This window comes from Microbulbifer sp. ABF4_143 (genome assembly GCF_056160225.1).
In genome coordinates this window covers 1-56750 of record NZ_JBSWWT010000018.1, presented here as the reverse complement: position 1 = coordinate 56750, position 56750 = coordinate 1, and the positions used below count along the sequence as shown (strand labels likewise).

Sequence of the window (56750 nt, the reverse complement as noted above, 5' to 3'; positions counted from 1 at the left end):
CGTAGCCTTTCACCGCTGCGGTGGTCCAGAGTTTGGTCACGTCACCGACCACGCCGCTGCCGGTCACCAGCACCGAGAGCACGGAGGCGACCCCCGCCCCCGTCGCGGCGGTCTTCTGGCGCACGGCGTGGCGCGCGGTAATATGGCCCACTTCGTGGGCGAGTACCGCGGCCATCTCCGCCTCCGAGTGCAGATAGGTGAGCAGGCCGCGATTGATATAGACGTAGCCGCCCGGCAGCGCAAAGGCGTTGATGTCCTGGCTGTCGATGATCGTAAAGTGATACTTGAGGTTCGGCCTGTCGCTGGCCGCCGCCACCTTCTGGCCCACGTGGTCCACATAAGCGGTGAGCACCGGGTCTTTGTAGATCGGCGTGCTTTGCACCAGTTTCTGGTGCATCTCCCTGCCGATTTCGATCTCCTTCTCTTCGGACATCAGCACCAGGTCGGGGCGGTTGGTGGCCGGATTGAAGGCGCAGCCGGCGATCGCTGCCGCCAGGGCGCAAATAAGAATTTTATTGAAATAATGCATCGGTCTTTCCCTCCCTCGTTTGCACCGCTATGAGCTGCCGCCCTGCGACGGCAACAGGAATTCCTGCAGTTGGGCGGCCATGCCCTTGCAGGCATTGTTCTGTACCCGCGCAATCAGCGGGATTGGAATCACTATCGCGGGCATATAGGAGGTGCCCTTGGCGTCGGCGCTGAGTTTGCCGGACAGCTCCTGGTCGCGAAAATCCCACACCGATGCCTCGTAGTCGGACTCCTTGTCCCAGGTGCCGAAGCCGAAGCAGCCGGCCCCGCCGGTGCCGATGGAACAGCCGATGGAGCCCGCGCTGGCGGTGGTCTCTGTGGAGCCGTCTATCCAGACGATATATTTGACGCCGTAGGCCTCCATGCGCTCGCGCACATTCGGAATTTCCAGCAGGCGATCGAGCGAGCGCAGGTGCATGGGCGCCGTGCGCGGCTCGAACCAGGGGTACATGGCGTCGACAAACTGTTGCTCAGGGATGACATTGACGCCGCGATCCGGATCGTGCAGCTGTCTGCCGACACAGTTGATCAGGTCCGGCTCCGTCTCGTACTCGCTGGAGTGGCGGCGCCCCAGGATCACCACCGAATCGCCCTCGGCCAGCTCTCCGTCACTGCGGCGGTACTCGTCGATCACCACGGTGGTGCAGCCACCCAGCAGGGCCAGGATAATGACAACAATGGATTTGGACACGGGAACCTCCTTAGTCCGCGGCGTCTACTGCCTTCATGGAAAGGGCGCGTCGCTTTTCGGCGAGCATCGCCTGCAGTTCCGGCACCCTTTCAAAACCGGTGTACAGGGTCGCGCCGGCATCCCGCAGCGCGACATCGATCGCCTGCGCCAGCGCATCCTCCTGGGACTTCAGGAAGGCCGTCGGCGTCTTGCCATAGGCGGTGATGACCCAGTTGGCGACGGATTCGCCCCGCTGGTTGTAGGCGTGCATGTCGTATTTGATCCACACCTCGAAGATGTTGACGCGGGTTTCCCGCGGCATGGTGAACTGCAGTTCTCGGACCTCCGGCACTATCACCAGTTCGACACTGTCCGGCAGCGGCTGCGGATAGCTGGAGAGTGAAATCGTCTCGGTAAACATAGCGCCAAGCACCGTTTCGAACAGGTTCCTTTGCGCCCGCCCGGTGTTGATATTCCACTCGTCGCGGTCCTCGCTGTCCTCGTGATAGGTGAAGTTGCTGAATTCGTCACTCAGGTAGATGCCGACGGTCAGCGGGTGCTGTTGCCCCACCGGCTGCGGATACTGGCCGTCCACATGCACCGTGTGCGAGCAGGCCGCCGCCATCAGCGCGGCGAGAAGCAGCGCGGCCTTCGCCAGCCGGTTAAATCCGTTTACTGCGTACTCCATGTCCATCTCCCCGATTGCTATCGGCTATCGAAAGTCGTTCAACCCGACGAAGGTGCCACCGTTGCGGTAGGTCAGCTCGCGCATCAGCGCGGCGAATCTCAGCCCGGTCGTCTGCAGGTGCGGCGGGCGCGAAAACTGGATAGGAAAGCCGATTGCGTGGATGCGCACATTGCGCTTCGCCTCGCCGTGCTGGGCGTTGACCCTGTCCACGGCGAGCATCACGTTGCGGATCGATTTTCCGGTGAATTCGTCGCCCAGCACATAGATGCTGATTTTCTTGTCGGGATCGTAGAAGCTGCGCACCGCCTTCTGGATTCCCTCCACGGGACTCGAGTTGCTGAATGGGTTCCAGGAGCGCAGGCGTTCAAGAATCGCCTGGCGGCGGCCCGGTGTATCCGGAATCCACTTGTTGCGATAGTTGGAGAACATATAGTCCCCCATGTCATTCATTACCTGGATGCCCTTGACGTTGGGGTACAGGTCGAGGGTGTTGACCATTTCGTTCATCATCCGGTCCCAGCCGTAATTGAACATACTGCCGGAGGTGTCGATGATGAACAGGATATATTCGCTGTCGACCGGGATGCCGCCGATGACATTGTTCTTGCGCTGGTAATTCTCCCCGAGCAGGCGGCGCATCTCCTCGGTCATGGTCTGCAGTGCCACGGTCAGCTCGCCCTTGAGGCGGCCCTCTTCGCTCTCCCCCTCCGTCTTGCGCGCGTAGAGGGTTTGCAGCGTATCCAGCTCGCCGCGCAATTTGGCGATGCGCGCGCGCTCTATGTCCAGCTGTTCGCGTTTGGCGTTGAGGTCGCGGTTGAGAACACTCGTCTCGCCGCGGATTTCTGCCAGCTGGTGCTGCAGTTCGCGGACCTGGCCCTCCAGGTCCACTTCGGCTTCCTCCAGCACTATCGGTTCCGCCGTCTTGGCGATCATCAGCAGCAGCACTATGGCGCCGAAACCACAGCAGATGACGTCGAGAAAGGAGATGCTGAACTCCTCCTGACCGCGCTTGGTGCGATTGCGTCTCATGGCCAGTCCCTCGATGGCGCGAGGAAGGAACCCTGGGTTTCCATGGCGAGCTTCCAGAACTCGCTGGCCGCGAACGGGTCGCCCTCCATGGGCGCGAGTATCACATTGACCGGGATATCCTTCGGCAGCGCCTTCACCGCGCGCTTGAAAAGGCTCCTGCGCGCCTTGCCGGAGATGGTATTGCCGCGGGGTTTCTTCATGCCCTGGGTGGGCAGGCCGTCGGTGATCAGGATGATATTGTCCGGCAGCGGTGACATGGCGCTGACGGCATGGAAGACCCGCTCGAGGCTGGTGCCGTCGTCCGGCACTATCTTGTCCAGCGCCTTGATCGCCTTGTCCAACTGGTCGCGGTCGTCCACGTTCAGCCAGCGGTCCTCGGTGCCGGGAATGGCGGCGCGAAAGCCGGTGTTGAAGGTGTAGATCTGGTATTGGCTGTCCTGCGGGAACTGGGCCGTGAGCCAGGACACGGTATTGACGGCGCGGCGCCACTTCTCGGTCTCGCGCTTCACGCGCGCGGACATATTGCGCGTTCGGATCACCTTGATCAGTTCGTCGCCGAGCATGCTCGCGGACGCGTCCAGCAGTATCAGTATGCGGTCGCCGCCGAGGCGCAGTCCGGTGAGGTACTGGCGGTCTCCGTCGCCGACGTACTTGCGCACATTGTTGCCCAGTTTTTTGTTTTCCTCTTCCAGGTTTTTCTTCGCTTCCTGCAGTTTTTTCAGTTTCTCCTGCAGGCGTTTGATGTCCTGTTCCTCGCTGGCGCTGTCGATCTCGGCGAGGTTGCCCTTGACCGTTTCTATCTGCTCCATGATGCGCCGCGCCAGCCCCTGCGCCTCGGCGAGTTCATCGCTGGTGACATCCAGCGTATTGCGCGCGAGCACCAGGTGTTCGCGGCCGAACTCCACCTCCTCCTGCAACAGGTTGACCTCTGCGGCGAGGTCCTGGGTCTCCACTTTCACCTCGTGGTCGGAGCCGTGTTTGATGATCAAAAAGATCAGCGCCACGGCCCCGAAACCGCAGGACATGATGTCGAGGAACGACAGGCTGAAGGTGGAAAAACGCCGTTTTCTACGCGCCATAATGCTCCACACTGATTGCGGTGATCACTTCGTCGGCATCCGCGATGCCGATTTTGTCACCGGCGTTCAGGTTGACCGGTGCGGCGATCTCCTCGCCGTTCAGCATCAACCGGGTGCCGGCATCGACGCGCATCGCGAGCCGGCCGGCATGGCTGGTCACCGTGGCCGCCGGGTGATCCGGCGGCGTCGGCGTGACGCTGAACCTGCCTTCCTGCCAGAACAGGAACAGGGGCTGTTGTGCGGCCAGCGCGCGGTGGCCGAACAGCAGGTGGGTCGCGGCGGCCTCGGCGGCGCTGTTCACCTGTACCGCGACTTCGTTGGCGGGCGCCGCGCTCAGCGCATTGACCAGGCGCAGGGCAGCGGTTTCGCTGTGGATTTCCTGCCAGCGCCTGGCCACCGCCTGGGCGATACAGTTGTGCGGCAACAGGTGGATGCGCTCCGCCAGCTGGGCGCCGCCGGGGATCTCGGCCCAGCGGTGGGAAACGAAGATCACGCTGCTGGGTTCGGCCAGGTTGTCGATCATGGCGCGCACCCGCGACAGTATCGGCGTGCTGGCGTCCTGCAGTTGGCGCAGGCCGACCTTGGCTGTGCGGTCGTCGAGTTCCGCCATCACCTCGCCCTGGCGCATGGCGCGGCTGACCCACTGCGGCATCATGTCGTAGAGCTGCTGCTCCGAATCCGCCGAGTGCAGCGGATCGAAGCGGCACTGCATGACAAAGGCGTCGGTAAACACCCGCGCCCAGGCATCGTGGAAATCCTGCAGCCCGGCGTCGGTCACCGTTTCCGCGATATCCAGCACCGCCTGTTCGTGCACCGCGACGCGGCTGACCAGTGTCTGGTGGCGCTGCAGTTCCACATGCAGCTGGACGCCGCGGGGCGCCAGGCTGCTGATACAGGCGGTGGCGGCATCCACCAGGCCCACCGCATTGATCGGGCTCTCGTTGACAATGCCGAGCAGCAGCGCCAGTTGCTCGCGGGTGAAATTGCCCGGCACCGCCAGCATGATCTCGTCCGGCAGGTCGCAGTGTTCCGAGATTTCCTGCAGGTGGCAGTAGGCCAGGTCCGCGTGGTGGCGGCAGCGGACATTTTCCGACTTCAGGGATTCCAGGCTCAGCCGGCGCCAGAACTGGCTGTTGACCTGGGTGGGGTGGCTGCGCGCGCGCATCAGCGCCGCGGTGCCGACCTGTATCTGCTGCGGTTCTATCACCGCCACACCGGGGCTTTCCAACACCTCATCGGTGCCTATGAATACACGCAGGCCGCTGTCGTTGATTTCCAGGACTCCTTGTCCCATGGATGTTTCCTCTGTTGCAGTTTGCCGCTGGGGGCAATTCGTTTTTTGTAGGAGCGGCCCATGGCCGCGATCAAAGGTCAGTAATGTTTGCGAGCTCGATCGCGGCCATGGGCCGCTCCTACAAGGTGTTTTTCCTCAACTCACTTTCAGGAATCTCAACAGATTGTTGTCGCAGTAGTTCTGGGTATCCAGCACCAGGCGCTCCTGCATCAGCTGTAGCTGGTGGGTGAAGAACATGATGACGATGCTGATGACCAGGGCGATGAAGGTGGAGTTGAAGGCGACGCCGAGGCTGACGGTAACGCCGGCGATATCGCCCTCGACGGCCCTGTGCGCCTGCGACAGCGCCTCTCCGATGCCGCGCACCGTACCGATAAAACCGATCGACGGAATGGCCCAGGTGATGTAGCGCACCATCGCCAGTTCGGAATCGAGGCGGTCGCCCTCGGTGTCGCAAACCTCCTTGACGGAGTTGGACACGGCGGCGACGTTCTTCGTGGAGCCGAAGCGCTGCAGGGCCGTGAGCAGGGCGCGGGGCAGCAGGTAATTGCGCTCCTCCTCGGGCAGTGCCTGGATTGGCCGGGACAGGTCGCGCGCGTCCTCCGGCAGTATCGGCGTGCCCTCGCTGACGTTCAGCAGCGCCTTGTCCAGCAGCTGGCGCTCGCGCATGCTGCGGCGCGCCTTGAGCCCCATGATCGCCATGGCCCAGAGCATCAGGACAAAGCAGGCCTCCTGCTCGTAGTCGCGCATCACGATATACAGGGATCGCTGCTGCACATAGGTCTCGCCGGCCGCCTCCCGGGCCAGCTGCTCTTCGATCAGCGCGTCGGCGTTGGGGCGGATAATGGCCACATAGATGGCGTGCACCAGGATGATCGCGCCGAGTAGCGCGAACAGCTGGAAGATAAAGTCGGAGGATTTGAATTTCATGGTTTTGCTCTTGCTCAATGTCGCGCTCTAGATATCGATGGGGTAGGACACCGACAGGTCTTCTGAGATTTCCTCCGAAGCCTTGTAGTCGTCGGCATCGCTCTTCTCATTCTTTTTCCCGGTTTCTGCCTGCGCCACTTTTACCGGTTCCTCTTCACCGCCTTCGCTCTTTTCCTCGGCCGCGAAGGGACCGGAAACCGGCGCGAGGCACAACAGCAGGGCGAGCGCGCAGGCCGTCGCCAGTGCGGGCGGCTGCTGTTTTCCACTCTGGTGGTATCGGCTCATGGCTGTCTCCTATTGCACCCAGCGCGCGACGCGGAAGCCGACGTCGTTGCGCGGCTCTGCACCGTAGTCGCGGTAGGCCAGGCGCAGTTCGGTCAGGCCCGCATGGCGCCAGCTGGAGCCGCGGATCACGTGATAGTCGCCATCCTGTGGTCCAACCGGGTTCTCCTCCCGGCGCATGGACAGGCCGGTGCCTATGGTGTAGAGGTCGTGGATCCACTCGGATACATTGCCGCCTAGGTCGTAGATGCCGAGGTTGTTGGGGCGGTAACTCGCAACCGGGGCGGTGGCGGCGTAGCGGTCGCTGTAGGTGCGCAGCACCGCCGGGACCAGCTGCGCGGCGTGGTTGTCGGCGTAATTGCCGGAATTCTTCCTGACCGGCAGATCGTCGCCCCAGGGAAACTTGCGCATGGCGCCGCGCTCGTAGCGCGCCGCCCAGGCCCACTCGGCCTCGGTCGGCAGGCGGTAGCCGTTTGCGCTAGCGTCGAAGCCGGTGATCCTGCCGCCCTGGGTGTAGTAGACGGGTTTCAGGCCGTCGCGCTCGGAGAGCCAGTTGCAGAACATGGCCGCGTCGGCCCAGCTGACATTCACCACCGGCAGGTTGTCGTTGTCGAGGCTGATGCCGTTTACATGGCTCGAACTGTGCATGCGCCGATAGCGGCGGTACTCGCGGTTGGTGACCTCGGTAGTGCCGAGATAGAAGGGGCGGGTCAGGGAGATCTGCCGCAGCACCTCGTTGGCGCGGCGGCCCTGTTCGCGGCGGGACGAGCCCATGGTGAACTTCGCGTTGGGACGCATCAGGCGCATGGTGCCACCGGCGGGGTGGGTGATCTCGGCGGGCACCTTGCTCCAGCGCGCCTGTTCGGCGGTGAGCAGTACCGCGCGGATACTCTGTTCCAGCTTGGCGCTCGGGACTACGGTGGTCTCGTAATCTTCGTAACCGCTTTTGCGCACCAGGATGCTGTGGCTGCGCGCCGGCAGGTTGAACGTCTCCCCGCTGGTGCCGGCCAGCCGGCCGTCGATGTAAACCTGGGCGTTGGCCGGGCTGCTGGTGACGCGCACGCGGCCGTAAACGGCATCGAGGGTGATATTCAGGTCGCGCTCTATGCCCGCGCCGACATCGATGGTGCGCACCACCGATGTGTAGCCATCCTTGAAGAAGCGCAGTTCGTGCCTGTCGCCGGAGGGCAGCTCGAGTTCCAGCGGCGTATGGCCGCGAAACTCCCCGTTCACGGTGACGCTGGCGCCCTCGGGGATACTGACGACGCGCAGCAGTCCGTCGGCGGCGCTGAGATCGACCGGGGCGAGGGTCTGATCCACTCCGGCGGTCACGGCCACCGGGATTTCCGCGGTCTTGTATTGCGGCAGCGACAGGCTGACGACCCTGTCCCCCTGAATCAGCTCGGCGTTCAGCGGCGTGCTGCCGAGCACCTCGCCGTCGACGGTGACTGTCGCTCCGGGCGGATTGCTGCTGATGCGCACCCTGGCCCAGGCGGGGCGCAGCTTGACCTGCAGCCGCTGGGTGTTGTCCAGGCCCTCGATGTCAATTTCCCGCGTATAGGGCAGATAGCGCTCGGTCAGCAGGGTGACGCGCTTCCTGCCGGCGGGGATGTTCTTCGCCAAGCCGTTTTCGCTCGCCACCTCGCTGCCGTCGACGAGGATGCGCACCGGAACCGGAGGGTCGCTGATAACCTGCAGATGTCCGGGCAGTTTTTCCAGGATGACCGCGTGGCGGCTGTGTCCGTCGCTGGTCACCTCCACTTCGCCGCTCTTGGGCAGGTAGCCGCTGGCGCTGATGGTGTAGCTGTAGTGGCCGGGCAGCACCAGGTGTCCGTCGCCGAGGGGCAGGGCGAAGCCGCTGACGCTGACGTCGGCATCGGCGGGTTGGGTTTCAAAGATCAGTGAGCGGGCCGCCAGCAGGTAGACCAGGGCCAGCAGCCCGAGCAGCAGAAAGCCGGCAACGGCCAGTGCGCGCGGCGACAGCAACAGTTTCCGGCCGCCGGATTCCACGGCTACCGGTGTGAAGCCGACGGGCTCTATCACTGTGAAGTTCTCGTCCGCGGGTTCGCTGCCGCGCACGGGTACCGCTTCCCTTGCTGTCATTTATGATTTCCTGTTACTGCGCACTTATTTCGATTTATCGCAACTGCAGTGACGCCACAGTCCCGGGCAGTCGGGGGAACAGGCCGCCGATGCCGGGGCGGATTTACAAGCCATTCACCGTGCAATACAGCTTAGCTCGCTGGCGTGATCTCCATGGGCTCCAACGGATGCTTTGGCACGGCAATCCTCTTTTCGCGCATACTGCCGTGGCGTTTCTGTCCGGGTTTTCTGCCCTTGCGAAAAACCGCACAGTATTTGACCGATATCGGAAACCAGGGTTCTCGTTCCTTGCGGGGAATTTCGGAATAATTCCGCAGTATTTCTGTGGGAGATGAAGGCTGCAGATATCAGGCGTGCCGCGAATGGCGCGACCCCGAGCAAGCGCCGGCTATGAGCTGCGCCGAAAGCCGGGGCCATGGAGTTATTCAGAGGTTCCCTAACCGTTGTTGGCGCTATTTATTTTTTCCGCGCACTGAATGACGACAGTCGGAATTTCCTCGCCCGGCGCCACGGTGAATTCCCGCCGCACGTCGCGGTATCCCTCGCGCGTGCCCACGGCGGTATAGCGCCCCGGTTTGAGTGTGATTTCGCGCTGATCGAAGTTGCCCAGCTGCCCCACGTGATAGATGGTGACGCTGGTGCTGCTGTCTGAACGCAGGCGCACCGGCAGCGGGATCAGGGCCTTGGTGAGTGCGTTTTCGAGATCTTCGATCTGCCGCTGCAGCCGCGGGCTGTCCTGGTTGATCTGGCGGGCGTCGGCGAGCACGTCGCGGGCGTACCGGTTGCGCTTGCTGCTGCCGAGGGTCAGCGGATCCTTGAGCAGATCCTGCAGCTGGTCATCCAGCCGCGCGCGGGCCTCGGCGCGCGCCTTGCCGGTGATGGCGGAAACCAGGCTGGCATCCTTTTTCAGCAGTTTCGTATAGCTTTCCAGGGCGCCGTGCCAGTCCTCGGCCTGCTCCTGTTGGCGGGCGCGGCTGAAGAGCTGTTCGATGTGCGCCAGCTTGGCGCCGTTGGCGGCCTGTTTCAGTCCTATGGCGGGCTCTTCCGCATTGGGCTTCAGTTTCTGCGCGCGCTGGAAGGCTTTTTGGGCCGCAACAAAATCCTTGTCGGCGATGGCCGCGTAGCCGGCCGACATGGCTTCGCTGTAATTCCGCTCGGTGATGGCCGCCAATACCTCCGGCAGCAGCGCTTTGGCGGGGCGGGTATCCGGGTCCACCGCGAGGGCTTGTTGCAGTGCGTCGCGCGCGGCGTCCAGCTCGCCGGCGGAAAACGCCTCCCGCCCCCGGGTAAAGTGCTGCCAGGCCTGGGGGAGTTTCTCGGCGCGCGCTTTGCCCTTGACGCCGCGCGGGTGATTGTCCGAAATGGTCAGTACCAGGTCGAAGGCCTCGTGCGCGGCGTCGGCGTCGCCTGTGTCCAGCGCCTGGTTGCCTTCGGCGAGGTGTTTTTCGATGCGCTCGGGGATGCCATCGCGCAGCTGCTGGAATGCGGCCAGTGAGGCGCGGTATTTCTCCAGTGCCTGCAGAAACTTGCGCTGCCGGTAGATGCCGTCGGCTTCCTCTGCGAGCCCCCTGGCGGCTGAGAACTCCTCGCTGGCCCAGATTTCTATCTGCCGTTCCTGCAGCTCCTCCTGCAGCATCAAAATTTCCTGCAGCACTTTTTGCACACTGCGCCGCTGCTGGGCGATTTCCGCATCGCTGTATGGGGATGCCTGGACCCGGGGCGCGGGCGTATTTTCTGTGCCCGCGTCGGCGACTGCGGGCAGGCGCGGCTGTGGCTTTTCCACCATTTGCGGCAGCAGCCAAAAGACGCCGACCACACCGAGAAGCAACAGCAGACCGATGGCTGCCGCCCAGTACTGTGAGAATGTCGAGCGGCCGCCGGCGGTTGCCTGCGCGGATGGCGCCGAGCGCTGTTGCTCGTCGCCGAAACTGAACTCGGCCGGCCGGATGGGGGATATATCTTCCGGGGACTGGTCGCGGTGTTGCATAGTGGTTCCGCTGTGCTGTTTTATTTTGTGGCTGTGTCGGCGAGGCCGCCCGCGGCGGAGGGCGTGCGGGCCGGGTTCGGGCCGCCTGTTTCCGCTCGCGGGCGATCCGCGCCTAGATGCTGCTATCCAGGGCTCCGGTTTCCGCCTCGTAGATTTCCTTCAAAATTTCCCGCCACTGGCGGTACTGGTTTTCCACCGTGCCGCTCAGTGTCACGGTGCGGTCTTCCAGTTCGACGATCTGCGGTTCTACCTCCGCCTGCATCGAGTCGCCCAGTTCCTGCAGCGCCTCGATATGCATCTTGGCGTCGCTGCGGCGGTCGAAGCCGCTCTTGATCAGGTATCCGCCACCGGCGATGCCCACCTGCCCGGCGGCGCGGGCGCTGCCGGCGCCGGAACCGGCGGCGGCGATACCGCCGATAATGGCCGCTGCTCCCATGATGGTGTGGTTGCGGGCCTTGCGTTTGAGTTCGCGCATCTGTTTCGTCTCTTCGTAGCTGAGCGCGCGCCACTCCTGATAGGGCGTTTGCATGGATTTGACGAAGGTACCGTAGTAGCCCTGCAGGGTGTCCACGAAAAGGTAGTCGCGCTCGCGGATGCGGCGCACGCGGGCGAGCATTGGGTCGTCTTCCGCCGGCAGGGCGCTCAGGTAGTAGATGCCGTCCTTGCTCTGACTCAGGTAGCGGCCAAATGCATGCGGGGAGAAGCTGCGCGCAAAGCGCATTTCGGAGATGGTGCGCAGTTCGGCGATCTGCCGGTCCGACAATTTTTGCCGGTAGGCGAGCATGTCGTTGGCGATGCGGTTGTAGATACCCTGGAAGGCGTCGCCTTCGGTGGGGTGCTTGCGGTCGTAGGCGTAGTGGGAGGCCTGCTCCGTATACTGCTTGCTAAACCAGCGCTGGCCGCGGGAGTCGAACACGGTGACGTCGACCGTCAGCGTTTCGCCGTCGGACTGCACGATACGGCCGGAGACGGTGACGTCGATATTGGTGCGCTCCGAGGGGATGACGCGGACCGCACCCCAGCCCTGGCTCGATTGCAGGGATTCGGCCAGCGTCACGGCGATATAGCGGGATTCCGCCTGGCGCAGTTCCGGGAACACCAGCTGGTCCTCGTCGGCTTCCGCGCTATCCAGACCCGGATTGAACTGCACTATGCCCACGTCGAGCAGCCGCTCCTCGGCAATGGTGGCGTCCTCCACCGTGAGCGGGGTAAACGCGGTGGTGCGCACTTGCGTGCTGGTGCAGGCGCTGACCGCCAGGATCAACAACAGCAGCAGCAGGCCGCGGCTGGCGGGCCCGCTGACAGCCCCTTGGGTGAACAATTTCCGCTGGGAAAAAAACATTCCGGCTTCCTCCGCTGTTACTTCTGTCCGTTTTTATATTTGCGATACTCTTCCCACAGCTTTTCGCGCAGCTCCGGATCGGACTCGCGGGTTGCGGCTTCGCGTATCTGGCGCGCCACCACATCGTCGTCGTTGCCGTCGGGAATATCCGCCGGAACCACGGTGGGGGAATTGGTGTGGTTGTACTCACCCTTGCGGCCCGCGGTGGGCAGGCCCGGGCCCGTGGCCTGGCCGCTGGAGTTGTTCTGCTCCGGGCCGGTGCCGCCCTCGGCTCCGCCCCCCGGGGGCGCCGGGATTTCCGCCTCGGCGGATTCGATCAGGTCTTCCAGGGATTCTCCGGGCGGCGGTTCGTCCGCGGCCTCCTCTCCCTCCTGCTGCGCGCTGCCGGGGCGGTTGCGCACATAGTCGCGCTCGCGCAGGATCATGCCGTCGTAACTGGCCATGGTGGACTCGAACTGGCCTTCGAGTTCCGCCACCCGCTCGGCGGCGCTGGCCGGGGCCTCGTTGGGGGCGCTGCCACCGCGGGCGGGGCTGCCGGCACTGCTGGCGGGCTGGCCGGACGTCGCGCTGTTGGCGCTGGAGGCACTGCTCTGCGATGCGCTACTGGACGAGCTGCTCGAAGAGGCGCTGCTGGCAGAGGAACTCGACGAAGAGGCGCTGGACGAGGCTGTCTGCTCCTCCTCGGAAAAATCGACTTCGTCCGGCGGCTCGCCCTGGGTGTTGCTGGACGGGTCCGGCGGCATGCGGCTGTCCTCCGGGCGCTGGTCGGACTCGCTGTAGACGGGTGCCGAAGGGGTGCGGCTGCGCGTGTCGGGATCGGGCGCGCCGTCGGCGGCGGAGCTGCTGCGCCGCGAGGACTCTTCGCCGTTGCGCGAGGCGGTGCTGGCGCTGCTGGACTCGCGCCCGGATTCAATGCTCGGCAAATCCATGCTCGGCCGGCTGCTGGTGCTGCCGGGCATGCCCTGGCCCGGCTGCCGGGGCGAGCTGCTCGAGGGCATTCCGCTGCTCGCCGTCTGCGGCTGGCTGCGGCTCGAGGAACTGCTGCTCGACGACGAGCTGGATTGGGACTGGGCGCTGGAAGACGACTGCGACTGGGAGGGCTGCGCCGGCGGCTGCGACTGGGTTTGCTGGCTCTTGCAGCCGGCGACGGCTGCGCTCAACACCGCCACCGAGACCAGCGCGCGCCAGCCGATGTGGCTTCTGGATGCCTGGTGTACCGCTTTCCGTAGTGTCATTTTGTCTCTCCTGAGGCACCCTGCGGGTGCGGTCGGATGCGTAATTGTGCGGTGAAGGCCGAGCCGGTGTGCCGGCTCGGCGGAAAAAACAGCTGCGGCCTTCTGTGGTCCTGCAGCCAGCTGAATGTTTCGACAGCGGCTGTTATCCGGGGTTTGTCTCCGCTGTTCACAGGGGCGCCAGAATTGCGCACTTGGCTTTCTTCAATCGAAAACGAACCTCTGCACTATGCCCTGGGTGTCCACCGGTTCGCCATTTTCAAAGCGCGGGCGGAATTTGGCGCGCTTCAAAACATTGCGGACCCGCGAGCGAATGCTCACCCGGTCCACCGGGTAGGCATCGAGAATCCTGATGTTGCGCGCCTTGCCGAAGGCGGTGACATCGTAGGAAACGGTGACATAGGAATTGGCCAGTGCCTCGCGGTCTTCGTCCAGCATCGGCAGCGCCGGCAGTGCTGCGGGGCGGCCGAAAATATCCTCGATTTCCTGATTGGTGGCGCCGTTGTCCCACAGGGCCTGATAGGCCTCGCCGTAGGTTTCCCGCGCCGAGTGCCACTTGTTGAACATCATGTACCAGTCACCCAGCTCCACCTTGGCCTTGGCGGAAGCTGCCGGCGGGGACTGCGGGTTTTGCTGGTAGACATCGACGATGCGCGCGATGGCTTTCTTGCCGGAGCTGAAGCTGTTCATGCGATAGTGGTCGAGCTGGGAGCGCTTGTGCGCGTCGACCCCGCCGCCGCCGAAGTTGGTGTTGATTACCACCGGTTCCTGCGGCTCGCCCTGGTAGGTGAGCAGATAGTAGTTGGTGATCTTGAGCCCGCGCAGGGCGTCCACCAGACGCAGGTCATTGGCGCCGAAATTCTGCGTGATGATATCTACCGCCAGCTGATACAGGTCGGTTGCGCTGATCAGGTGCTCGAACAGGGTGCCGCCTTTCTCCTCCACATAGGCCTGCAGGTGCCAGCGGCTGAGGTTGTTGATGACCGGCAGCATGCGCGGGTCTTTTTCACCGTAATTGCGCGCGTGCAGCCAGTAGAGGTACTGCTGGTTGTCGTTGGCCTCCTCCCACTGGTTGAGCGCAATCTGGCTTTCGATCATGCGCTCGATCATCGGGATCTGGTTCAGGGAGTAGAGACCTTCATTGACCCGGTTGATCAACATGGCGCGGCGAAATTCGCTGATGGCCTCCTCGTGTGCGCCGGATTTTTGCAGCGCCGTGGCCAGGCCGAGCAGCTCTTCATCCATGCCGGCGCCATAGGCGCCGTGCTGGGCCTCCATTTCTTCGATGCGTTCGCGGTAGCTCTCCACCACCTCCGATGGCCGCAGTTGTCTCTTGGTGGTTTTCAGGGGTTTTGAGGCCGCTTCGATAAAGGCCTGGGGTGGGGCTTTGGTGTCCTTGATGACGGGGGTGTCTTCGATGACGGGAGCGCCAACTTCGGCGTAGGCGGTGCCACACAGCAGAGCTGTGGCTGTAAACATCAAGCCGATAGCAAAGGAATTGCCGATTTCTGTCTGTGTCACGATTGAACCACTTCCGTTCCATGTTTTGCTTCACCCGTTTCCAGCCGCTGGGCGCAACGCCTGCGCGGGTGGAAAGGCGGGCACTCTCTCCGCCCGGGTGTGAAGCCGTGCGGATTCTCTCTCCCTGAAGTGTGGTTCTCTCACAATCCCTGACGTGCCCGGAGCCTGTTACTTCCGGCGACAGGTTCAAGGCTTGCGGACTATTTCCGCGTCGCCACCTGTGAATACGCGCCCGGCGCCTGTTGTCCGACTCCTCTGGTGCGTACCAAGGAGTATAGCCACAGCAATTCGCCTCCTGGCGACGGCGGCGGCGAAAGCAACAGCCTGAGTGCCGATTTGCGACGGGGCGCACTACCACCATTTCGGTTTAGCAGTCCCGGGGCGGCAGCGGCGGAGCGGGGCGGGGATATCGGGAAAGCAGATGCCAATAATTTGACGCTCGGAGAATGTGGTGACATAGGTTCCCTGGCGGTGTCGGTCGCCGCCGACGTGGCGAGAGAGACGCGAGAAAGAGACGCGAGAGAGACACCGCCGGCCGCGGCCTAAAACAGCCATCCTAATTTCAGCGCAGAATACCGCTGCTCCGTTGCGCCGAATCGTCTGGAAAGGGTGTCAGATTTGGATTGCAGCGCGGCAAGCGCCATAATCAGCCCATTGGAATAAGAGGAGTACGCCGGTGAGTATTTATATCGACCCAGCCGTGGCAACCAGTCTGCGCGGATTCGAGATGCCCGAGAAACTCGGCTTCGGCAGTGTCATGGCGCCGGTCATGTTTCGCGCCGTCTGCCAGGATGGCTGCTGGAGCAGCGGCGAGCTGATTCCCTACGCCCCCCTGTCGCTGGACCCGGCGGCCAAGGTGCTGCACTACGCCCAGTCCTGCTTCGAGGGTATGAAGGCCTACCGCACCGGGGGCGGCGGTGTCGCCCTGTTCCGCCCGGAGCGGAACGCGGCGCGCATGGCGCACTCCGCCGAGCGGCTGTGTATGCCGGCGGTGCCGGAATCCCTGTTTATGGATGGCGTGCGCACCGTGACCGCCTACTGCGCCAATCTGGTGCCGGCCACGAGCGGCGAATCCCTGTACCTGCGCCCCTTCCTGATCGGCACCCAGGCGGACCTGACGGTTTCCGCCAGCACGTCCTACGAGTTCTATGTGATCGCCAGCCCCTCCGAGGCCTACCACGCCGGCAATATGCGCCTGTGGGTGGAGCGCGAAGACGCCCGCGCGGCGGTGGGCGGCACCGGCGACGCCAAGGTGGGGGGCAACTACGCCGCCTCGCTGCTCAGCATCGCGCGACTCAAGCAGCGCGGCTACGACCAGTCCCTGTGGCTGAATCCGGGCAACCGCACGACGGTGGACGAACTGTCCGGTATGAACTTCTTTGCGGTGATCGGTGGCGAGCTGCACACGCCCGCGCTGAACGGCGCCATCCTCGAGGGGGTCACCCGCGACTCGCTGATCGATCTGGCCCGCGATCTGGGCTATGTGGTACACGAGCGCGCGATCGAGATCGACGAACTGCTGCGGCAGGTGGCGGAGGGCAGTTGCGAGGAGGCCTTCGCCTGCGGCACCGCGGCCATCATCAGTCCGATCAGCGTATTCGGCGACGGGGGCGAAAACTACCACCTGGCCAAGGCGCCGGGGCCGGTCGCAGAGCGGCTGCGCCAGGCGCTGTTGGATATCCAGGAGGGGCGCGCCGAGGACAAGTTCGGCTGGATGCACCCGGTGGAGATGGTCAGCGTCGACTGACCCCGGCCTTGCCCGTAGGAGCGGCCCATGGCCGCGATCGACGGAGCCTGCCTGTTCCGATCGCGGCCATGGGCCGCTCCTACAGTAATTCCGGGCGTTCCGGGCCCCGCAGAGTTGTTCGGTATCACTTTGCTTCCCGTATTTGTTTCCTGCAGAAACGCAGATGTAATTTCTCCCGCCAATCTCTCCGCAACCGTTGACTTGCGCGACCGAAGTACCTACAACTGAATCGACAAAATAAGAAATGAACTGGAACTTAGGGGATGGCCTTTCGGTGGTATTCCTCATTTTGACAAGCAGTTCCCAGATCAAATTGAGCTAGTAGGTCTCTCCTGGCGTTCCTCCCAGAGTGTGAGGAGTTCGGGATGTTGATCCATATGTTCGGACTGTTGGTACAGCCGCGCAGGCAATGGCAGCTCATTGGAAACCTGTCTGAGAAAAACCTTCGCCGCCAGATACCCTATGTCATAGTGTTGGCACTGCTGCCGGCGCTGGCGTGGTATTTCGGGACCACCAGGGTGGGCTGGAGTATCGGCGGTGGCGAGCCGGTGCGCATCACCAGCGACAGCGCCCTCGGGCTGGTGGCGGTGTTCTACGTGACCATGGTGCTGGCGGTACTGGCCATCGGTTACTTTATCCACTGGATGGCCAAGACCTACGGCGCCCGCACCTACCCGATGAAGGGCATGGTCATCGCGGGCTTTACCGCAACGCCGATCTTTATTGCCGGCGCCGCCGGTTTCTATCCGCTGCTGTGGCTGGACATACTGCTCGCCACCTTGGCCGTGGCCTATGCGGTCTATCTGCTCTACCTGGGTATTCCGATCGTGATGGGGGTGTCGGAGGAGCGCGGCTTCCTGTTCGCCAGCGCGATAGTGACCGTTTCCCTGGTGGTGGCGGTGTTGGTGATGGTCGGGACAGTGCTCTTCTGGAGCTATATCTCGGCGCCGGTGTTCCACTGATCGCTTTGCCCCGCGGGGCGGCCCCGGGGCCGCCTCTGGATTCCATGGCCCTCCCCGCTCAGGGCGTATAGCGGTACTCCAGCAGATAACCGTTTGCCAGTTGCAGCCGCTGGGCCGCGGCGCTGCCCCTGTGCAACTCCACCTCGAACAGAGACTTCACCACCGGGCGCGGTTCCGTATCGATACAGTGCGCGCGCATGGCCGCGATGGTCTGATCCTCGCTGATCACCGAGTGCTCCACAATTTGCAGCACCAGGCTGGCGCCCGCCACGCGCAGCCGGTAGCCGGGGCCGCTGGCGAGCGCCACGCGGTATTTCACCGCACCCCAGGGGCCGTCGCAGCGGATCGCCAGGTATTCCCGCGGCGGCGCCCGCCCCGGCATGGCGCCGGATTCGAAGGCTTCAAATGTCTCGCCCAGTGCCTGCCGGGCCGCGTAGCGCTGCCCGCCGGGTGTGACTATTTGCAGGTGAAGAACTCCCGTGGCCTGGGCGGCGGCACTCAGGCCGGCGGTGAGGGCGAGGAGGGGGGCGAACTTGTTCATCGGTTTACGGCCTGTCCTGGCTGGGGCCTGTTCACACTAAATTCGGCGGCCGCATCCGGCAAGGGGACGCATTCAAGGCGTGTCTTGATGCCAACTGACCGTTTGGATACTATCGGTTTCCCTGGCAGCCAGCCATTTTTTGCGCGATCAAATTGGTACGATTGTACCTGTTGCGGCCTGGCGAGCGGTTTTGCGACTCGCGGGCGCTGTCGGGACTCATAACTCGAATAAAAAGGAATACAGCATGAAGACTGCAGCCCATATGATGGGGGTGGCACTGGCCGCCGTACTGGCCGCGGCCTGTTCTCAGGACACGCGAGAGCGCCAGGCCGATCACACCGAGGCCTCAGCCGATTTCCAGAAGCAGCTGCTCAAGCGGCTGATCTCCGCCCAGCCCGGCGATGTTATCGAACTGCCGGCGGGCAAATTCCAGCTCAACCGCAGTCTGTCGCTGAATGTGGACGGCGTGACCATCCGCGGCGCCGGTATGGATGAGACCATCCTCTCGTTCAAGAACCAGATCCAGGGGGCCGAGGGCCTGCTGGTGAACGCGAGCAATTTCACCATTGAGGACCTGGCCATCGAGGACACCATCGGCGACGCGCTGAAGGTCAACGAGGGTGAGAACATCATCATCCGCAATATCCGCGTCGAGTGGACCAACGGCCCGTCCACCGAGAACGGCGCCTACGGCATCTACCCGGTGCAGACCAGGAACACTCTGGTGGAGGGCACCGTCGCGATAGGCGCGTCCGATGCGGGTATCTACGTGGGCCAGTCGCAGAATGTGATCGTGCGCAACAACCGCGCCGAGTACAACGTGGCCGGTATCGAGATCGAAAACACCATCGGCGCCGACGTCTACGACAATGTGGCCACCAATAACACCGGCGGCATTCTGGTGTTCAACATGCCCAACCTGCCGCAGCCGGGGCACAGCACCCGCGTGTTCAACAACAAGGTATTCGCGAACAACACCGAAAACTTCGGCCATGAGGGTACACCGGTGGCGGCTGTCCCGGCCGGGTCCGGTGTCGTGATCAACTCCAATGACTATGTGGAGATCTTCAACAACGAGATCGCCGACAACGACACCGCCAATATCATCGTCAGCAGCTACTACATGGCCGGCTACTACAGCGACAAGTCGACCCAGGAATCCTTCGATCCCTACCCGGAGGGTATCTACATCTACGACAACCAGTTCAGCGGCGGTGGCGGCTCCCCCGATCACCTGGAGCTGAAGGCGCTGAAGCTGGCCAAGTTCGGTCTCAACGGCAGCCTGCCGGATATCCTCTGGGACGGCGTGGTGGACGAGAAGAAGATGGTCGACGGCCAGGTGCCGGCAGAGCTGAAGCTGTGTATCGATAACGGCGATGCGGGCATCATCAATGTGGACGCCGCCAACGATTTCAAAAATATCTCCACCGACATTGCCCCGCACAAGTGCAGCCTGAAAAAACTGCCGCAAATTGTGCTGGATTTCGATTCCCCGGCGGGTGAAGAGCGGGATGTAGCGAAAGTCGAGGCGGCCGATGCGTAAAATAATTTGGGGCGCGGTGCTGGCCCCACTTTTCGCCGCTGCGCTCAGCGGCTGCGATGCCCCCCGCCAGCAGGTAACCCTGCACGAACGCGACGCAGTGCCGGAGCGTTTGAGCGAGTGGCATCTGGTGGAGGCGATTGACGGCGAGCTGTCGCTCAACGACGGCGTGCTGCCCTACGACTTGAATACCGCCCTGTTCACCGACTATGCGCACAAGCTGCGCACCGTGTGGATGCCCGCCGGCAGCGCCGCCGAATACGGACAGGAGCGCTTCGAATACCCGGTCGGCACGGTGCTGAGCAAGACCTTCTACTACCCGAAGGGGCAGGGCGGCGCGGTGCTGCGCACCGACGACTACAGCGGCGACTATGTCGCGGGCAAGGCCGGCGAAGCTCTGGACCTGGATCGGGTGCGCCTGGTGGAAACGCGCCTGCTGGTCAAGCGCGCGGACGGCTGGCAGGCGCTGCCCTATGTGTGGAATGCCGAGCAGACAGACGCGACCCTGGAGATCGCCGGGGATGCCAGCCGCCTGCAACTGGTGAATGCCGGTGGCGAAAGCACGGCGTTCACCTATGTGGTGCCGGATGCAAACCAGTGTGCCGGCTGCCATGCGGACAACCACACGAAAAAGAAAATCATGCCCCTGGGCCCGCGGGCGCGCCATCTGAACAAGGACTACGCCTACGCCTCCGGGGCGCAGAATCAGCTGCTGTACTGGCAGCAGGTCGGCTACCTGAGCGGGGTGCCGGAGATCGCGGCGGTTCCGCGCAACGTGGATTACGCGGATGCCAGCCTGCCACTGGAGGAGAGGGCGCGTTCCTATCTCGATATCAACTGCGGCCACTGCCACAACCCGTCCGGACCCGCGGACACCTCGGGGCTGATGCTGCACCACAGCGAACGCGACAGGCGCCGCCTCGGCCTGTGCAAGCCGCCGGTGGCGGCGGGTACCGGCAGCGGCAACCGGCTGTTTGCGATAGTGCCCGGCGAACCGGACGAGTCGATATTGAATTTCCGCGTCGAGTCCACCGATCCCGGTGCGATGATGCCGGAGCTGGGGCGCAGCCTGGTGCACGAAGAGGGTATCGAGCTGCTGCGCCAGTGGGTCGCGGCCATGCCGGGCAACTGTTCCTGACTTTCACCTGTCGGCTTTTTGTTGCCGCGCTGCGCCCGCGGGGGGCTTTCCCCGGGGGCGGGTTCAGGGCCGGGTTTCGGTTTCCGCGACGGGAATGGTGGCGGGGATCAGGCTCTTGACCATCATGGTGACGGTGCGCTCGAGCAGCGGCGAATCCAGGGCGATGGCGCCGCTCAGTATCTGGTATTCCAGATTCAGAATGGTGCCGTGCACTATCTGCGCCGCGGCCTGCGGATCGGCGAGGCCGAGGAGCTGGAAGAACTCGTGGATCACTGCCTCGGTGGCCTGGTTGGCCATGCGGATGGCGCGGGTCAGCTGCTCGTTGCGCAGGGCCTCATTGCGAAACGCCAGCTCGATCAGGCGCCGGTCGCGGTCGCCGGCCTGGGTGCGCACATGGGTGAGGATAAAGCGGGTCAGCTGCTGGATCAGCAGTTTGCGCCCGGCGCCGGAGGCGCGCTCTTCCGCCGACAGGTTGCGGGCGGCGGCGAAGCTGTCTTCCTGCAGCTGGCGCGTGTGTTCCAGGCCCTGCTCGACGAAGTAGGTGAAGGAATCGCTGATCAGGTCGTTCAGGTCTTTGAAGTAGTAGGTGGTCGCGGCCAGGGGCACGCTGGCCTCGCGGGCCACGGCGCGGTGGCGGATGCCGCGGATACCCTCCTTGACGATCAGCCGCAGCGTGGCCTCGAGTATCGCCTTGCGGCGCTGGCGGCTGTCGGCGCGCTGGGCGCGACGGCCGTGATAGACCAGTTCAGACTTTCCACTGTCCACAGTCATAGTGAGATCCTTGTTTTTATTGTGCATTGTCGATCGCGTAACTTGATCGGGCGTCCCATTCTAGCCGAACAGTCGCAAATGGCCACCGCGCCGGCGAGGAACGGCGCGCCAACGCCATTACAGCGCATTACACGGGCTCAGCATCCCGTATCTGTACGGTTCTCGAGAGCCGGGTGGATCAGCCGATCTTGCCGGTAACCCTGACCCGCTTCGAGCCGGGCACGATTCGGACCTGCTGGCTGCGGCGGCGTTCTATACCGGCGTCTATCGCATTCTTCGCCGCGATCAGCAGGCCGGCCACCAGGAAGGCGCCGGGCGGCAGCACCGCGACCAGGAAGCCGGGGTAGTCGGGCCCCAGTACCGGTATGGCCCAGTCCGCGGCCATGGGGCCGAGCAGCAGGTCCATGTCCGCAAACAGGGTGCCCTGGCCGAGGACCTCGCGCACCGCGCCTATCGCGATCAGCACCGCGGTAAAACCGGCGCCCATCATAAAGCCGTCCGCCAGCGACGGCAGCACCGGGTTCTTGCTGGCGAAGGCGTCGGCGCGGCCGAGAATGGCGCAGTTGGTGACGATCAGTGGAATAAAGATACCCAGCACCAGGTACAGCTCGTAGGTGAAGGCCTTCATCAGCAGTTCGACGCAGGTGACGAAGGTGGCGATGATCATCACCGAGGCGGGCAGGCGCACCGTGTCCGGCATCTGCCGGCGCACCAGGGACACCGCCAGGTTGGAGCAGGTGAGCACGCCGGTGGTGGCCAGCCCCAGGCCGATGGCGTTGACCACCGAGCCGGTCACTGCCAGCAGCGGGCACAGCCCCAGCAGCTGCACCAGCGCGGGGTTGTTCTTCCACAGGCCGTTGTGGGCTATCTCGCCGTAACCCGGTGTCGCCATCAGTTCTTCTCCGAATCGGGATTGGCCGCCTGGGCCTGTTCCACTTCCACCGCGCGCTCGGATACGGGCGCGTTGAATATCTGCTCGTGGTGGCGGGCGACGAAATCCAGTACCGTGCGCACCTGGTTCACCACCGCGCGCGGGGTGATGGTGGCACCGGTGAACTGGTCAAAGGCGCCGCCGTCCTTCTGTACCTTCCACTCGCTGCGGGGCGGGTCTTGCAGCGACAGGCCGTTGAACTGCAGTATCCAGTCGCTCTTTTTCAGGTCCACCTTGTCGCCGAGGCCCGGGGTCTCTGCGTGGCTGGTCACGCGCACGCCGGCGATGGTGCCGTCGCGGTTGACCCCGACCAGCATCTCAATCGGGCCCGAGTAGCCGTCGGGCGCCACGGTGGGAATGATCACGGCGGTGATCCGGCCGTCGTCCTCCCGCGCCAGATTGATATCGCCGCCTTCACTGAGGCCCAGCGCCTTCCAGTAGGGTTTCGGGATCGGGTAGGTGTCCAGCAGCAGGTCGTTGCTGTGGCGCTCCAGCGGAATGATTTCCAGCAGCGCCCGGGCCGACGCCTCGCGGATCGCGCGCTCGATCGGCTCGCGGGTGGTGATCTGGGTCACCGCCAGGGTGCCGGCGGTGACCACCGCAAACAGGGTCAGGACCACCGCATTGGTTGCCATCGATTGTTTCAGCATTGGCGCTCCCCATTGCCGATGGGCCAGTGCGTAGGATGGGCCGCGCGCGGCGCGCCCATCGAGGTAAAGGCGCGTTTCACTATCGCTCCTCCACGTCGGTGGCGCGGCGCGGGGCCTTGTGGCCGTAGGTGCGCGGCAGCGTGTAGTTGTCGATGGTGGGGGCGGCGAAGTTCATCAGCAGCACCGCGAAGGCCACCGCGTCCGGGTAGGCGCCCCAGGCGCGGATCACATAGGTCAACAGGCCGACGCCGGCGCCGAAGATCAGGCGCCCCTTGTTGCTGGTGGCGCCGCTGATCGGGTCGGTGATGATAAAGAAGGCCCCGAGCATGGTGGCGCCGGAGAATAGGTGCAGCGCCGGCGAGCCCTCGGACAGGGAGCTGCCGCTGTCGTAGAAGAGCAGCGACATGAGCGTCAGGGTCGCGAGCATGGCCACCGGCGCGTGCCAGGTGATGATGCGCCGGAACAGCAGGAAGAGGCCGCCGATCAGGAAACCGAGGCTCGCGGTCTCCCAACCCAGCCCGGCGACGGTGCCCTGGCTGAGCACCGGCTCCATCTGATACAGCTGCGACAGCAGCACCGACTCGTTCAGGCGCACGATTTCCAGCGGCGTGGCGCGGGTGAAGCCGTCCACGCTGTAGTTACCGAACACCAGCGCGAGGGCCTCGCCGATGCCGGGGGCGCCCTGGATGATCTCCGCCGGGCCCACCCAGCGGGTCATATCCACCGGGAAGCTGATCAGCAGCACCACATAGCCGACCATCGCCGGGTTGAACGGGTTGTAGCCCATGCCGCCGTACAGATGCTTGGCCAGCACTATGGCTACCGCCGTGCCCACCACCGGCAGCCACCAGGCGCAGTAGGGCGGCAGGGCTATGCCGAGCAGCAGCGCGGTGACAAAGGCGCTGTAATCCCTCAGATAGAAGCCCACCGGGCGCCCGCGCAGCTTCATCACCGCCGCCTCGCAGGCGATGGCGGTGGCCGTGCACAGGGCGATATTGATCAGTACGCCGATGCCGAAATGGAGCACCAGCGCCAGCACGCCGGGAATGGTGGCGGCGGCCACCTGCAGCATGACCTTGGCGGTGCTGTCGCCCGTGCGGGCGTGGGGGGAGGAGGCGCGCATCAGTGCCATTACTGCTCCCCGCCGCTTGGGTTGTTCTGCTCGCGCATCTTCTGTTCCAGTTTCTTCTGCATTTTTTCCAGCGCGGTGGCAAAGGCGTCGACATTGCTGTCGTTCTCCGCGCGCGCCTTCTGCAGCCGCTGTTCGGCCTTGGCCACGCGCGCCTTCAGCGCTTCGATATCGGCGGCCAGTTTTTCCGCGTCAGTCATGCCTGCGCGGGCCGCGGCGGCGGCCTTGGCCTTCTCTATAGCCGAGGCCGCCGCGCGCTTGGCCGCGCTCTCCTGCTGTTGCGGCGCCGGCTCGGCCCGCTCCGGCTGCTTTGCCTGCTCCTGGGCCTGCGCCAGCTTCTGGCGCGCCTCCTGCAGCTTCAGTTCGGCGGCCTTCAGCTGCGCCGCCAACTGGTCGCGCTGGCTGCCTTCCGTCGCCTGCAGTTTCTGCTGCAGCCGCTCCACGCGGCTCTCGGCGCTGGTGAGCGCGCGTTGGGCGCGGGCCAGCTGCTGTTCCGGCGATGCCTGCTTGGCCTTGACCCGCGCCAGGGCGGCGGCCACCAGGTCCACCTCCTTCTTGGCGGCCTCGGCCTCTGCGCCGCCGGCCTGCTCGCGCTGCTGGCGCGCCAGCTCGGCGGCTTTGCGCCTGGCTTCGCGTTTGGCGGCTTTTTCCTTCTCCGCCTTTTCCAGGCGCAGCTTGCGAAACTCGAAGCGCTCGCGGGCGCGGTCGGACTTTTCCTTCTCCACCTCGGCCTGGCGGATATCCCCCTTGGCGGCGCGGTAGTACTGCACCAGCGGAATGCTGCTCGGGCAGACGTAGGAGCAGGCACCGCACTCGATACAGTCGAACAGGTTGTAGGCCTGCAGCTTCTCGCGGTCGTCCGCGCGCGCGTACCAGTACAGCTGCTGCGGCAGCAGCGAGGCCGGGCAGACCTCGGCGCAGAAGCCGCAGCGGATACAGGCCTGGGCCGGCGGCGGTGGCGGCAGCTCCTTCGCGGTGGGCACCAGTATGCAGTTGGTGGTCTTGATCACCGGCGCGCGCTCGTCGTCGATGGTGTAGCCCATCATCGGGCCGCCGATGATCACCTTCTGCATCAGCCCCCTGTGGGCGCCGTGTTGCTTGAGGATATGTTTGATCGGGGTGCCGATCGGCACCTCGATATTGCGCTGCCGCTCCAGGGCCTGGCCCACGACGGTGGTCACGCGGCTGATCAGCGGTTCGCCGAAGCGCACCGCGCGGTAGACGGCGCGGGCGGTGCCGACGTTCTGGCACACGATACCGATATTGGCCGGCAGGCCGCGGTTGGGCACCTCGCGCCCGGTCAGTATCTGGATCAGCTGCTTCTCACCGCCGGACGGATATTTGGTCGGGAAGACCACCACATCGAAGCGGGTGCCCTTGGCCGCGGCGCGCATCGCGGCTATGGCCTCCGGCTTGTTGTCCTCTATGCCGATCAGCACCCGCTCCGGTTCGTCGAGGATATAGGCGATGATCTCCACCCCGGCGATGATCTCCTCCGCGCGCTCGCGCATCAGCATATCGTCGGCGGTGATATAGGGTTCGCACTCGGTGCCGTTGATGATCAGCGTGTCTATCTCGGCGCCGCCGTGGGGGTCCAGCTTCACCGCGGTCGGGAAGCCGGCGCCGCCCATGCCGGCGATGCCGCAGTCGCGGATTTTCTCCAGCAGGTCCACCGGGTTCTGGCTGCGGAAGTCCTCGCAGGGAGTCAGTTCACACCAGCGCTCCTCGCCATCGGTGCGGATGGTGATGCAGTCCGCCGGCAGACCGGACGGGTGCGGCACCGGTGCCGGCTCTATCGCCATCACCTTGCCGGAACTGGGCGCGTGTACGGCGCAGCTGATCAGCCCGTCCGCCTCGGCGATCTTCTGCCCCTTCATGACATAATCGCCCAGCTTGACCAGCGGGATGGCACTGCCGCCTACATGCTGGGTCAGCGACACTATCAGATCCTCGGCCAGCGGAATACTGCCGATGGGCTCGCCGGTGGACTGGCTCTTGTTCTCGGGCGGATAGATGCCGCCGGGGAAGTCGCCGGGGCGCAGCTCCCGCGCTTTGGCGCTGGCGATCAGCTGTGCCTCGCGCGCGGCGCGGCGCTCGCGGGCCGATTCTCTCTCTGGCACGGGGCTCAAGCTGCGTCCCTCCCGTCACTGACTTGCACGCTGCGCCTGTCACTCGCGATCAGCTCTATGCCCTCGGGCGGTTTCGGCGGGTACCACTGCTGCAGCGGGGTTTCCAGTGGCACCATCTCGATGCAGTCCACCGGGCAGGGATCCACGCACAGGTCGCAGCCGGTGCATTCGTCCACGATGACCGTGTGCATATACTTGGCCGCGCCGACGATGGCGTCCACCGGACAGGCCTGGATACACTTGGTGCAGCCGATACACTCCGCCTCGCGGATAAAGGCCACCTTCTTCACGTCCTCGACGCCGTGCTCCGCGTCCAGCGGCATCGGCTCCATATCCAGCAGGTTGGCCAGCTCGTTGATCGTGGCCTGGCCGCCGGGCGGGCACTTGTTGATCGCATCGCCGTTCACAATGGCCTCGGCGTAGGGACGGCAGCCGGGGTAGCCGCACTGGCCGCACTGGGTCTGGGGCAGCAGCGCGTCCACCTGCTCGACCAGCGGGTCTCCCTCCACCTTGAAGCGCACCGCGGCATACCCCAGCAGGGCGCCGAAGGCCAGCGCCATACCGCCGAGGATCATCAGCGGGGTGGAGACTTCGGTAAACCAGTGCAGCATCGCGCCCCCTATACCAGACCGCTAAAGCCCATAAACGCCAGCGACATCAGCCCGGCGGTGACCATGCCGATGGCGGCGCCCTTGAAGGGTACCGGCACGTCCGCGGCGAACAGCCGTTCGCGCATCGAGGAAAACAGGATCAACACCAGGGAGAAGCCCACCGCGGCGCCGAAGCCGTACAGGGTGGACTGCACGAAGCTGTGCGCCTTCATAGTGTTCTGCAGGGCCACGCCGAGCACGGCGCAGTTGGTGGTGATCAGCGGCAGGAAGACGCCCAGCACCTTGTACATCAGCGGGCTGGTCTTGTGGATAAACATACGCGCGAACTGCACCACCACCGCGATCACCAGAATAAAGGAGATGGTGCGCAGGTATTCGATACCGAAGGGCTCCAGCAGGTAGGTGTTCACCAGGTAGGAGCAGATGGATGCCAGCGTCAGCACAAAGGTGGTGGCCCCGGCCATGCCCACGGCGGTCTCCAGCTTGTTGGAGACCCCCATAAAAGGACACAGGCCGAGAAACTGCACCAACACATAGTTGTTGACCAGTATCGTGCTGAGCAGGATGACGGCGAATTCGGTCATGGTTCTCCGCTGGTGTCAGTATCAGAGCGGCCTCATGGGGCAAAGCCTGGCAGCCTCGCCTCCTTCCCCCACCGGGGGCCAGGGCGGGGAGGGGCGCGGCTCCGGGCGCCGCGCAGGGGCGGTATTATGGGTGAGCGCCCGGGCGCCTTCAACTCGGCGGCTGCGGCCAACGGGCGGCAGGCTTCGATTCACGGAAGCCCGGTGCTGTGCCCGCGTGTAATTGACCCCGATGGGCGGGTCGGGTACAACGGGGGCAGGCTCGCGCACCGGTTCACAATAACGACAAGCGCAGCAGCGCTGCATGGAAGCCCCAGCCTATGGAAGAGTCCCAACTGCGCCGCTTCTGGCTGATAGAACTCATCGCCTATTGGGAGGGGCGCCTCACCACCACCCACCTGCGGGAGTTCTTTGGCATCAGCCGGCCCTACGCCAGCAGCGAGATCAACCGCTACCGCAGCCGCCATCCGAACAATCTGCTCGACTACCGGCACAGCGACAGGGCCTATCTGCCATCCCCCCATTTCGAGCGCCACTACATCGGTGCCGACGTGGCCGAATACCTGAACTGGATGGCCGGTCTCAGCGCCCACTCGCAACCCCAGCACGCGGCCTGCCGGCTGCCCAATCTGGTGCTGAGGCACCCGGCCCGCAACGTCACCCCGCAGCTGATGCGCCCGCTGGTGCAGGCCATCCGCGAACAGCGGCGCGTGGAGGTGGACTACGGCTCTATCGCCAACCCAAACCGCGAGGGGCGCATCATAGTCCCCCACACCTTCGTCAACACCGGCCTGCGCTGGCACCTGCGCGCCTGGTGCGAAAAGAACCAGCAGTACCGGGATTTCGTGCTGAGCCGTTTTCACGGCCGGCCGGAAGTGCTGGACAAGTCCCCCCACAGCGCCGCCGGCGACAGTGCCTGGAATACCGAAATCACCCTGATCCTCGAGCCCGATATGCGCCTGTCCGCCGAACAGAAGGCCGTACTCGAGCACGACTACAACATGGAGGGCGGCCAGCTCAGCCTCAAAACCCGCGCCGCCCTGGCCAGCTACCTGCTCAAGGAGATGCAGGTAAACACCAAGATGCTCGACGGGCGGCCGGAGGCGCAGCAGCTGGTGCTTGTTAATTATGACGACGTTAAGGCGTGGCTTTTTTAGGCGATGGCCAGGTGGGTTGGAGCGGAAGCGTCAAGTAGGGTTACGTGGATATTTGTGCAGTATTGGTGGTTCGCGGAGCTGCGGTTAGGGTTGCCGGAGCCTAAAGCGAAGGGAAGGAAATCTGATGTCGAAACCACAGCGGACAGAGTTTTACGCGCACTCCACTGATCGGGACGATAAGGTGGACTGGCAGTCTCTGGCAGATCACCTTTCGGCTGTGGGAGAGCTGGCCGCACAGAAAGCGGCCGTATTTGGAGGTGCGAGCCTCGCCCAGGTGGAAGGGCTGTTGCACGATCTGGGCAAGTATACGGAGGAGTTCCAGCAGCGCCTGGAAGGCAGCCCAGTGCGAGTGGACCACGCCACCCACGGCGCAGTGATGGCAGTAGAGCGCTATGGCTCAATTGGGCGATTGCTCGCTTATGCCATTGCCGGCCATCACGCCGGCCTCGCCAACGGTAGGGACAACGGTGAGCGCACCAGCCTAAAGGATCGCCTGAGAAAGGAGCTGCCGCAACTCTTGCCGCATTGGCAAGACGAAATTACTTTGCCGCAGAAGTTATCAGACCCCGCGGGCTTCCACCCGATAAAGGACCGCGGCTTTTTTCAGCTCGCCTTCCTTGGGCGCATGCTCTTTTCTTGCCTAGTGGATGCGGACTATCTCGACACGGAAGCCTTCTATCTACGCAAGGACGAGGGATTGGATGGCCGTGATCAGGCATTTCCCGATCTATCCGCGTTGCGCGAGCGCTTGGATCAGTACCTCGGTCGATTCAAGGCAGACTCCGATGTGAACCGCATCCGGGCCAAAATCCTCGAGCACGTACGAAATAACGCTGTGCGGGACCCAGGGCTTTTCTCCCTCAATGTGCCTACCGGCGGCGGCAAGACCCTGGCGTCACTGGCTTTTGCCCTTGATCACGCCATTGCCCACGGTCTGCGCCGGGTCATTTTCGTGATTCCCTTTACCAGCATCGTCGAACAGAACGCCGCGGTATTTCGTGAGGCACTGGGTGATCTGGGCGAAGTGGCAGTGCTGGAGCACCACAGCGCGTTCGTTGACGACGGCAAGAACAGTAGAGATTCTCAGTCCAGGGATAAGCTGCGCCTGGCGATGGAAAACTGGGCGGCGCCGATAGTGGTGACGACCTCGGTGCAGTTCTTCGAGAGCCTGTACGCCAATCGCAGCTCACGCTGTCGCAAGCTACACAATATCTCCGGCAGTGTAGTCATTCTGGATGAAGCGCAGACATTGCCGCTTAAGATGTTGATGCCCTGTGTCGCCGCCATGGACGAACTGGCGCTGAACTACCGTACCAGCTTGGTTCTCTGCACCGCTACCCAGCCGGCGCTTAAAAAAGAGGAGGGCTTTGCCAGCGGATTGGATAATGTGCGCGAACTGGCCCCAGATCCGGAAAGCCTGCAGCGGCAACTGGAGCGGGTACAAGTGCATTACAGGGGGCCACTTACCGACGAAGAGCTGGTGGACGAGCTGGCTGCCCACGAGCAAGTTCTGTGCATCGTCAACAGCCGACGTCACGCCCGCAGCCTCTACCAGTCCATCGCCCACCTCCCGGGCGCGCGTCATCTCACCACCCTGATGTGTGCCAAGCACCGCAGCCAAGCCTTGAAGGAGGTTCGCCAGCTGTTAAAAGACAACGAGCCCTGCCGGCTGATTGCGACGTCCTTGATAGAGGCGGGAGTAGATGTAGATTTTCCCGCCGTTTTTCGCGCCGAGGCCGGCCTGGATTCCATAGCCCAGGCCGCCGGCCGCTGCAACCGCGAGGGCAAGCGCCCCCTGCAGCAGAGCAACGTCTATGTGTTCGCCGTTGCCAGCGACTGGCCCACGCCGCCGGACGTGGAACAATTCGCCGGGGCGGCCAGGTCTGTTTTTCGCCGATATGAAAAGCCCTTGTCACTGGCTGCGATCCGAGACTATTTTCGAGAACTCTATTGGGTGAAGGGAAAGGAGCAGTTGGGCGCGGACATGCTGAAAATGGTCGAGGATGGCCGGCTTGAGGGCATCCCCTACGAGACTCTGGCCAAGGAATTCCGCATGATCGACAGCCGTATGCTGCCCGTGATCGTACCCTACGACGAGGATGCGAGAAAGGCACTGCGCGACCTTAGGTGGGCGGAGTCCTGTGGCGGCATAGCGCGGAGATTGCAGTCCTATCTGGTGCAGCTGCCCGAGCGGGCCTTGCGCGCTCTGAGGGAGACTGGAGCCGTTCAGCCGGTTGAAGCGGAGCGGTTCGGCGAACAGTTTATGGAGCTGGTCAACGGGGATCTCTACCGCAACGAGTATGGGTTGGATTGGGATGACCCTTCCTTCATTAGTGCGGAAAAATCGGTAATGTAGATGGGGCGCCGCTTGGCGGCGAGGATAGAATCAGGGGAGAAAAAGAATGGCATATGGAATAAGACTAATGGTCTGGGGAGAGCGCGCCTGTTTTACCAGGCCGGAAATGAAGGTGGAGAGAGTGAGCTACGACGTAATCACTCCCTCCGCGGCGCGCGGAATACTGGAGGCCATTCACTGGAAACCGGCTATCCGCTGGGTGATCGATCGGATACAGGTGCTCAAGCCTATCCGTTTCGAGTCCATCCGCCGCAATGAGGTGGGCAGCAAGATCAGTGCCCGCAATGTGAGTACTGCCATGAATGCCGGCAGCACGGCCGGGTTGGTCCATTATGTGGACCAGGACCGGCAACAGCGCGCAGCCACAGTGTTGCGCGACGTGGCCTATGTGATTGAAGCCCATTTCGAACTCACCGATAAAGCCGGCACGGATGATAGCGAGGGCAAGCACCTGGACATCTTCAACCGTCGCGCACGCAAGGGCCAATACTTCCACGCCCCTTGCCTGGGCGTGCGTGAGTTTCCGGCCGACTTCCGCCTCATGGAAGAAGGTGAACCGGAGCCAAATCCCGATGCATCACTGGTCGGTGAGCGCGATCTGGGCTGGATGCTGCACGATTTCGACTTTAAGAACGACTGCGAGCCGCGATTCTTTCGCGCCCTGATGCGCGATGGCTTGATAGACGTGCCGCGGTTTTCCGGTGAGGAGGTCAAGGCATGATCCTCTCTGCTCTCAACAACTACTATCAGCGGCTGGTAGAAAGCCAGGAAGATGGCATAGCCCCCTTCGGGTACAGCCAGGAAAAAATCAGCTATGCGTTGATCCTGGCTGAGAATGGCAGCCTTGTGGATGTTCAGGATATTCGCGATACCAGCGGCAAGAAGCCGGTACCTGCAATATTGACCGTGCCTCAACCACCCAAACGCTCCGCCAATATTGCACCCTGCTTCTTGTGGGATAAGTCTTCTTACGTTCTGGGAGTAACCTCCTCGGAGGATACTAAGTCGCGGAAACGGGCGGTCGAGACTCACCAAGCATTTAAAGATATACACCGGGAGTTGCTGAAAAATTGCGATAGCCCGGCGCTCAAGGCGTTGTTGGCGTTTTTTGACTGGTGGAGACCGGAGGCGTTTGATTCTTCGTCGTTGTTCTCTGAGTCCATGCGGGACGCCAACTTTGTATTCCGGTTGGATGGAGAGATGGAATATTTCCATGAATGCCGCGAGGCGCAGCTGGTGCGCCGGAGTATGTTGCAGAAATCTGAGAGCCCCAGTGAGTTTTGTTTGGTTACTGGGGAGCGCACGCCGGTTGCCCTTCTTCACCCCTCTATTAAAGGAGTCTACGGCGCCCAGACAGCCGGCGCCTCCATAGTCTCTTTCAACCTGGATGCTTTCACATCCTACGGAAAATCCCAAGGGCAAAATGCCCCGATATCCGAGCAGGCTACCTTCGCCTACACCACGGTATTGAACCATCTGCTTCGAAAGGGTAGCCGCCAACGACTGCAACTGGGAGATACCACAGTGGTCTTCTGGGCCGAGGTGGGTTCCGCAGTGCAGGCCCGGGCGGCGGAGGGACTGTTTGCTGAGCTGCTCGATCCGCCGGCAACAGATGCCTCCGAAACCGACAAGCTGCGACCGGCGCTGGAGGCCGTTGCCAAGGGCAGACCCCTGAGGGACCTCGATCCAGAGCTGGAAGACGATACAAAACTACATGTGCTCGGTCTTGCTCCCAATGCCTCCCGCCTGTCGGTACGTTTTTGGGAAACCGGATCACTGCACAGCTTTGCCGAGCGCATGGCGCAACATTACAGCGATTTGGAGTTGCGGCCGCTGCCCTGGAGGACGGAGCCTTCCATCTGGCGGTTGCTGTTGCAAACAGTGCCTCATCGGGAGGGCAGTCAGCCAAAGTCCGATGACATTCCACCGCAGCTCGCCGGTGAAATGACCCGGGCCATACTCACCGGGCGCCGGTATCCCGGCAGCCTGCTTTCCAACCTGATTATGCGTATGCGCGCCGACGGTGATATATCGCCACTGCGTGTGGCTCTGTGCAAAGCTGTATTGGCCAGAGATGCGCGTATTGCCAATAAAGCCAAAGAAAAGGAGATCCCCATGAGCCTCGATATCGATAATGCCGAGCCTGGCTACTTGCTGGGGCGGCTCTTTGCCGCCTTGGAAAATATCCAGCAATCGGCGCTGGGGCGCGATATCAACGCCACTATCCGAGATCGCTATTACGGTGCCGCATCCGCTACGCCGGCCAGCATTTTTCCCGTGCTGGTGCGCAATGCTCAGCACCACCTCAGCCGCTTGCGTAAAGACAAGCCCGGAGCTGCGGTCAATCTGGAAAAGCAGATCAACGAGATAGTGGACAAACTGCCCCCCAGCTTTCCCAAGAGCTTGCGCATTGAAGCCCAGGGGCGCTTCGCCATCGGCTACTACCACCAGAACAAGGCGCGCTTCGGCGGCCAGGAATCCAGCACAGAGGAAGGAGAAAAATAATGACCGCCATCGCTAACCGCTACGAGTTCGTGTATCTGTTCGACGTTACCAACGGCAACCCCAACGGTGACCCAGATGCCGGCAACCTGCCGCGTCTGGACCCGGAGACTAACCAGGGCCTTGTGACCGATGTCTGTCTCAAAAGAAAAATTCGCAACTACGTAAGCCTTGAAAAGGAGGGGGAGCCCGGCCACGGCATTTACATGCAGGAAAAATCCGTGCTGAATAACCAGCACAAGCTAGCCTATGAAGCGCTCGATATAGAGCCGGTATCCAAGAAGCTGCCGAAGGAAGAGGCCAAGGCCAGGCAGCTGACCGCCTGGATGTGCAAAAACTTCTTCGACGTGCGCGCCTTCGGGGCTGTCATGACCACCGAAGTCAATGCCGGCCAGGTGCGTGGACCAATCCAGATGGCCTTTGCCTCTTCCATAGATCCGGTGGTTCCCATGGAAGTTTCCATTACCCGTATGGCGGTGACCAACGAGCGCGACCTGGAAAAAGAACGCACCATGGGCCGCAAGCACATAATCCCCTACGGCCTCTACCGCGCCCACGGCTACATTTCTGCCAAGCTGGCCGAACGCACTGGATTCTCCGAAGAAGACCTGGAGCTGCTCTGGCGTGCCCTGACGAATATGTTCGAACACGATCGCTCCGCCGCGCGTGGCGAAATGGCGGCGCGCAAACTGATCGTGTTCAAGCACGAGCATCCCATGGGCAATGCGCCGGCTCACAAGTTGTTTGAAACGGTCAAAGTCGAGCGGATAGAGGGTTCGGATGACACTCCCGCCCGTGGCTTCCAGGACTACCGCGTCACCGTAGACGCAGAATCCCTGCCTCAGGGAGTATCCGTCGAGGAAAAGCTGTAGGCAGCCACAGTGGACGATTTTCTGCCCCTCTCCGCCCTACAACATTACGCCTACTGCCCACGGCAGTTCGCACTGATCCATGTAGAGCGGGTGTGGGCGGAAAACCGCTATACCGCCGAAGGGCGCATGCTGCACGAGCGGGTGGATTCCGGGGCGGCCGAGCAGCGCAAGGACGTGCGATTCGAGCGCAGCGTGATGCTGCGCTCGGAGCTGCACCGCCTGAGCGGAAAGCTCGACCTGCTGGAGGTCCACGGAGGAGAGTGCTTTATTCCGGTGGAGTACAAGCGCGGCAAGCCCAAGTTGCAGGACTGGGATCGCATCCAGGTATGCGCGCAGGCCCTGTGTCTTGAGGAAATGCGCTCCATCCGCGTGGAGGAAGGCGCCATATGGTACTGGGAGGTGCGGCGGCGTGAAACTGTTGCGCTGACCGAGGAGATCCGAGAAGCGACGCTTGCGGCCATCGAGTCCTGCCACGCACTGATCGAACAGGGCAAAACCCCCAGGCCGACAGTGGATGAAAGCCGCTGCAAAGCCTGCTCCCTGCGTGACCTGTGCCGGCCGGGCCGGTTCCGCCGGGACAGTTCGGCCCGTTACACAAGGATGCTGTTTGAACTGTGAAGAAACTCCTCAACACCCTCTACATCACCCGCCAGGAAAGCTATCTTCACAAGGAGCGGGAAACCATCGTCATCAAGCAGGGCGATGAAAAGCTGGGCCAGTTTCCCGCGCTTTCCCTCGGCGGCATCCTGTGCTTCGGTCGGGTTTCCGTGTCGCCTTTCCTCATGGGGTACTGTGCGGAAAACGGTATCGGTATCGCCTTCTATACCGAGTTTGGCCGCTTCCTCGCCCGGGTGCAAGGGCGCCAGACCGGCAACGTACTGCTGCGCCGCACCCAGTATCGCTGGGCAGACAGTAGCGAACGCAGCACCGATATCGCGCGGCTGATTGTGGCGGCGAAGATTGCCAACAGCCGCTCTGTACTTCAGAGGGAGCTGAGGAACCACGGTGACAACCCCGCTCTCAGTGCCGCCGCCGAAAGATTGGCATCCAGTTTGCGGCGTGCCCGCACCGCCAAATCTGTAGAAGAAGTGCGAGGTATTGAAGGCGATGCTGCCAGCAGTTATTTCTCCGTGTTCGATGAGCTCCTGCGCGGCTCGGGATTTGCCTTCGGTGGCAGGGTGCGGCGGCCGCCCACGGACCCGGTTAACGCCCTCTTGTCCTTTGTTTATTCCCTTGTCGCCCAGGAGTGTGTATCGGCATTGCAGGGGGTAGGGCTCGATCCCTATGTCGGTTACCTGCACAAAGACAGGCCGGGCCGGGCCAGTCTCGCCCTCGACCTTCTGGAAGAGTTCCGGGCATCTTGGGCCGACCGCTTCGTACTCACCTTGGTCAATCGCCGTCAGGTACAGCCTGGAGATTTCGTAACGGAAGCCAGCGGCGCAGTGCGTTTGCAGGACGACGCCAGGAAAAAGCTACTGGCGCTCTACCAGGAGCGCAAACAGGTGGAACTGACGCATCCCTATTTACAGGAACAGCTGCCCATCGGTCTTCTGCCTCACAGTCAGGCATTGCTGCTGGCCCGCCATCTGAGAGGGGATACCGAGTACTACACGCCTTATTTGGTAAAATAATATGCTGGTTCTCGTTACCTATGATGTCAGCGTAACTACGGCAGAGGGGCGTAAACGCTTGAGAAACATCTCCAAGATCTGCCTGGACTACGGTGTCCGCGTTCAGAATTCCGTGTTTGAATGCGAGGTGGACCCGGCGCAGTTCGCTTTCCTCAAGGGCCGGCTGCTGGAAACCTACGATCCTGATGAAGACAGCCTGAGGTTCTACTCTCTTGGCAAACGCGGGCGCCAGCGGGTTGAACACTTCGGAGCCAAGCCGGTTGAAGACCCTCTGCGTGATACGCTCATTCTGTAACCGCTAGCCCCCGGCTCTCACAGAATCCTGGGGAGGCTAGCGGTCCCCCAACCCATTGAACTTCTTAGGGCTGCCTGTTTTTTGCGCAGGTCCTGTGGCTGTAGTTGGAGTTTGGAGGTTGGGCTAGCGGAAACTGCAGGTTTTTTCTTTGCTCTTTAACAACTTAGAATAGCGGGGTCGCGCCCTTCACGGGCGCGTGGATAGAAACTACTACCTCGAACTGCGCGGAACCGAAGCGCTGAGTCGCGCCCTTCACGGGCGCGTGGATAGAAACCCGGTCACGCTGCTGGCGGGCAGCAACGAGATTGGTCGCGCCCTTCACGGGCGCGTGGATAGAAACTCCGGCCAGGGTGGACGCTGCCTCGGCACCGCCGGTCGCGCCCTTCACGGGCGCGTGGATAGAAACGACAGGAGATTATCGAACTTGCGCCTGTGCATTAGGTCGCGCCCTTCACGGGCGCGTGGATAGAAACCGTCGCTAAGACGATCTTTCACCGCGGAACAGATGTCGCGCCCTTCACGGGCGCGTGGATAGAAACCCGAGTTACTACCGGGTAGAGCGGCCGGACTGGGCGGTCGCGCCCTTCACGGGCGCGTGGATAGAAACGCGTCTTCTTCGCGGGACTCCTCGGCCATTTTTTCGTCGCGCCCTTCACGGGCGCGTGGATAGAAACTACGTCGGCTTGGTATATGCCCACATTACCGTCGTCGCGCCCTTCACGGGCGCGTGGATAGAAACAAGACCACCGTGGGCGGCATCTTCCGCGGCCTGCGTCGCGCCCTTCACGGGCGCGTGGATAGAAACAGCATCATCACCGCCCGCGGTTTGCTGGTAATGAGTCGCGCCCTTCACGGGCGCGTGGATAGAAACTTGTCGAACTCCGAGTACTTGAACTCCCGGGTGCCGTCGCGCCCTTCACGGGCGCGTGGATAGAAACGATGAGTCGGCGATCTGCCCATGCCAATGGCCCGTCGCGCCCTTCACGGGCGCGTGGATAGAAACAATGCGCCGCCCCAGCCAGCGCACCACCGGCACCGTCGCGCCCTTCACGGGCGCGTGGATAGAAACTTAAATGCCCACACTCCGCCCAGCACCAGGGCGCGTCGCGCCCTTCACGGGCGCGTGGATAGAAACTACCCACTCCTGATAGGCGGGCAGCACTACGAAACGTCGCGCCCTTCACGGGCGCGTGGATAGAAACGCCGAGAGGCACCGCCTCAACCAGAGGTGGCTGACGTCGCGCCCTTCACGGGCGCGTGGATAGAAACATGGTTTCCCTCCCGCACTGACTGACCGGCGCGCGTCGCGCCCTTCACGGGCGCGTGGATAGAAACTCCGCTGCTATGGAGGGGGCCTCCGGCACTGCGGTCGCGCCCTTCACGGGCGCGTGGATAGAAACAGCTCCACTGCCACCGCGTCCGCGCTATTCGCGGGGTCGCGCCCTTCACGGGCGCGTGGATAGAAACTATATCGGCGGCTCAGCCCGGTACACGGCGGGTTGGTCGTCGCGCCCTTCACGGGCGCGTGGATAGAAACATGGGGCCGTGATGCAGTCGGGCATGGTAGGCGCTGGTCGCGCCCTTCACGGGCGCGTGGATAGAAACCTGATGGTTCGAACCATTGCCGGCGGCGTGTGGGCGTCGCGCCCTTCACGGGCGCGTGGATAGAAACCCGATGGTGCCGAACGGCCTGGGCGGCTACCGCTAGTCGCGCCCTTCACGGGCGCGTGGATAGAAACCCGCGCCTTGGCGCGGGAGCAAAGAGGGCCGGCGGTCGCGCCCTTCACGGGCGCGTGGATAGAAACGCATCGAGTTCGACGTAGACGCCGCGGCCACAAGGGTCGCGCCCTTCACGGGCGCGTGGATAGAAACGAGGTGGAAAGCCTGCACGACCAGCCGCAAGAGCGTCGCGCCCTTCACGGGCGCGTGGATAGAAACGCGCGAACGATAGAGTCGATCATCTGCATTTTGGGTCGCGCCCTTCACGGGCGCGTGGATAGAAACCAAAATCGAGAATGGCCGCCAGCGGCTGCCGGTGGTCGCGCCCTTCACGGGCGCGTGGATAGAAACCGAGTCCGCCGCTGCGGCCAGCGAGGCCGCTGCGTCGCGCCCTTCACGGGCGCGTGGATAGAAACTCTTTCACGATCTTGCCTTTATCGTCTCGTCGGTACGTCGCGCCCTTCACGGGCGCGTGGATAGAAACTTGGCCTTGTCGTTCTGGCGGTCGGATTCGATCAGGTCGCGCCCTTCGCGGGTGCTTGGATAGAACCATCGATGTGCTGAATCATAGCGCCAACTAGGGCCGTCATGCCCTTCGCGAACGTGTGGGTAAAACTACGGTAGGATTTAGCCCCTACGCTTGGTGGTGCGTGCCGTAACACTTGTTGAGGCGTGGAAAAATAGACTAATAAATAGCGCAATTTTCAGTCGAGCGATAACTACGGGGCACGGCAACTTGTATATCGTTGGCTATAACAAATATACCTACTAGATCTTTCGGTCATCGGAAATTATTTTCTCCTCCGCCTGCGCCTCTGGTCCAGGCAATCGACCAAGATAGTCAGCCCCTCATGTGGGTCCGCTCCCAGTGCTAGGCAGTATTCGACGAACTCCACCACATCGATCTTCCGGTCCTGCTCCATTTTGCCTAGCACTGAATGGTGCCGCCCCACCAACTCTGCTGCTGCGCGGAGAGAGAGGCCCCGCTCCTCCCGCTGATCTCTTAGCCAGCTTCGGAGTCGGTCATAGGCGGGTGAGTAAACAGAGGTTTTCATTGTCTCGATGATAGAGACGGTGGCAGGGTGTCGGGAATTTCGAGACAGGCGGGCCGGAGGCTCGGGGAGGAGGCTCATGCAACCCATTGATCGGCAGATCGATCAACTGCCCTATCCGTTGGACCGGATTCTGTGGGCCGCCCGCAGCCTGCTGGAAAAGGGGGCCGGCGGTGAGAGTAGCAGGGAGCGGATCGCGGCCGCTTTTGTGTTGGAGCGTATGGAATATCTGCCGAGCGGCTGGGGGGCGATAGAGGCCTGGGAGCGGCTGGATATAGAGTGGCAGTTTTACGTCAAGCATCTGCGGCAGGAGTACAAGTGCCTGATCGACGGGATGGAAGTCCGTGTGGCAAGTCGGGAGGGGGAATAACCTGTCTTTTTAAGGAGCCCTTTCCCTCTCGTTAAGTTGGCTGTTGCTACCCCCACAGCGGCTTTCATCGGCCGCCACTAGAGCGGCCGAACTGGGCCTCGATTCAGGCCGCTACAGGTTCTGTTGCCTCAACGGCTTGCCCCGCATGCGGGAGTGGGGCGGCAGGCCGGTCTTCGCCGGTTTTCACGACGGCCTGCATGGGCTGGGCCGGGCTTTCTTCTTCAATCTGGAAGCGCGCCACCAGCTCCTGCAGCTGCCGGGCCTGTTCCTCCAGTGACCGGGCCGCGGTGCTGGATTCCTGTACGAGCGAGGCATTTTGCTGGGTTACGGCGTCTATTTGGGTCACGGCGGCCGTAACTTGGTTGATGCCGCTGATCTGCTCGCCCGTCGCTGTGGAGACCTCGAGCATCAGTGCGGCCAGGTCGTTGATGGCTGACACTGTTTGGTCAATGGTTGCACCACTGCGCTCCGCCTGGGCGGCACAGCGGCTGATCATTTCTTGGGTTTCTTCCAGCATCGAGCGGATCTTGCCGGCGGATTCTGTGGTACTGCTGGCGAGGCTGCGCACCTCTTCCGCCACTACCGCAAAGCCCCGCCCTTGTTCCCCGGCTCTGGCCGCTTCCACTGAGGCGTTGAGAGCGAGAATGTTGGTTTGGAAGGCGATACCGTCAATGACCTCGATTATGCCGTTCATTTCACTTGAGCGGTGGGCAATTTCCTGCATCAGAGACACGCTGGTCTTCACCTCCTCCCCACCGGCTCGCGCGCTGTCGGACGCGCTACTGGCAAGGTCGCTGGCTTTTTGCGTGGTCTGGGTATTCTGCTGGGCGGTGGCAGAAAACTCCTCCATGCTCGCTGCGGTCTCCTGCAGTGCAGCTGCCTGTTGCTCCGTGCGTGTTGAAAGCTCCTGAGCCCCTGCGGCCACCTCGTTGGCCCCTGTGTGCACGGAGCTGCTGGCACTGCGCAGACCGGCGACCAGGGCTGTGAGCGAGCGGCTCATCTCGCGCATTGCGGTCAGCAACATGGCAGCTTCATCTCGGCCGGTGACAGTGATGTCTTGGCACAAATCTCCCTGACTAATCCGCTCGGCAACATCCACGGCAGATCGCAGCGGATTGGTGATACTGCGGGTAATGGCGATGGAGAGCAGTACCGCCAGCGCAAGGGCAAATATCGTTACCGTCATTAGCCACAGCGTCGCACGCTCATAGGCCTTGGCCATGGTTGGCATCACTGCGGTCATATTCGCGGTGGCGATTTCGTTGATGGCGTCGGCGTGTTTTTCCAGGTTGTAGATATTTTCTTTGTGCTCAGCGAAGGCCGCATTGGCCGATTGGGGAGTCGTCAGTTCTCGAGACAGGATGCGCTCGTGAATGCTTGCGAAGTCCTTGCGATAGGCGGCCAGGGCCTGTTCGGCCAGCTGGTAGTGTTGCTGTAGGGTGTCATCCTCGGTCAGAGAGCGTCCGAACGTCAGGGCTTCCGACAGCACATCGCCGGTTTCCTGCCAGCGCTGAAAATAGGACTGCACCTTGTCCCGTGATCTGATATTGATAAGCACGTCTTTTTCATAGCGCCGCTCTTCCAGTGCCAGGCTTTGTATCCGCTGGGCATTGAGGGCTATCGCAGCGGTCACATTGAGTGCTTCGTCAGCGGTGTTTTTTAGCTTTGACAGCGAGTAGAAGCCCACTCCGGTAGCCAGAGCCAGAAGCCCTGAGGTGACGGCGAAGGCGAGCGCGAGCCGCGCTCCTATTTTAATGCGGTTTAACATTGCTCCCCTCTAGAATATGTTTCGTAGCTGTTCAGCTTATCGGCGGAGGCGCCAAATTCTTGAAAGCGGGACGTGTCTTGGGTGTAGCTTCAGCTCTTGTGGGCTGGACCGGTCACCCGTTTTGGGGCAGCTGTGCGATAGCGTTTTTGTTGCCTATGATTTCCCTTCAGCCACTGTGGAACAGGCTATGGAGAAGGAAAACTTTACAGTCAGGCACATGCGCCCAGCTGAACTGGCGCTGGCCCTGCGATGGGCCGCGCGGGAAGGCTGGAACCCCGGTTTGCACGACGCGGCCTGCTTTCTCGCGGCGGATCCGCAGGGGTTCTTTATCGGGCTGCTCGACGGCGAGCCGGTCGGTTCGATATCCGCGGTGCGCTATGGTGCGGAGTTCGGTTTCCTGGGGCTCTACATCGTCGATCCGGCCCATCGCGACCGGGGCTTTGGCGAGCGTCTGGCGCGGGCGGGTGTTGAGCATTTGGCGGGGCGGAATGTGGGGCTGGATGGGGTGCTCGCGCAGCAGGAGAACTACCACAGGTCCGGTTTTCAGTTTGCCCACCGCAATATGCGCTACCTGGGGCTGACCGGGCTGGCGGCTGGCGATGCTGTGGAAGGCGGCGATCCGGTCCCGCTGGCGCGGGTGCCGTTCGACGCACTGCTGGCCTACGATTGCCAGTTGTTCCCCGGGCCGCGCGAGGCCTTTCTCAGGGCCTGGATCAGTCAGCCGGACGCCGTGGCGCTGGCCTGTGTCGAGGGAGGCGAGCTGCGCGGATACGGGGTTTTGCGCCCCTGTATCGAAGGCTACAGGATAGGTCCGCTGTTTGCCGATGGGCCGGAGCAGGGCGAGGCGCTGTACCGCGGGCTGACGGCCCGCGTGCCGGCGGGGCGGCAGGTCTTCCTGGATATCCCCGAAGTGAACCCTGACGCCCAGGCCCTGGCGGAGCGCCACAGGATGGAGATGGTGTTTGAGACGGCGCGTATGTACAGCGGCGCGGTGCCGGATATTCCACTGCAGCGGGTCTTTGGTATCACGACGTTTGAGCTGGGCTGAGCGGTGCGCTGGCTAAACGGCATTTGAAAAAAAGGCGTATACCAATAGTATGCGCCTTACGAATGATTGTCGGGAGCCGATGCAATGTCAGATAACAGCTACACGCCGCCCAGAGTCTGGAAGTGGGACAAAGAGAGCGGCGGCAAGTTTGCCAACATCAACCGCCCCGTGGCCGGGCCGACCCACGACAAGGCGCTCCCGGTGGGCAGGCACCCGCTGCAGCTGTATTCCCTGGCCACGCCCAACGGGGTCAAGGTGACGATTATGCTCGAGGAGCTGCTGGCGCTGGGGCACGAGGGGGCCGAGTACGACGCGCACCTGATCGATATCGGCGAGGGGCACCAGTTCAGCAGCGGCTTCGTCGAGGTGAATCCCAACTCGAAAATACCGGCGCTGGTCGACCGGAGCATGCACCCGCCGATCCGGGTATTCGAGTCCGGTTCGATTCTGCTCTACCTGGCGGAGAAGTTCAGCGCTTTCCTGCCGCACACGCCGGCACAGCGCACCGAGTGCCTGAACTGGCTGTTCTGGCAGATGGGCAGTGCGCCCTTTCTCGGCGGCGGCTTCGGCCACTTCTACGCCTACGCGCCGGAGAAATACGAATACCCGATCAACCGCTACGCGATGGAGGTCAAGCGCCAGCTGGATGTACTGGACCGGCAGCTGGCCGAGCACCCGTATATCGCCGGCCGGGAATACACCATCGCGGATATGGCGATCTGGCCCTGGTACGGGGCGCTGGTCAAAGGCAAGATCTACGACGCGGCGGAATTCCTTACTGTCCACACCTACGAGAATGTGGTGCGCTGGGCCGACGAGATCGCCGAGCGGCCGGCGGTAAAGCGCGGCCGTATGGTCAACCGCACCTGGGGCGAGCCCAGTTCGCAGTTGCACGAGCGCCACGATGCCAGTGATTTCGATACCCGCACTCAGGATAAAATCGGCGGCGATGCCGAGGGCCGCTAAGCCCTGTTCAAATGGCCTGGCCCGCCCGGAGCGTCGCCGCTCACAGGGCGCGCCAGCTGAGAAAAAAACGCAGCGCGCGCGAGGGCGCCGGTGTGCGCAGCAGTCTCTGGGCGAGGAATCCGCCGATCAGCGCGAGGCCGAGCAGGGCCGGGAGGGGAATATCCTGCACCTGCCGGCGCACTTCCCGCTTCTGTTGCGCCAGCAGTGTTCGCGCGCAGCGGCGCTGCCGATCCATCTCCCGGCGGCAGTGTTCGATACGCTTATTTAAAGAGTTCACGGACATCGTTCAGCGCCTCCTTCGCCTGCCGCCGGGTCTCGTCGAATCCGATCATTGTGCTCAGCTTTTTCTGATACAGCAGGATAGCGCCCAGAAGCAGGATCTGGGTCAGCACAAAGACGGCGAAGCCGACGTAGAGGGAATCTGAAAAGTAGTAGCCGATTAGCCCGGCACCGGCGCAGAGGCTCAACACCAGCGCCAGCGCCAGCGGCAACAGCAGCAGCTGCAGTGCGATGACGCGCTTGCCGGCCGCCAGCGTGCGGCTGAGTTCCAGGCGGGCCAGCGCCTGGAAATTGACCAGCCAGGCGGACAGCAGGGTCAGAGTGGCGTCGGCCCGTGTCAGCGCACTGGTTTCGCTGTCATCTTCTTTTTGCCCCGGCGCGGCACCGTCCCGGCCGCGACTTGGCGCGGCCGGTTCGGGTGTCTCGTCGGAAGCTCGAGATTTGTCGATACGAGCCATGGATCAGGCGCTCCACAAAAGCCTGTGGGACGCCCTATTTCATCAGCTTCGCAATGATCCAGCCGGCGGCAAAGGCACAGCCGACGCTGAGAACGGGGTGCTCCTTGATTGAGGATTCCGCTTTCTCCGCAATTTCCGTCGCGCGTTGCTTGTTGGTCTGCACGGAGGATTTTGCGCGCGCCTTCAGGCTCTCTGCCGTGTCGTGCGCCGCCTCGCCCGCCAGTTGGTAGGCCTGAGCCAGCTTCTCACGGCTGGAGTTGTGTTGCATGGATTTTGCGGTTGCCATAAGAACACTCCTCATCAGAGGTTTGGGTGTATAGGTATCCTATAGTCGCAACCGCTGACCACAACCGCTATCGGGACTTCCCGGTCGGCCGCGGGGCCAGGCTACAGCGCGCTGCGCCAGCGGCGGATATTGTCGACCACGCCGTCGAGCAGGCGCTGGCGGCTCTCGCGGCTGATCCAGGCGTTGTGCGGGGTGATGATCAGGTTGGGGATATCCTCCGCCAACAGCGGGTGGTCGGCGGGCGGCGGTTCGCTGCTCAGCACGTCCAGCGCCGCGCCGCCGATACGGCCGTTTCTGAGCGCGTCGGCGAGGGCTTTTTCATCCACCAGGCCGCCGCGGGCGGTGTTGATCAGGAAGGCGCCGTCTTTCATCGCCGCGAGGAAGTCTTTGTCGACCAGCCCGTCGGTCTGTTCCGTGAGCGGGCAGTGCAAGCTGATCGCGTCGGATTCCGCGAGCAGTTTTTTCAGCGGTGTGCGGCCGGGTTTTTGTTCGCCGGTGAAGGACTCGGCGATAAGAAGTTTCATGCCCAGGGCCTCGCCGAGGGCGGCGACTTTGCGGCCCAGGTCACCGTAGCCGATGATGCCGAGATTCTTGCCGGCCAGTTCCACCACCGGGTAGTCCAGGCGGCAGAAAATCGGCGAGCGGCTCCAGTGCCCGGCTTTTACGTCTTGGTGGTACTGGTGCCAGCGGGTGGCCAGTGCCAGCAGCAGGGCGATGGTGTGCTGGGCGAGGGAGGTGCCGGTGTAGCCCTCGACGTTGCGCACCGGAATGCCCTTTTCGCGGGCGGCATCCATATCGATATTGTTGGTGCCGGTGGCACAGACGCAGATGAGTTTCAGTTTCGGGGCGCCGGCGATGAGCGCGCGGTCCAGCACCACCTTGTTGGTGATGACCACATCCGCGTCGGCGATGCGCGCGGCGGTTTCCGCCGGCGCGGTGGTTTCGTAAAAATCCCAGTGGTCGAGGCAGTTTTGCAGGGCGGAGGTGTCCAGTTCCTCCGGTTTCATGGTCAGGGTGTCGAGGAATACACCGCGCATCTTGAATTCCTTTTACTGCGATCTGGTCGAGAGATTGTTGTAGGAGCGGCCGTTGGCCGCGATCGGCATGGGAACGTTCCGAGCACGATCGCGGCCAACGGCCGCTCCTACAGGGGGGCGTTTACATCACCCGCATACCCGGCTTGGCGCCGGCGTGGGGTTCGAGTATCCACAGGTCCTTGCCGCCGGGGCCGGCGGCCAGCACCATGCCCTCGCTGACGCCGAAGCGCATCTTGCGCGGCGCCAGGTTGGCGACCATAACGGTGTGCTTGCCCTCCAGGTCCTCGGGCTTGTAGGCGCTCTTGATACCGGCGAACACCTGGCGGGTCTCGCCGCCCAGATCCAGGGTCAGCTTCAGCAGCTTGCCGGCGCCCTCGACGTGTTCCGCCTTGGCGATCAGCGCGATGCGCAGGTCCACCTTGGCGAAGTCGTCGAACTGGATTTCCGCAGCGATCGGTTCTTCCGCCAGCGGTCCGGTTTTTTCTTCTTTCTTGCCTTCCGCCTGCAGCTGCGCCAGGGATTCTCTGGCCGCTTCCATCACCGCGTCCACCTGGGTTTTCTCCACGCGGGCGAGCAGCGGTTTGAATTTTGCGATCTTGTGCCCGGCCAGCGGTGTGGTGGCCGCATTCCAGTCCAGCGCGCAGTTCAGGAACTCGGCCGCCTTGGCTGCGGTGTTCGGCAGTACCGGCGCCAGCCAGGTGATCAGGGCGCGGAACATGTTCACGCCCTGGGAGCAGATGGCCAGTACCTCTGCCTCTTTGCCTTCCTCTTTGGCCAGGGACCAGGGGGCCTTGTCGGCGATCCAGGCGTTGGCGGCGTCGGCCAGGCCCATGATCTCGCGCATCGCGCGGGCGTACTCGCGGCTCTCGTAGTGGTCGGCGATGCGCGGCGCGGCGTCGACAAACTGCTGCCAGAGTTTTTCATCGGCGAGTTCACCGGCCAGCTCGCCGCCGGCTTTGGTCACGAACTTGGCGGTGCGCGAGGCGATATTCACCACCTTGCCCACCAGGTCCGAGTTCACCTTGGCGATAAAGTCGTCCAGGTTCAGGTCCAGGTCGTCGACGCCTGAGGTGAGTTTGGCGGCGAAGTAGTAGCGCAGGTACTCGGGGTTCAGGTGGTCGAGATAGTTGCGCGCGTTGATAAAGGTGCCGCGGGACTTGGACATCTTCTTGCCGTTGACGGTCAGGAAGCCGTGCACGCACACCTTGGTCGGGGTGCGGAAGTCGGCGGAATCCAGCATCGCCGGCCAGAAGAGGGCGTGGAAGTTGACGATATCCTTGCCGATAAAGTGGTACACCTCGGCGTCGCTGTCTTTTTTCCAGTAGTCCTGCCAGTCTAGGCCGTTTTTGTCGCAGTAGTTCTTCAGGCTGGCCATATAGCCGATGGGCGCGTCCAGCCACACGTAGAAATACTTGCCCGGCGCGTCCGGTATCTCGAAACCGAAGTAGGGCGCGTCGCGGGAGATATCCCACTCCTGCAGGCCCTCTTCCAGCCACTCCGCCAGCTTGTTGGCCACTTCGTCCTGCAGGTGGCCTGCGCGGGTCCAGTCGCGCAGGAACTCGGTGAAGGCGGGCAGGGTGAAGAAGAAGTGCTCGGATTCCTTCTCGATGGGCGTGGCGCCGGAGATGGCGGATACAGGGTCGATCAGCTCGGTGGGGCTGTAGGTGGCCCCGCAGGCCTCGCAGTTGTCGCCGTACTGGTCCGGGGTGCTGCAGCGCGGGCAGGTGCCCTTGATATAGCGGTCGGCCAGGAACAGCTGCTTCTCCGGGTCGAAGGCCTGGGTGATGGTGCGCGAGGCGATATGGCCGTTGTCGGCCAGGCGCTGGTAGATCATCGCCGACAGCTCGCGGTTCTCCTCCGAGTGGGTGGAGTGGTAGTTGTCGACGCCGATCAGGAAGTCGGCGAAGTCGCGCTGGTGTTCCGCCTGCATATTGGCGATATGCTGTTCCGGTGTCAGGCCGAGCTGCTCGGCCTTCAGCATGATGGCGGTGCCGTGGGCGTCGTCGGCGCACATATACAGGCAGTTGTGGCCGCGCGCGCGCTGGAAGCGCGCCCAGATGTCGGTCTGGATATATTCGAGCACATGGCCCAGGTGCAGGGAGCCATTGGCGTAGGGGAGTGCGCTGGTGACTAGGATGTTGCGCGTATCGGACATCGGTTCTTCCATCGGCTGAGGGTTGTGGCCGGAACGGCCGTGGATCGTCAAAAGACCGCGGAATATAGCAGATTTGGCCACAGTGTAGGATGGGCAAAGCGCAGCCGGCCCATCGGATGGCGGGTCGCCGGGCCGGCCCGCTGGCGCTCGCTTTGTCCATCCTACACAATGCTGCCACCTGAACATTCGGAATAGAGGGAAGCACTGTGAGCGATCACCACCACGATCACGAGGATTTGCCGCAAGAGGTGCAGACGGAACTGGAGCGCCTGGCCGAGTGCCTGGGGCAGTTGCACGACCCGGCCAGCGGCCTGGTGCTGGACGAACTGGATGCGGAGATCGAAGTCGGCTTCGAAGACGGCACCGTATTTGTCGGCCTGACGCTCGGCTATCCCTGCGACAGCCAGCGGGAGCACTGGGACGCGCGGGTGCGCGAGGCCTGTCTGCCGATGCTGAAGGGCGGCCCGCTGGGCGCCAGCGAGCTGCAGTTCGAGCTGTTCAGTGAGATTCCGGCCACGCCGGCGGCCGGTGTGCCCGAGCCGCTGCGGGGTGTGAAAAATATCGTCGCGGTGGCCTCGGGCAAGGGCGGCGTGGGCAAGTCCACCACCGCGGTGAACCTGGCCCTGGCGCTGGCCGCCGAGGGCGCCAGCGTCGGCCTGCTGGATGCGGATATCTACGGCCCCAGCCTGCCGACCATGCTCGGCACCGAGGGGGTGCGCCCGCGGGTGAAGGAGCAGAAATTCTTCCTGCCGGTGGAGACGCAGGGGCTGAAGACCATGTCGCTGGGCTATCTGATGACCGAGGAGACTCCCGCGGTGTGGCGCGGCCCGATGGCCAGCGGCGCGTTGAACCAGATTCTGTCGCAGACTCTGTGGGGGGAACTGGACTATCTGGTGGTGGATATGCCCCCGGGTACCGGCGATATCCAGCTGACGCTGGCGCAGAAGACCACGCTGGCCGGCGCGGTCATCGTAACCACACCCCAGGATCTGGCGCTGAAGGACGCGATCAAGGGGGTGGAGATGTTCCGCAAGGTGTCGGTGCCGGTACTCGGTATCGTCGAGAATATGTCCCTGCACACCTGCTCCAACTGCGGTCACAGCGAGCCGATTTTCGGCAGCGGCGGCGGTGAGCGCATCGCCGCCGACTACGATACGCGCCTGCTGGGCCAGCTGCCGCTGGCGATGGCGATCCGCGAGGGCACGGATTCGGGCCTGCCCAGCGTGGCGGCAGAGCCGGACGGGGAGATCGCCGGCTTCTACCGCGAGATAGCCCGCCGCGCCGCGGCACAGGTGTGGCTCGGCTGCGGCGATGGGGAGGCGCCGGAAATCGAAATCGGCTGAGTCGCGCTTATTGGAATTTATTTGATTAAGATATCAGTTTGCCGCGCGATCTTTTACCGTGATGCAGTCGGCGCCGCAGCGGCGGCGCGGTTGCGATAAAAACAACAAACGCACAGAGGCCTGGCCCCGATGAGCATTCATATCACCTATCTCTCCGATCCCGGCATCGTCAGGATAGGTTTCCATGGCACCGTGGGGCTGGCCGAGCGCCGCGAGGCGGTTGCGCGGCTGCTGGCGAAGTATGGCCACCGCACGCCGCTGCGGGTACTGGTGGACCTGCGCTATGCGCACTCGGTGATGACGCCGGAGGAGCAGCGCCAGTTCGGCCGCTTTATCGCCGCGCACCCGGTGCTCGCCAAGGCGCATATCGCGGTGCTGTACGCACAGGAGCAATATACGTCGCTGGTGATCGTCAGCGAAGCCAGGCGGCACGGGCACGGTATACGGGAATTCCTGCTCGAGGCGGAAGCCGAAGCCTGGCTCGCGCAGGTAAAGAAGGGGGCGCCGTCGCCGGCGCTGGTGTAGCCCCGCCGGTTCAGGCGGCGGGGCACAGGAGCGCTGCTCCGCTCGATCAGGCGCTCTGCGCCTGCTGCGCCTGCTGCGCCTGGCGGCGGCGCTCCTCCTGCTTGCGGCGGCGCCGCGCGGCAATGACTTCCCGCGCCTCCTCGCCGATATGCTCCTCGCCGCGCTGCTTGGCCAGCCGGATCTGCTTTTCCCGCTCGCGGAAGCGCGCCCGGTCGGCTTCGGAAACCTTGTCGTAGCAGTGCGGGCAACTGACCCCCTGCTCGAACATGGGGGACTGCTTTTCCTCCTGGGTCACCGGCATGCGGCAGGCGTTGCACTGGTCGTAGTTGCCGGGCTTGAGGTCGTGGTTGACGGTCACGCGGTCGTCAAAGACAAAGCATTCCCCCTCCCACAGCGTCTCTTCCTTCGGCACTTCCTCCAGGTATTTGAGGATGCCACCCTGCAGGTGGTAGACCTCCTCGAAGCCCTGCTCCTTCAGGTAGGCTGTGGATTTCTCGCAGCGGATGCCACCAGTGCAGAACATGGCCACCTTCTTGTGCTTTTTCGGATCCAGGTTTTCGCGTACATACTGCGGGAATTCGCGGAAGCTTGCGGTGTTGGGGTTCACCGCGTTTTTGAAGGTGCCCACCCGGTATTCGTAGTCGTTGCGGGTGTCGATCAGCAGCACTTCCGGATCCGAGATCAGCGCGTTCCAGTCGGCGGGTTTGACGTAGGTGCCCACGGAGCGGCGCGGGTCTATGCCCTCCACGCCCATGGTGACTATCTCGCGCTTCAGCTTTACCTTGCTGCGCAGGAACGGGGGCTTGTCGGTGTAGGACTCCTTGTAGTCCAGCTCCGCGAGGCGCGGATCCGATTTCAGGTGGGCGAGCAGTGCGTCTATGCCCTCGCGGGAGCCGGCCACTGTGCCGTTGATGCCCTCGCGGGCCAGCAGCAGGGTGCCGCGCACGCGCTTCTCGAGCATCAGGTTGAGCAGGGGTTCGCGCAGGGATTCGAAGTCGTCCAGGGTGACGAACTTGTAGAGTGCGCAGACGACGGTCTGGTCCATAGTACTTCCTCTTGTGCGGGCCGGAGCGTAAATCCGGAGCGTGGATCCGGCGGCCGCGCCCAGGGCCCGGTTGCCGGTGAAAAATCGCCGCGCATTTTATCGCAGACGGCGGCGATTGTCGTACATTTATCAGGCAGCTCGGCCGGCGGCGAGCAAATCGATCGGGAATCCACCGGATCGCCGGCTAAGTGGTTGACCGGCGGGCCGCATGTTGTCACAGTCTGGCCACAACAAATGGGCCACAGCGAGGCGAATCCCATGGACGAAGAGTTTGTACCCAAAGAGTCGGCGTTGAGCCAGTCCTATCGCGAGGGCGATTTGTCCGTCCAGATCGATATTTACGAGGACGGCGAGGGTGGCTGGCTGTTGGAGATAGTCGACGAGAACAACAACTCCACGGTGTGGGAGGACTCCTTCGCCACCGAGGAGGAGGCGCTGGACGAGGCCATGGACGCGCTGCGCGAGGAGGGCATAGAGACCTTCGTCGGCCCGGTGCAGGAGACGGACGAGAGCTGGTAGGCCGGCGGGCACTCCGCAATCATTTCCACCACCGGCGCCGGTAATATGACCGGCGCCGCCTTCCCATTCCCGCCCCGGCGGTTTGACACACAGTTGCCGAAGAGCTGCTAAGGTTATCTTTAGAAGGGAATCGCGACAGTGTGACAGCACACAACCCAATCACAGCACCGTCGCGAGACAACCACGGATCGTTTGTCTCCGGCGGCGCGCCCTATAGGTTCGCGGGCAGTTTCCCTCTCCATGAAAGCACTCACCCTCACCCTGCTGCTGATGCTTCCCTGTGCGGCGGCGGAGACGATACAGCTCTCCGGCGAGCGGCAGTTGGAGACGGGCCTGAAAGAAGCCAAGCTGATCTCCGAGTTGAACGGCTACGCGATAGTGGCGGGGCGCAGCTGTATCGACTGCGACGAGAATACGGCCATCTACATCCACAGGATTCAGCCGGCCAGCGGAGCCGGCGGCGAGGCGGCGGATGTCGCCGCCGCCGACCGCTACACCTATCCCGGCCGCTATCTCGACTACCAGAGCAAGCAGCTGGTGGAGAGAACGCGGATGTTCTACGGCCGCTGCTACGAGGGCCAGCCCTCGCTGCTGTGGCTGAGCGAATATCGCGATGGCGACGGCTGGATCAAGTCGGAGTACCTGATCCTGTTCGGCGAGGAGGGGCTGGAGCACCGCTATAACGAGGACCGCCAGCCGAGTATCTTCCATATCGCCAACAACCGCCACTGCGTGGAGCTGCCGGGTATTACCGCGGAAACTGAGCCGTAAGCGCCGGGCGCGCTGGCGTTGGCCCGGTCTCGCTTTTCGCCGGCCCAATAAAAAGCCCCGCTGGAGGGCGGGGCGTTCAGGGCCGCGGCGCGGCAGTTGATCGTGTGTCGCTGGGTTTACTTCTTCGGGGCTACCCAGGTGATCTTCAGCTTCTTCTTGCCCCACTGGCGCGCCTTCTTGATGTCTTTCTCCATCCAGACGTCGATACGCTTCTTGAAGCGCTTGTTCATGCGGTCGCGCACCGTGTAGGTGCCGGGCAGACCCTCAATTTTTACCTTGGCACCATTGGTGAGACCGTGCTTTTCCAGGTCGCGGGATACGGCGATGACCTTGTCACCCGGGCGCAGGCGGTTGTTCCAGGCCGCAACCCAGGGATCGTCATCGGTTTGTCCCGGCACTGAGTTGTAAGCGGTGGCGTCAACGGTCATCGACTTTTGGATGCCCGCGGACGCATTCAGGCTTACGGATGCCGCGAGAACCGCGATCACAAAAAATACCGAATTGCGCAGAGTCTGTTTCAACATGTCCCGATACCTCCAGGATTCAATGGGTCACAAGCCAACAGGTGCCTGTGAAATTTCCAAGTGTCTTTGGAAATAACTGATCAGAATTTGATCAGCGATCGCTATATTACAGGCTGTCGGACCCTTATCAACTTTTTCCCGAGATTCGCGCGGCAGCCGTAAGGTCTGACTGTTGTAATCGCATTGCCTGGAATCCTGTGCCCAGATACTGGGCCTGTTTGAAAAACAGTTCTTGCAAATGAATTTTTTGTAACCGTATCGCCGGAAATGGCGCCGCTGGTTGAGTAATCGATTTCCTTGCCCGGATATTCGAAGACAGCGATGTCATCCTAACGATTGCGCAACAGCGGTTCGGGGAAAGGGGTCTATTGGCGGGCCGAAAAGTAAAAAATTTCTATTAGATTTTTTGTGACTGTCGGTCCGAAAAGTGCCGACTTCGGGCAAATAACCGATTCGAGGGGAAAAACAGTGCCCGGGAGGCGGGATTTTACCGGCGATTAGGATGGATGTTCCGTCGCAGCCCCAACCGGGAGCTGGAGGGCGCTAGAGCGCCGTGGCGCCGGCGCGCGCGGGGGGATTGATCTGTCGGCGCAGCGCCAGCAGGTAGTCGCGGTCCTCGTGCAGATCGGCGAAGCCGTGCCGTTCGTCGAGCGCGACGGCCTTCTCCAGCCACTCCACCGCCTCTTCCAGATTGCCCTGCCACTCGCACACCTGGCCCAGGTTGAAATAGGTGATGGCCAGATTGTGCCACTCCCGCTCCCGCGCCAGGTCCCGGGCGGCGCCGCTGTAGAGCAGGTAGGCGGTGCGCAGCAGGTGGGCCCGCTGTATCGCGTCCTCCTCGCTGGCGGACTGCTGGTGGTAGGTGTGGGCCAGCGCCGAGCGCACGCGGGCGGCCGAATGCGCGAAGGGGGGAGGGGAGTCCAGCGCCCCGCCGCCGTCCAGGTAGGTCAGCACCGCCTCGAACTGGGCCCGCGCCAGCGGGTAGAGATCCGGGCGCGCGCGCGCGCCGAGGGCGTTCAGCACTATGCCGTAGCGGTAGCGCAGGGCCTGCTGCTGTTGCGGTCGGTCAGAGAGGGCGGCGATGGCTTTTTCGTACAGGGGTAGGGCGGCGTCGAAATCGCCCTCCAGGGCCAGCTCCTCGGCTTCGGCCACCAGCTGTTGCGGCGCCGGTTCTGGGAAAGCCAGGCCCGGCGTCAGCAGGGTGCCGCAGAGCAACAGCTTGGTCAGGGTTCTGTACATCAAATGATCCCGGTGGTGGCGCAGGCCTCGCTTCTCGGTTGTAGGAGCCTGCTTGCAGGCTCCTACAGCGGGTCTGGCGCTTCGCGCGTCAGTCCCGATAACCCTCAGTATCACCCCTCAACCCGCAGCTGCGCCAGTAGTCCCTGCAAAGGATGGCGCAGAGAAACACCCGCGAAGCGTTTTGCCTGACAGCGGCAGGAGTAGCCGCTGGCCAGCAGGCCGTCGTTTTCGCCGGCCTTGTACTGCGACAGCCGCGGGGCCCAGGACTGCTGGAAGATCGCCCGCGAGGTCTCCCGGTGCGCCGTCTCGTGGCCGTAGGTGCCGGCCATGCCGCAGCAGCCGAGGCTCTCCGTCTGCAGTTCCAGCCCCAGGGCGGTGAACACCGCCTGCCAGTCGCGCAGGCTGGCGGTGGCGTTGGTCTGCTCGCTGCAGTGGGGAAGCAGGTGGAAGCGGGCGGGATTCAGCCGCGGGCGCTGTTTTTCGAGGTGTTCCAGCTGCCCGGCCAGCCACTCCTGTAGCAGCTGTACCCTGGGTGCGCCCTCGCCGAGCAGCTTTCGGTACTCGGCGCGGTAGGTCAGGGTCATGGACGGGTCCACGCCCACCAGCGGCACGCCGCTGGCGGCCAGTTCATTCAGCAGCGCGCTGTTGCCTTCGGCCACGCGCCGGAACTGGCGCAGGAAGCCGTGCACGTGCAGCGGCTTGCCGTTGGCCTTGAAGGGCGCCACCAGGGGCACGAAGTCCAGCTGTTTCAGCAGCCGCAGCGCATCGCCGACCACCTCGGCGTCGAAATAGCTGGTGAAGGCGTCCTGGACGACAATCAGCGCGCGGCTGCGCTGGGCCGGTCCCAGGGCCGCGAGACTGGCGGGGCTGGCGTAGGGCACGCCCAGTTCCGCCATGGTCCTGCGCAGGGTCTTCTGCGACAGCAGCGGGCTGTCCGCCAGGCCCAGGCCCCGCTCCAGCAGCCAGTTCACCGGTTTCAGTTTCAGCGGCCAGTTGTACAGCTGCGGCAGCCTCGCCAGGTGCGGCATCACGAATTCGAGGCCGCCGACGAAATAGTCTTTCAGCGGGCGCAGGTAGCGGCTGTAGTAGAGCTCGAGGAATTTGCTGCGGAACTCGGGTACATCCACCTTGACCGGGCACTGGCCGGTACAGGACTTGCAGCCGAGGCAGCCCTGCATCGCCTCGTTGACCTCGTGGTTGAAGTCGTACTCGCCGCGCATCTTGGCCAGGGTGTTTTTGATGCGCCCGGGCAGACCGACGAAGAAGGACTGCTCGCGGAACCTGCGCGCGGTTTCCACCGCGTCCACATTCCGTTCACTCAGCAGCCGCAGCCACTCCTTCATCAGCGTGGCGCGGCCCTTGGGGGAGTGGATGCGCTCGCGGGTGGCCTTGTAGGAGGGGCACATGGCGTCGTCGGGGTTCCAGTTGAAACAGGCGCCATTGCCGTTGCAGTGGACCCCCTCGCCGTAGCCGTCCCACACCTGCACCGGAATCTGCCGGTCCAACTCGCCGCGGGTGGTGACCTCGTCGATCTTCAGCAGCGCCGCATCGCCGCCCGGGGTGGCTATCTTGCCTGGATTCAACTGGTTGCGCGGGTCGAAGGCGGCCTTGATTTTCTGCAGTTCCGGGTAGAGGTCGCCGAAGAACTCCGGCGCGTATTCGGAGCGCACCCCCTTGCCGTGCTCGCCCCACAACAGGCCTTTGTATTTCCGGGTCAGGGCCGCGACCTTATCGGTGATCGGGCGTATCTGTGCCGCCTGCTCCGGGTCTTTCATATCGATGGCCGGGCGCACGTGCAGCACGCCGGCGTCCACGTGGCCGAACATGCCGTAGTCGAGGCCGGCCTCGTCCAGCACCGCGCGGAATTCGGCGATAAAGTCCGCCAGGTGCTCCGGCGGCACCGCCGTGTCCTCGACAAACGGGATCGGCCGCTTCTCGCCTTCGACATTGCCGAGCAGGCCGACGGCGCGCTTGCGCATGGCCCAGATGCGGTTCACCTCGGCGTGGCCACGGGCGATGGTGTAGCCGAAGCTCTTGCCCGGCTGGCCGATCATTGCGTCCACATGGCGGGTGAATTGCGCCAGCAGCCGGTCCAGCTCCTCCTCCGAATCGGCGGTGTACTCAACCAGGTTGATGCCCTTTACCGGGCGCTCGTCACTGGGGAAAAACTCGCTGACGCTGTGCCAGACGATATCCTCCATCGCCAGCATCAGCACCTTGCTGTCCACCGTCTCGATGGACATGGGGCCGGCGGCCATCAGGTCTGCAGCGTCGCGCAGCGCGTCCTGGAAGTGATCGTATTTCAGGTTCACCAGCGCCGCGCATTTCGGGATCGGCAGCAGGTTCAGTTTCGCCTCGGCGATAAAGCCGAGGGTGCCCTCGGAGCCGCAGAGCACGCTGTTCAGGTTGAACCGCTCGCCTTCGCCCTCTTTCTGGCCCTCTGTCTGGCGTAGATGCGCCAGGTCGTAGCCGGTCAGGCAGCGGTTCAGCTTTGGGAACTTGCGCTCGATCAACTCGGCCTTGTCCCGCGCTATCTCGTCGCAGATCTGGTGCACCCTGCCGACGCGGTCGCCGCGCGCGGCGACTTCGCTCAGTTTTTTGTCGTCTATCGGGGCGGATTGCCACAGTTCGCCGCCGAGCAGCACCGTGGACAGCTCCAGTACATGGTCGCGGGTCTTGCCGTAGACGCAGGAGCCCTGGCCGGAGGCGTCGGTATTGATCATGCCGCCGATGGTGGCGCGGTTCGAGGTGGACAGCTCCGGGGCAAAAAACAGACCGTGGGGTTTCAGCGCCGCGTTCAGCTGGTCCTTGACCACCCCGGCCTGCACCCGCACCCAGCGCTCCTCGGCGTTGATCTCGAGGATGCGGTTCATATGGCGGGAGATATCCACCACCAGGCCGTCGGTCAGGGACTGGCCGTTGGTGCCGGTGCCGCCGCCGCGGGGCGACAGCACTACCCGGTGGAATTCCTCCCGGTCCGCCAGCTCCGCGATCAGCTGCAGGTCGCGGGTATCGCGCGGGTAGACCACTGCCTGGGGCAGTACCTGGTAGATGGAGTTGTCGGTGGACAGCACCGCGCGGCTGGCATAGCTGGGGCTGAGATCGCCGCGGAAACCGGCCGCCTTCAGTGCGTCGAGAAACTGGAGATAGAGCGCCTGTACTTCGTCGACTGCGCGCAGTGCTGGAATCATGGCTCGCCGTTCACTGGGTGTAGTGGAGAAAAAAGGGGAGGCATTGTAGCGCGGCCGCGGCGAGGGGGGCTACACGGAGCGGGGCGCGACCGGCCCCGCTCCGGCGGAGGGGCTGGTCAGGCGGCCCAGCGCTGGTTGCCGCTGCCGAAGGTGCTGCTGATGGTGCGGGGCAGGCTGCGGGCGTAGCCGCTGTTGGTTTTGATCTTGTCGCGCACCACGAAGTAGCC

At 63.1% G+C, this 56750-nt stretch carries 53 protein-coding genes and 1 CRISPR repeat array (1 of these 54 running past the window's edge); of the genes, 21 read left to right on the top strand and 32 right to left on the bottom strand.

The window, feature by feature from the left end; genetic code table 11:
* The 12 genes from ACXAF3_RS14180 to ACXAF3_RS14125 all read right to left on the bottom strand — a co-directional run.
* Positions 1-529 carry the beginning of a M48 family metalloprotease gene (locus tag ACXAF3_RS14180; RefSeq protein ID WP_475112969.1) on the bottom strand. 923 nt of this gene lie to the left of the window's left edge, so only the first 529 of its 1452 coding nucleotides appear in the window; it begins with the start codon at positions 527-529; its stop codon lies beyond the left edge, outside the window.
* Between the two features lie 27 nt (positions 530-556).
* The gene (locus ACXAF3_RS14175) at positions 557-1219 is read right to left on the bottom strand and encodes a hypothetical protein (RefSeq protein WP_475112968.1); all 663 of its coding nucleotides are present in this window, start codon (positions 1217-1219) and stop codon (positions 557-559) included.
* Positions 1220-1229: 10 nt separating this feature from the next.
* Positions 1230-1886 (bottom strand): hypothetical protein, encoded by a 657-nt coding sequence (locus tag ACXAF3_RS14170; RefSeq protein WP_475112967.1) that lies wholly within the window; start codon positions 1884-1886, stop codon positions 1230-1232.
* A 24-nt stretch (positions 1887-1910) separates the two neighbouring features.
* On the bottom strand, positions 1911-2915 hold the full coding sequence (locus ACXAF3_RS14165; RefSeq protein WP_475112966.1) for a VWA domain-containing protein: 1005 nt from the start codon (positions 2913-2915) through the stop codon (positions 1911-1913).
* Positions 2912-3994 (bottom strand): VWA domain-containing protein, encoded by a 1083-nt coding sequence (locus ACXAF3_RS14160; protein ID WP_475112965.1) that lies wholly within the window; start codon positions 3992-3994, stop codon positions 2912-2914. The genes ACXAF3_RS14165 and ACXAF3_RS14160 overlap by 4 nt, the downstream gene beginning before the upstream one ends.
* Positions 3984-5288, bottom strand: a complete 1305-nt coding sequence (locus ACXAF3_RS14155) for a hypothetical protein (protein WP_475112964.1) — start codon at positions 5286-5288, stop codon at positions 3984-3986. The genes ACXAF3_RS14160 and ACXAF3_RS14155 overlap by 11 nt, the downstream gene beginning before the upstream one ends.
* Positions 5289-5423: 135 nt before the next feature.
* Entirely contained in the window at positions 5424-6218 is a 795-nt protein-coding gene (locus ACXAF3_RS14150) for a MotA/TolQ/ExbB proton channel family protein (RefSeq protein WP_475112963.1), read from the bottom strand.
* 27 nt (positions 6219-6245) lie between these two features.
* Positions 6246-6503 carry a hypothetical protein gene (locus ACXAF3_RS14145; RefSeq protein ID WP_475112962.1) on the bottom strand — a complete coding sequence of 86 codons (258 nt, stop codon included), beginning with the start codon at positions 6501-6503 and terminating at the stop codon, positions 6246-6248.
* 9 nt (positions 6504-6512) lie between these two features.
* Positions 6513-8603, bottom strand: coding sequence for a PEGA domain-containing protein (locus ACXAF3_RS14140; protein ID WP_475112961.1), 2091 nt, complete (start codon positions 8601-8603; stop codon positions 6513-6515).
* Positions 8604-9039: 436 nt separating this feature from the next.
* The gene (locus ACXAF3_RS14135) at positions 9040-10590 is read right to left on the bottom strand and encodes a tetratricopeptide repeat protein (RefSeq protein ID WP_475112960.1); all 1551 of its coding nucleotides are present in this window, start codon (positions 10588-10590) and stop codon (positions 9040-9042) included.
* A gap of 112 nt (positions 10591-10702) precedes the next feature.
* Positions 10703-11932 carry a hypothetical protein gene (locus ACXAF3_RS14130; protein ID WP_475112959.1) on the bottom strand — a complete coding sequence of 410 codons (1230 nt, stop codon included), beginning with the start codon at positions 11930-11932 and terminating at the stop codon, positions 10703-10705.
* A 17-nt stretch (positions 11933-11949) separates the two neighbouring features.
* The gene (locus ACXAF3_RS14125) at positions 11950-12375 is read right to left on the bottom strand and encodes a hypothetical protein (protein WP_475112958.1); all 426 of its coding nucleotides are present in this window, start codon (positions 12373-12375) and stop codon (positions 11950-11952) included.
* Here ACXAF3_RS14125 and ACXAF3_RS14120 point away from each other — a divergent pair.
* Positions 12374-12712 carry a hypothetical protein gene (locus ACXAF3_RS14120; RefSeq protein ID WP_475112957.1) on the top strand — a complete coding sequence of 113 codons (339 nt, stop codon included), beginning with the start codon at positions 12374-12376 and terminating at the stop codon, positions 12710-12712. The genes ACXAF3_RS14125 and ACXAF3_RS14120 overlap by 2 nt on opposite strands.
* 27 nt (positions 12713-12739) lie before the next feature.
* Positions 12740-13222, top strand: a complete 483-nt coding sequence (locus tag ACXAF3_RS14115; RefSeq protein ID WP_475112956.1) for a hypothetical protein — start codon at positions 12740-12742, stop codon at positions 13220-13222.
* A gap of 146 nt (positions 13223-13368) precedes the next feature.
* On the opposite strand, the gene ACXAF3_RS14110 is transcribed toward ACXAF3_RS14115, so the two are convergent.
* The gene (locus ACXAF3_RS14110) at positions 13369-14685 is read right to left on the bottom strand and encodes an energy transducer TonB (RefSeq protein WP_475112955.1); all 1317 of its coding nucleotides are present in this window, start codon (positions 14683-14685) and stop codon (positions 13369-13371) included.
* Between the two features lie 676 nt (positions 14686-15361).
* Here ACXAF3_RS14110 and ACXAF3_RS14105 point away from each other — a divergent pair.
* Positions 15362-16432, top strand: coding sequence for a branched-chain amino acid aminotransferase (locus ACXAF3_RS14105; RefSeq protein WP_475112954.1), 1071 nt, complete (start codon positions 15362-15364; stop codon positions 16430-16432).
* A gap of 365 nt (positions 16433-16797) precedes the next feature.
* Complete coding sequence (locus tag ACXAF3_RS14100; RefSeq protein WP_475112953.1) at positions 16798-17394, top strand: Yip1 family protein; 597 nt, start codon at positions 16798-16800, stop codon at positions 17392-17394.
* A gap of 58 nt (positions 17395-17452) precedes the next feature.
* On the opposite strand, the gene ACXAF3_RS14095 is transcribed toward ACXAF3_RS14100, so the two are convergent.
* Positions 17453-17935, bottom strand: a complete 483-nt coding sequence (locus tag ACXAF3_RS14095) for a hypothetical protein (protein ID WP_475112952.1) — start codon at positions 17933-17935, stop codon at positions 17453-17455.
* 244 nt (positions 17936-18179) lie between these two features.
* Between ACXAF3_RS14095 and ACXAF3_RS14090 the strand changes: the two genes are divergently transcribed.
* Together ACXAF3_RS14090 and ACXAF3_RS14085 are read left to right on the top strand one after the other, a co-directional pair.
* On the top strand, positions 18180-19478 hold the full coding sequence (locus ACXAF3_RS14090; RefSeq protein WP_475112951.1) for a parallel beta-helix domain-containing protein: 1299 nt from the start codon (positions 18180-18182) through the stop codon (positions 19476-19478).
* Positions 19471-20613 (top strand): SO2930 family diheme c-type cytochrome, encoded by a 1143-nt coding sequence (locus ACXAF3_RS14085; protein ID WP_475112950.1) that lies wholly within the window; start codon positions 19471-19473, stop codon positions 20611-20613. The genes ACXAF3_RS14090 and ACXAF3_RS14085 overlap by 8 nt, the downstream gene beginning before the upstream one ends.
* 63 nt (positions 20614-20676) lie before the next feature.
* On the opposite strand, the gene ACXAF3_RS14080 is transcribed toward ACXAF3_RS14085, so the two are convergent.
* The 7 genes from ACXAF3_RS14080 to rsxA form a co-directional block, all read right to left on the bottom strand.
* Positions 20677-21384 (bottom strand): TetR/AcrR family transcriptional regulator, encoded by a 708-nt coding sequence (locus tag ACXAF3_RS14080; protein WP_475112949.1) that lies wholly within the window; start codon positions 21382-21384, stop codon positions 20677-20679.
* Between the two features lie 178 nt (positions 21385-21562).
* Positions 21563-22276 carry an electron transport complex subunit E gene (locus ACXAF3_RS14075; RefSeq protein ID WP_475112948.1) on the bottom strand — a complete coding sequence of 238 codons (714 nt, stop codon included), beginning with the start codon at positions 22274-22276 and terminating at the stop codon, positions 21563-21565.
* Entirely contained in the window at positions 22276-22965 is a 690-nt protein-coding gene (gene rsxG / locus ACXAF3_RS14070; protein WP_475112947.1) for an electron transport complex subunit RsxG, read from the bottom strand. Before rsxG ends, ACXAF3_RS14075 begins: the two co-directional genes overlap by 1 nt.
* 79 nt (positions 22966-23044) lie before the next feature.
* Positions 23045-24097 carry an electron transport complex subunit RsxD gene (gene rsxD / locus ACXAF3_RS14065; RefSeq protein WP_475112946.1) on the bottom strand — a complete coding sequence of 351 codons (1053 nt, stop codon included), beginning with the start codon at positions 24095-24097 and terminating at the stop codon, positions 23045-23047.
* The gene (gene rsxC / locus ACXAF3_RS14060; RefSeq protein WP_475112988.1) at positions 24097-26163 is read right to left on the bottom strand and encodes an electron transport complex subunit RsxC; all 2067 of its coding nucleotides are present in this window, start codon (positions 26161-26163) and stop codon (positions 24097-24099) included. Before rsxC ends, rsxD begins: the two co-directional genes overlap by 1 nt.
* 56 nt (positions 26164-26219) lie before the next feature.
* Complete coding sequence (rsxB, locus tag ACXAF3_RS14055; protein WP_475112945.1) at positions 26220-26834, bottom strand: electron transport complex subunit RsxB; 615 nt, start codon at positions 26832-26834, stop codon at positions 26220-26222.
* Between the two features lie 8 nt (positions 26835-26842).
* Positions 26843-27418, bottom strand: coding sequence for an electron transport complex subunit RsxA (gene rsxA, locus ACXAF3_RS14050; protein WP_475112944.1), 576 nt, complete (start codon positions 27416-27418; stop codon positions 26843-26845).
* Between the two features lie 317 nt (positions 27419-27735).
* Here rsxA and ACXAF3_RS14045 point away from each other — a divergent pair, with 317 nt between their 5' ends.
* The 8 genes from ACXAF3_RS14045 (at position 27736) to cas2 (ending at position 36228) form a co-directional block, all read left to right on the top strand.
* On the top strand, positions 27736-28572 hold the full coding sequence (locus ACXAF3_RS14045) for a BrxR family helix-turn-helix transcriptional regulator (RefSeq protein WP_475112943.1): 837 nt from the start codon (positions 27736-27738) through the stop codon (positions 28570-28572).
* Between the two features lie 124 nt (positions 28573-28696).
* Positions 28697-30928 carry a CRISPR-associated helicase Cas3' gene (gene cas3 / locus ACXAF3_RS14040; protein ID WP_475112942.1) on the top strand — a complete coding sequence of 744 codons (2232 nt, stop codon included), beginning with the start codon at positions 28697-28699 and terminating at the stop codon, positions 30926-30928.
* 46 nt (positions 30929-30974) lie between these two features.
* Complete coding sequence (gene cas5c / locus ACXAF3_RS14035) at positions 30975-31649, top strand: type I-C CRISPR-associated protein Cas5c (protein ID WP_475112941.1); 675 nt, start codon at positions 30975-30977, stop codon at positions 31647-31649.
* Positions 31646-33433: a type I-C CRISPR-associated protein Cas8c/Csd1 gene (gene cas8c, locus ACXAF3_RS14030; protein ID WP_475112940.1), complete on the top strand. Its 1788-nt coding sequence runs from the start codon at positions 31646-31648 to the stop codon at positions 33431-33433. The genes cas5c and cas8c overlap by 4 nt, the downstream gene beginning before the upstream one ends.
* Positions 33433-34302 carry a type I-C CRISPR-associated protein Cas7/Csd2 gene (gene cas7c, locus ACXAF3_RS14025; protein WP_475112939.1) on the top strand — a complete coding sequence of 290 codons (870 nt, stop codon included), beginning with the start codon at positions 33433-33435 and terminating at the stop codon, positions 34300-34302. Before cas8c ends, cas7c begins: the two co-directional genes overlap by 1 nt.
* A 9-nt stretch (positions 34303-34311) precedes the next feature.
* Positions 34312-34920 (top strand): CRISPR-associated protein Cas4, encoded by a 609-nt coding sequence (cas4, locus tag ACXAF3_RS14020; protein ID WP_475112938.1) that lies wholly within the window; start codon positions 34312-34314, stop codon positions 34918-34920.
* On the top strand, positions 34917-35933 hold the full coding sequence (gene cas1c / locus ACXAF3_RS14015) for a type I-C CRISPR-associated endonuclease Cas1c (protein WP_475112937.1): 1017 nt from the start codon (positions 34917-34919) through the stop codon (positions 35931-35933). Before cas4 ends, cas1c begins: the two co-directional genes overlap by 4 nt.
* Position 35934: 1 nt before the next feature.
* Complete coding sequence (gene cas2, locus ACXAF3_RS14010) at positions 35935-36228, top strand: CRISPR-associated endonuclease Cas2 (RefSeq protein ID WP_475112936.1); 294 nt, start codon at positions 35935-35937, stop codon at positions 36226-36228.
* A gap of 176 nt (positions 36229-36404) precedes the next feature.
* Positions 36405-38498: direct repeats of the CRISPR family, unit length 32 nt; unit sequence GTCGCGCCCTTCACGGGCGCGTGGATAGAAAC.
* Positions 38499-38738: 240 nt separating this feature from the next.
* On the opposite strand, the gene ACXAF3_RS14005 is transcribed toward cas2, so the two are convergent.
* Positions 38739-39002 (bottom strand): helix-turn-helix domain-containing protein, encoded by a 264-nt coding sequence (locus ACXAF3_RS14005; protein ID WP_475112987.1) that lies wholly within the window; start codon positions 39000-39002, stop codon positions 38739-38741.
* 76 nt (positions 39003-39078) lie between these two features.
* Here ACXAF3_RS14005 and ACXAF3_RS14000 point away from each other — a divergent pair, with 76 nt between their 5' ends.
* Positions 39079-39369: a hypothetical protein gene (locus ACXAF3_RS14000; RefSeq protein ID WP_475112935.1), complete on the top strand. Its 291-nt coding sequence runs from the start codon at positions 39079-39081 to the stop codon at positions 39367-39369.
* A gap of 103 nt (positions 39370-39472) precedes the next feature.
* Here the strand turns inward: ACXAF3_RS14000 and ACXAF3_RS13995 are convergent, their stop codons facing one another.
* On the bottom strand, positions 39473-41137 hold the full coding sequence (locus ACXAF3_RS13995; RefSeq protein WP_475112934.1) for a methyl-accepting chemotaxis protein: 1665 nt from the start codon (positions 41135-41137) through the stop codon (positions 39473-39475).
* A gap of 217 nt (positions 41138-41354) precedes the next feature.
* Here ACXAF3_RS13995 and ACXAF3_RS13990 point away from each other — a divergent pair, with 217 nt between their 5' ends.
* Together ACXAF3_RS13990 and yghU are read left to right on the top strand one after the other, a co-directional pair.
* Positions 41355-42185, top strand: coding sequence for a GNAT family N-acetyltransferase (locus tag ACXAF3_RS13990; protein ID WP_475112933.1), 831 nt, complete (start codon positions 41355-41357; stop codon positions 42183-42185).
* Between the two features lie 84 nt (positions 42186-42269).
* Positions 42270-43151: a glutathione-dependent disulfide-bond oxidoreductase gene (yghU, locus tag ACXAF3_RS13985; RefSeq protein WP_475112932.1), complete on the top strand. Its 882-nt coding sequence runs from the start codon at positions 42270-42272 to the stop codon at positions 43149-43151.
* Between the two features lie 40 nt (positions 43152-43191).
* Here yghU and ACXAF3_RS13980 read toward each other — a convergent pair whose 3' ends face one another.
* The 5 genes from ACXAF3_RS13980 to metG all read right to left on the bottom strand — a co-directional run bounded on the left by ACXAF3_RS13980 (position 43192) and on the right by metG (position 47366).
* Positions 43192-43428, bottom strand: coding sequence for a hypothetical protein (locus ACXAF3_RS13980; RefSeq protein WP_475112931.1), 237 nt, complete (start codon positions 43426-43428; stop codon positions 43192-43194).
* Entirely contained in the window at positions 43412-43888 is a 477-nt protein-coding gene (locus tag ACXAF3_RS13975; protein ID WP_475112930.1) for a hypothetical protein, read from the bottom strand. Before ACXAF3_RS13975 ends, ACXAF3_RS13980 begins: the two co-directional genes overlap by 17 nt.
* 34 nt (positions 43889-43922) lie before the next feature.
* A complete protein-coding gene (locus ACXAF3_RS13970; RefSeq protein WP_475112929.1) occupies positions 43923-44174 on the bottom strand; it encodes a hypothetical protein in 252 nt (83 codons plus the stop codon).
* Between the two features lie 101 nt (positions 44175-44275).
* Positions 44276-45211 carry a D-2-hydroxyacid dehydrogenase gene (locus ACXAF3_RS13965; protein WP_475112928.1) on the bottom strand — a complete coding sequence of 312 codons (936 nt, stop codon included), beginning with the start codon at positions 45209-45211 and terminating at the stop codon, positions 44276-44278.
* Positions 45212-45332: 121 nt separating this feature from the next.
* The gene (metG, locus tag ACXAF3_RS13960) at positions 45333-47366 is read right to left on the bottom strand and encodes a methionine--tRNA ligase (protein ID WP_475112927.1); all 2034 of its coding nucleotides are present in this window, start codon (positions 47364-47366) and stop codon (positions 45333-45335) included.
* A 206-nt stretch (positions 47367-47572) separates the two neighbouring features.
* Between metG and apbC the strand changes: the two genes are divergently transcribed.
* Positions 47573-48709, top strand: a complete 1137-nt coding sequence (apbC, locus tag ACXAF3_RS13955; RefSeq protein ID WP_475112926.1) for an iron-sulfur cluster carrier protein ApbC — start codon at positions 47573-47575, stop codon at positions 48707-48709.
* Between the two features lie 129 nt (positions 48710-48838).
* Positions 48839-49234: a hypothetical protein gene (locus tag ACXAF3_RS13950; protein WP_475112925.1), complete on the top strand. Its 396-nt coding sequence runs from the start codon at positions 48839-48841 to the stop codon at positions 49232-49234.
* Positions 49235-49280: 46 nt separating this feature from the next.
* On the opposite strand, the gene trhO is transcribed toward ACXAF3_RS13950, so the two are convergent.
* Positions 49281-50279: an oxygen-dependent tRNA uridine(34) hydroxylase TrhO gene (gene trhO / locus ACXAF3_RS13945; RefSeq protein WP_475112924.1), complete on the bottom strand. Its 999-nt coding sequence runs from the start codon at positions 50277-50279 to the stop codon at positions 49281-49283.
* 258 nt (positions 50280-50537) lie between these two features.
* Between trhO and ACXAF3_RS13940 the strand changes: the two genes are divergently transcribed.
* Both ACXAF3_RS13940 and ACXAF3_RS13935 read left to right on the top strand, forming a co-directional pair.
* Positions 50538-50798: a hypothetical protein gene (locus ACXAF3_RS13940; RefSeq protein ID WP_475112923.1), complete on the top strand. Its 261-nt coding sequence runs from the start codon at positions 50538-50540 to the stop codon at positions 50796-50798.
* Positions 50799-51038: 240 nt separating this feature from the next.
* Positions 51039-51569, top strand: coding sequence for a hypothetical protein (locus ACXAF3_RS13935; protein WP_475112922.1), 531 nt, complete (start codon positions 51039-51041; stop codon positions 51567-51569).
* A 116-nt stretch (positions 51570-51685) separates the two neighbouring features.
* Here the strand turns inward: ACXAF3_RS13935 and ACXAF3_RS13930 are convergent, their stop codons facing one another.
* The 3 genes from ACXAF3_RS13930 to ydiJ form a co-directional block, all read right to left on the bottom strand.
* Positions 51686-52093, bottom strand: coding sequence for a 3D domain-containing protein (locus ACXAF3_RS13930; RefSeq protein WP_475112921.1), 408 nt, complete (start codon positions 52091-52093; stop codon positions 51686-51688).
* 543 nt (positions 52094-52636) lie between these two features.
* The gene (locus ACXAF3_RS13925) at positions 52637-53332 is read right to left on the bottom strand and encodes a tetratricopeptide repeat protein (RefSeq protein WP_475112920.1); all 696 of its coding nucleotides are present in this window, start codon (positions 53330-53332) and stop codon (positions 52637-52639) included.
* A gap of 110 nt (positions 53333-53442) precedes the next feature.
* Positions 53443-56523: a D-2-hydroxyglutarate dehydrogenase YdiJ gene (gene ydiJ / locus ACXAF3_RS13920; RefSeq protein WP_475112919.1), complete on the bottom strand. Its 3081-nt coding sequence runs from the start codon at positions 56521-56523 to the stop codon at positions 53443-53445.
* Between the last annotated feature and the right edge of the window lie 227 nt (positions 56524-56750).

Bases quoted from the DNA above. Each gene is read 5' to 3' on its own strand.
- ACXAF3_RS14170 (WP_475112967.1), bottom strand. From the start codon at position 1,886: ATGGAGTACGCAGTAAACGGATTTAACCGGCTGGCGAAGGCCGCGCTG.
- ACXAF3_RS14165 (WP_475112966.1), bottom strand. From the start codon at position 2,915: ATGAGACGCAATCGCACCAAGCGCGGTCAGGAGGAGTTCAGCATCTCC.
- ACXAF3_RS14160 (WP_475112965.1), bottom strand. From the start codon at position 3,994: ATGGCGCGTAGAAAACGGCGTTTTTCCACCTTCAGCCTGTCGTTCCTC.
- ACXAF3_RS14155 (WP_475112964.1), bottom strand. From the start codon at position 5,288: ATGGGACAAGGAGTCCTGGAAATCAACGACAGCGGCCTGCGTGTATTC.
- ACXAF3_RS14150 (WP_475112963.1), bottom strand. From the start codon at position 6,218: ATGAAATTCAAATCCTCCGACTTTATCTTCCAGCTGTTCGCGCTACTC.
- ACXAF3_RS14145 (WP_475112962.1), bottom strand. From the start codon at position 6,503: ATGAGCCGATACCACCAGAGTGGAAAACAGCAGCCGCCCGCACTGGCG.
- ACXAF3_RS14140 (WP_475112961.1), bottom strand. From the start codon at position 8,603: ATGACAGCAAGGGAAGCGGTACCCGTGCGCGGCAGCGAACCCGCGGAC.
- ACXAF3_RS14135 (WP_475112960.1), bottom strand. From the start codon at position 10,590: ATGCAACACCGCGACCAGTCCCCGGAAGATATATCCCCCATCCGGCCG.
- ACXAF3_RS14130 (WP_475112959.1), bottom strand. From the start codon at position 11,932: ATGTTTTTTTCCCAGCGGAAATTGTTCACCCAAGGGGCTGTCAGCGGG.
- ACXAF3_RS14120 (WP_475112957.1), top strand. From the start codon at position 12,374: ATGGTGGACTCGAACTGGCCTTCGAGTTCCGCCACCCGCTCGGCGGCG.
- ACXAF3_RS14125 (WP_475112958.1), bottom strand. From the start codon at position 12,375: ATGGCCAGTTACGACGGCATGATCCTGCGCGAGCGCGACTATGTGCGC.
- ACXAF3_RS14100 (WP_475112953.1), top strand. From the start codon at position 16,798: ATGTTGATCCATATGTTCGGACTGTTGGTACAGCCGCGCAGGCAATGG.
- ACXAF3_RS14095 (WP_475112952.1), bottom strand. From the start codon at position 17,935: ATGAACAAGTTCGCCCCCCTCCTCGCCCTCACCGCCGGCCTGAGTGCC.
- ACXAF3_RS14090 (WP_475112951.1), top strand. From the start codon at position 18,180: ATGAAGACTGCAGCCCATATGATGGGGGTGGCACTGGCCGCCGTACTG.
- ACXAF3_RS14085 (WP_475112950.1), top strand. From the start codon at position 19,471: ATGCGTAAAATAATTTGGGGCGCGGTGCTGGCCCCACTTTTCGCCGCT.
- ACXAF3_RS14080 (WP_475112949.1), bottom strand. From the start codon at position 21,384: ATGACTGTGGACAGTGGAAAGTCTGAACTGGTCTATCACGGCCGTCGC.
- ACXAF3_RS14075 (WP_475112948.1), bottom strand. From the start codon at position 22,276: ATGGCGACACCGGGTTACGGCGAGATAGCCCACAACGGCCTGTGGAAG.
- rsxG (WP_475112947.1), bottom strand. From the start codon at position 22,965: ATGCTGAAACAATCGATGGCAACCAATGCGGTGGTCCTGACCCTGTTT.
- rsxD (WP_475112946.1), bottom strand. From the start codon at position 24,097: ATGGCACTGATGCGCGCCTCCTCCCCCCACGCCCGCACGGGCGACAGC.
- rsxB (WP_475112945.1), bottom strand. From the start codon at position 26,834: ATGCTGCACTGGTTTACCGAAGTCTCCACCCCGCTGATGATCCTCGGC.
- rsxA (WP_475112944.1), bottom strand. From the start codon at position 27,418: ATGACCGAATTCGCCGTCATCCTGCTCAGCACGATACTGGTCAACAAC.
- ACXAF3_RS14045 (WP_475112943.1), top strand. From the start codon at position 27,736: ATGGAAGAGTCCCAACTGCGCCGCTTCTGGCTGATAGAACTCATCGCC.
- cas3 (WP_475112942.1), top strand. From the start codon at position 28,697: ATGTCGAAACCACAGCGGACAGAGTTTTACGCGCACTCCACTGATCGG.
- cas5c (WP_475112941.1), top strand. From the start codon at position 30,975: ATGGCATATGGAATAAGACTAATGGTCTGGGGAGAGCGCGCCTGTTTT.
- cas8c (WP_475112940.1), top strand. From the start codon at position 31,646: ATGATCCTCTCTGCTCTCAACAACTACTATCAGCGGCTGGTAGAAAGC.
- cas7c (WP_475112939.1), top strand. From the start codon at position 33,433: ATGACCGCCATCGCTAACCGCTACGAGTTCGTGTATCTGTTCGACGTT.
- cas2 (WP_475112936.1), top strand. From the start codon at position 35,935: ATGCTGGTTCTCGTTACCTATGATGTCAGCGTAACTACGGCAGAGGGG.
- ACXAF3_RS14005 (WP_475112987.1), bottom strand. From the start codon at position 39,002: ATGAAAACCTCTGTTTACTCACCCGCCTATGACCGACTCCGAAGCTGG.
- ACXAF3_RS14000 (WP_475112935.1), top strand. From the start codon at position 39,079: ATGCAACCCATTGATCGGCAGATCGATCAACTGCCCTATCCGTTGGAC.
- ACXAF3_RS13995 (WP_475112934.1), bottom strand. From the start codon at position 41,137: ATGTTAAACCGCATTAAAATAGGAGCGCGGCTCGCGCTCGCCTTCGCC.
- ACXAF3_RS13990 (WP_475112933.1), top strand. From the start codon at position 41,355: ATGCGCCCAGCTGAACTGGCGCTGGCCCTGCGATGGGCCGCGCGGGAA.
- yghU (WP_475112932.1), top strand. From the start codon at position 42,270: ATGTCAGATAACAGCTACACGCCGCCCAGAGTCTGGAAGTGGGACAAA.
- ACXAF3_RS13975 (WP_475112930.1), bottom strand. From the start codon at position 43,888: ATGGCTCGTATCGACAAATCTCGAGCTTCCGACGAGACACCCGAACCG.
- ACXAF3_RS13970 (WP_475112929.1), bottom strand. From the start codon at position 44,174: ATGGCAACCGCAAAATCCATGCAACACAACTCCAGCCGTGAGAAGCTG.
- ACXAF3_RS13965 (WP_475112928.1), bottom strand. From the start codon at position 45,211: ATGCGCGGTGTATTCCTCGACACCCTGACCATGAAACCGGAGGAACTG.
- metG (WP_475112927.1), bottom strand. From the start codon at position 47,366: ATGTCCGATACGCGCAACATCCTAGTCACCAGCGCACTCCCCTACGCC.
- ACXAF3_RS13950 (WP_475112925.1), top strand. From the start codon at position 48,839: ATGAGCATTCATATCACCTATCTCTCCGATCCCGGCATCGTCAGGATA.
- trhO (WP_475112924.1), bottom strand. From the start codon at position 50,279: ATGGACCAGACCGTCGTCTGCGCACTCTACAAGTTCGTCACCCTGGAC.
- ACXAF3_RS13940 (WP_475112923.1), top strand. From the start codon at position 50,538: ATGGACGAAGAGTTTGTACCCAAAGAGTCGGCGTTGAGCCAGTCCTAT.
- ACXAF3_RS13935 (WP_475112922.1), top strand. From the start codon at position 51,039: ATGAAAGCACTCACCCTCACCCTGCTGCTGATGCTTCCCTGTGCGGCG.
- ACXAF3_RS13930 (WP_475112921.1), bottom strand. From the start codon at position 52,093: ATGTTGAAACAGACTCTGCGCAATTCGGTATTTTTTGTGATCGCGGTT.
- ACXAF3_RS13925 (WP_475112920.1), bottom strand. From the start codon at position 53,332: ATGTACAGAACCCTGACCAAGCTGTTGCTCTGCGGCACCCTGCTGACG.
- ydiJ (WP_475112919.1), bottom strand. From the start codon at position 56,523: ATGATTCCAGCACTGCGCGCAGTCGACGAAGTACAGGCGCTCTATCTC.